Here is a 57,671-nt window from a genome sequence, read left to right on the forward strand (position 1 = left end):
AGCCAGCACACGGTCTTTAAAGACCAGGATTCCGACGGCCTTCCGCCCGCACCCATATAAGCACAGTTTCGACACACAGGATTCCTGTGACGAGCGCAGGAATGACGGGGGTCGGGACGGCATGCCCGTCATGCCCGGTAATTGGGCAGGGCATCCCTGGCGGGCTAAAATTTGAACAAGCTTTTCCCAAGCTTCGAAAGCCGACGCCGGATAATACCTTGAATCACGGGCGATTATCCGGAGTGCCCGGACTGGCACGCCGTTTGCATTCATAACTTCGAGCCCGAGCAAACCACCGGGTGGCGCCCAATGTCGCGCGCCATGAGCAAGGTTGCTGGAGAGGGTCGGTGCGCTCGTTTCGATGAGCGCGGACCGTGCTCGCGGCTGTTCCCATGATCGACGGCACACAACGCGCGAAATCACTGCGCAGGGAGATATCATGTCCGCTCTTCACCAGACACAGTCGACCTTAAAGGGCGCATCGGCACGCGCTCTGTGGGCCTCGACGGGCGCATTTACGATCTGTTTCGCAATCTGGACCATTTTTTCCATCATCGGCGTGCGTATCAAGGAGGATCTCGGCCTCAGCGAAGCCGAGTTCGGGCTGCTGATCGGCATGCCGATCCTGACCGGCTCGCTCGTGCGCATCGTTCTCGGCATCTGGACAACCCGGTATGGCGGCCGGCTCGTCTACACCCTCACCATGCTGGCGGCAGCGCTTGCGACCTTTCTTCTCGGCTACGCAACGACCTATCCGCAGATGCTCCTCGCGGGCCTTGGCGTCGGTCTTGCGGGAGGTTCTTTTGCCGTAGGAGTCGCTTATGTCTCGCCCTTCTTTCCGCCTGAGAAGCAGGGCACGGCGCTCGGCATCTTCGGCGCCGGCAATGTCGGCGCGGCAGTGACGAAATTCCTGGCGCCTTTCGTTCTCGTCGCTTTCGGCTGGCAGGCGGTCGCCGAGATCTGGGCTGCCGTTCTGGCCGTCACAGCCATTATCTTCTGGTTCTCGACCGAAGACGATCCGCAATTTCGCGCCCGCCGCCAGGGTGCCGTTGCGCGCAAGAGCCTGCTTAGTGAATTCGAGCCTCTCAAGAATGTCCAGGTCTGGCGCTTTTCGCTCTATTATTTCTTTGCCTTCGGCGGCTTCGTCGCCCTTGCGCTCTGGCTGCCGCGCTACCTCGTGGGCGTCTACGGTTTCAACATCGAGACGGCTGGCATGATCGCAGCCGCGTACTCCATTCCGGGAAGCATCTTTCGGGCCTATGGAGGCGCCCTGTCGGACAAGCTGGGCGCCCGCAAAGTCATGTATGCCATGTTCGCGGTATCTGCCGTCGCAACGGCCATCCTGTCGGTACCCGCCGGCTCGGCGAGCGGTGCGATGCCGATCATGGTGACGCCGCTCGTCTTCGTCTTCGTCACTTTCGTGCTCGGCTTCGTCATGAGCCTCGGCAAAGCGGCGGTCTACAAGCATATACCCGTGTATTATCCCACCCATGTCGGTGCTGTCGGCGGGGTCGTCGGCATGGTGGGCGGCCTCGGCGGCTTCGTCCTGCCGATCGCTTTCGGCTATCTCAAGGATGTAACCGGTCTCTGGTCGAGCTGCTTCATGCTGCTCTTCGTCATCGTAGCCGTCTCCATGATCTGGATGAAGGTCTCGATCCGGCAGATCAAGCGCGAGGCCGACAGGGGCGTCCCGTCCGGCGCGCTCGCGCGGTAGCCGCCGCTCGGGTCGACATTCCGCCAGGCGTCGTGGCCGGTGGATCCATGCGTCGCGAGTCTCACTTTCCCGCAGGGACAGCCAATTCCCTGCCAACTGCCCGGCCATTCAGTGCCGGGCATCTTTGTTTACGGGTCGATGCGAAATCAGCGCGAGGTTGTTTCAGGCGCGCGGAGAGAGGACGCCTTATGGTCGCTTCGCTCGCCGCGGCCGATCGGATGTTGACACAACCGCAAGCATGGGTATTGTACCGCAATTGGTATGACCACTTGGCCACCTGGCAGCCGGTCGCCTCAACGGGGATCATGATGTTCTCTGCCGTGGAATCGCGTCGTCTCTATAGACAGGTGGCGGATCAGATGCGGGCCCTGATCGAACGGGGCGAGCTGGCGCATGGGTCGCGGCTTCCGGCGGAGCGCGAGCTGGCGCAGATGTTCGGGGTTTCGCGGCCGACCATTCGTGAAGCGCTGATCGTGCTGGAGGTGGAGGGCTTCATCGACATCCGGATGGGGTCGGGGATCTATGTCACCGCGCGGCCGGCGCCGGCGGCGGATGGGCCGCCCGAAGATTTCGAGGGTCCTTTCGAATTGCTGCGGGCGAGGGCTGTCGTCGAATGCGCAATCGCCGAGGAGGCGGCGCGGCTGGCGCGGCCCGAACATATCGCCGTTCTGGACGACAATCTCGCCCGGATGGCGGCCGCCCTCGAGGATCGCCGGCTTGCGCTGGCGATCGATCGGGAATTTCATGTCGTCGTTTCGAGCATCATCGCCAATGCGACGCTGAACCGTTTCGTCGGCAGCATCCACGACATGCGCATGACGCCCTATTTCGAAAAGCTCGCAAGCTATTTCGAAAATACCGATACCTGGCGGGCGGCGATGGAGGAGCATCGCGTCATCCGCAATGCCATCGCCGCGGGCGATCCGGGCGCAGCGCGCGCCGCGATGCGGGCACATCTCGACCAATCACAGATTCGCCTGTCGGCCAGCTTCGAAGAGGAGGCCGCCGACAGCACGATACCCGCCGCGTGGAGGCGCGTCGGGCGGTAATCAACACAGCGACTTCAATTGGGAGGAGGATCAAGATGACGATCAGACTGTTGACGCTAATCGGTGCCACCGCGACCATCCTGGCATCGGCCTTATCGGCCCATGCCCAGACGGCGCTCAAATGGGCCCATGTCTACGAAACGTCGGAGCCGTTCCATACCGAGTCCGTCTGGGCGGCGGAAGAGATCGCCAAACGCACCGAGGGGCGCTACAAGATCGATGTCTTCCCGGCGTCGCAGCTCGGCAAGGAAGCCGATATCAATCAAGGCCTGAAGCTCGGCACCGTCGACATCATCATTTCAGGATCGAGCTTCGCCGCGCGCGATCATGCGCCCATCGGCGTCACCTATTTTCCCTATATCTTCCGCGACCCGGCCCATATGATCGCCTACACCAAGAGCGATGTCTTCAAGCGCCTTGCCGCAGGATATGAGGAAGCCTCGGGCAACCACATCACCGCCGTCACCTATTACGGGACGCGTCACACCACATCGAACAGGCCGATTACCAAATGCGCCGACATGCAGGGCCTGAAGATGCGCGTTCCGGACGTGCCGGCCTATCTCGCCATGCCGCGGGCCTGCGGTGCCAACACAACGCCGATCGCTTTTGCCGAGGTCTATCTCGCACTCCAGAACGGAACGGTCGAAGCGCAGGAAAATCCGCTGACGACGATAGAGGCGAAGAAGTTCTTCGAAGTGCAGAAGCATATCGTGCTGACCGGCCACATCGTCGATCACCTGAACACGGTCGTTTCGAAGAACCTCTGGTCACAGCTCTCCGATGCCGACAAGCAGATCTTTACCGAGGTTATGCAGGAGGCGGCCGAGCGCGCCACCAAGATCATCGAGGAGCGTGAGAAGGAACTTGTAGCGACCTTCAAGGAACGCGGTATCGAAGTAACCGAGGTCGACAGGGCCGATTTCGAAAAAACCGTCAATGAGAAGGTCGCGCTCGAGGATTTCGGCTACGTCAAGGAAGACTGGGAGGCCATCCGCGCCGTCAAGTGAACCGCACCCGTCGGCCTGCCCGCAAGGCGGGCCGACGTCCCGTTCCATCTAAAATGCCGGATGATGCCATGTCTCAGGAAGTCCACCTGCAAACGACGCCCGAAGAAATCGCCCATGCTTTCGAGGAAGCCCCGCCCTCGGCGGACCTCTCCAACTATTCCTTCGAGGATTGGGTAACGCTCGCCGTTTTCTGGCTGATGACCGGATGCGTGTTCCTGCAGTTCTTCACGCGCTACGTGCTCAACGACTCCTATGCCTGGACGGAGGAGATCGCCACGAACTGCCTGATCGGCGTGGTGTTCCTGGGCTCCGCCATGTGCGTGCGCGTGTCGCGCCATATCCAGGTCGACGTGCTCTATCATTATCTGCCGGCAACCGTCGCCCGGGGCCTGGCGATCTTCGTCGATCTCGTGCGCATCGTCTTCTTCGGCTATGCCTGCTGGCTGATGTGGCGCTACGTGGCGATCGTCGCCCATGAGCGTATGATCACCGTCAACCTGCCGCGCAATATCGTTTTCTACGGCGTGCTGGCAGGCTTCGTGCTGATGCTGATCCGCTCGATCCAGGTCTTCGTCGCCAATCAACGCCGCGGCTATTCGGTTCTCGAAAAGCCCGAGGAATTCCACAAGGTCGAGGACTGAATGCCATGCTTCTGCTCGTCGTTTCCTTTCTCTTCCTGATGCTGGTCGGCGTTCCCGTGGCTATCTCCATGGCTTCGGCGTCGGTTCTCTATCTGGTCTTCTACAATGTCGCGCCCGACATCATCGCAGCGCAGCGGATGATCGCAGGCGTCGAGAGCTTTCCGCTGCTTGCGGTGCCGTTTTTCATTCTCGCCGGAAATCTTATGAATTCCGCCGGCGTCACCGGGCGCATCTATTCCTTCGCCGTGGCTCTCGTCGGCTGGATGAAGGGTGGGCTGGCCCAGGTCAACATCGTCGGCTCGGTGATCTTCTCGGGCATGTCGGGCACCGCGCTTGCGGATGCTGCCGGCATAGGCACGATCGAGATCAAGGCAATGAAGGATCACGGCTATCCGGTGGAGGCGGCGGTCGGCGTCACCGCGGCATCCGCGACGCTCGGACCCATTTTCCCGCCGTCACTGCCCTTTGTCATCTACGGCATGATGGCGAATGTCTCGATCGGGGCGCTTTTCATGGCGGGTGTCGTGCCGGGCGTGGTGATGACGGTGCTGATGATGCTGACCGTGGCGATCTTTGCCTATAAGCGCGGTTGGGGCTCGGACACGCCGTTCGAGATGAAGCGGCTGCTTTCGGCCTCGCTCGAGGTCGTCGTCGTGCTTGCAGTGCCGCTTCTCGTCTACGCCCTGATGTCGGCCGGGCTGTCAATGAACCTTGCGGTCGGGATCGCGCTGGTGGTTCTGCTCGCTCTCGACTGGTACTTCGACTTCTCCGCCGTCATGGCGCTGATGACGCCCATTATTCTGATCGGCGGCATGACCATGGGGTGGTTCACGCCAACGGAGGCCGCCGTCGCGGCCGTGATCTGGTCGCTGTTTCTCGGGCTGGTGCGATACCGGACCATGACGATGTCGACGCTCGCCCGGGCGACATTCGACACGATCGAAACGACCGCGTCAGTGCTCTTCATCGTCACGGCCGCGTCGATCTTCGCATGGCTCCTGACAGTCAGCCAGGCCGCGCAGATGCTCTCCGGCGCGATCCTGACGATCACCGACAACAAATGGGTCTTCCTGATCCTGGTGAACCTGTTGATGCTGTTCGTCGGCTGCTTCCTCGACACGATTGCCGCGATCACCATATTGGTGCCGATCCTGCTGCCGCTGACCGCTCAGTTCGGCATAGACCCGGTGCATTTCGGCCTGATCATGACGCTCAATCTGATGATCGGTCTGCTTCACCCGCCCCTTGGTATGGTCCTTTTCGTGCTTTCGCGGGTGGCGAAGCTCTCGGTCGAGCGGACGACGATGGCAATCCTGCCATGGCTCGTGCCGCTGTTCATCGCTCTCATTCTGATCACCTTCGTGCCCGCTGTCGTGCTCTGGCTGCCGCAGACGGTGGGCCTGATCCGCTGATGCAAGGAGCACTCATGCACACGCGTCTTGCCCGGCTTTACGGCCAACGCGATCTCCGGGTGGAAGTGGCCGAGGTTCCCGCACCGGGCCACGGCGAGGTGCTGTTGAAGATGGCCGCCGGCGGCATATGCGGCTCCGATCTTCATTATTACCAGGACGGGGGATTCGGCCCCGTCCGGGTGCGTGAGCCGATCATACCCGGCCACGAGGCCTCAGGTCGAGTTGGGGCTTTCGGCGGCGATGTCTCCGGCCTTGACGTCGGTGATCTGGTTGCCGTCAATCCGAGCCAGCCTTGTGGCGCCTGCCGCTTCTGCGGCGACGGTCTTGCCGTTCACTGTCTCAATATGCGCTTCCTGGGCAGCGCGATGCGTCTTCCTCATACGCAAGGCATGTTCCGTGACTGGCTGGTGGTTCCGGCACGCCAATGTCATCCCGCGGGCACCCTTGTCGGCGCCGGTGAGGCGGCCTGCGCCGAACCGCTCGCGGTCTGTCTTCATGCGCTCGCCCAGGCCGGCGATGTCAGGCGAAAGAAGATACTGGTCACCGGAGCGGGGCCGATCGGCGCCCTTGTGGTGGCGGCAGTTCGCCATGCGGGCGCCGATGAGGTCGTCGTAACGGATTTGGCCGATGCGGCGCTCGACAGGGCGATGGCCATGGGCGCGACCAGGACCATCAATATCGGCCGTGATCCGGCCGGGCTTGCCCCGTACGAGACCGACAAGGGCCAGTTTCATCTGGCTTTCGAGTGCTCGGCCGCCGAGCCGGCGCTGCGCAGCGCGGTCGCTGCGGTCCGGCCGCGCGGCATGATCGTGCAGGTCGGAGTGACGGGCGATGTCAAGCTCCCGCTCCATGCGCTGGTCGGCAAGGAATTGCGTCTCGTCGGATCCCAACGATTCGATCAGGAGTTCGCTCTTGCGGTTGCGCTGATCGCCGATCGCCGGATTGATGTCCGACCGATCATTTCCCACCAGTTTCCGGTCGAGGAGGCGGTTCGAGCCTTCGAGCAGGCCGGCGATCGATCTGCTGCATGCAAGGTGCAGCTGACATTTCTTTCCTGAGGAGTTCACATGCGACATACATGGCGTTGGTTCGGGCCGGTGGACCGGGTGAGCGTTCAAGATGCAGCGCAAGCCGGCGCGCAGGGCATCGTCAGCGCGCTGCATCATATCCCGACAGGCGACGTCTGGCCTGTTGATGAGATCGGCAAGCGTCAGGAGGAGGTCCGCGCAGGTGGACTGGAGTGGGAAGTGGTGGAGAGCGTTCCCGTTTCCGAGTGCATCAAGACACAAACCGGCCCCTGGCGGGAGCACATTGCCAATTGGCAGGAAACGTTGCGACGCCTGTCATCCGCCGGGATCCGTACCGTCTGCTACAATTTCATGCCGGTCCTCGACTGGACCCGCACCGACCTGCGCTGGACGGCGCGCCACGGCGCCAAGGCGATGCGCTTCGACCGGATCGATTTCGCAGCCTTCGACATACATCTCCTCGAGCGGCCGGGCGCCCACGAGGACTACGACGCGGCGACGCGCGAGGAAACCGAACGGCGGTTTCGCGAAATGCCGGAGGAGCGGCGCCTTGCGCTCTCCCGCAACATCGGGGCCGGGCTTCCCGGCTCAGCCGACGGTTACAGCCTGCCGCAGCTTCGCGATCATCTGCGCAGCTATGACGGAATCAGCCGTGAGAAGTTGCAACGTCACCTGGTGGAGTTCCTCACGGAGGTGACGCCGGTGGCAGAACGCGTGGGAATCAACATCTGTGCCCATCCAGACGATCCGCCATGGGCGCTGCTCGGCCTGCCGCGCATTCTTTCGAATGCCGAAGACTATGCTCACATGCTGCGGGAGGTCGATAGTCCGGCCAATGGCGTCACCTTCTGCACGGGCTCTCTCGGGGCCCTTGCCGCCAACGACCTGCCGGCCATGGTCCGCCGTTTCGCCTCCCGCATTCATTTCGTACATCTGCGCAACGTCCTTCGCGAGGAGGAGAGAACACCCTGCTCTTTCTATGAGGACGAGCATCTGGAGGGCAATACGGACATGGTGGCGGTCATTGCCGAATTGCTCAGGGAGGAGCAGCTGCGGCGCGCAGCCGGACGGGCCGACCACAGAATCCCGATGCGGCCGGATCACGGGCAGGAGATTCTCGACGACCTTTCCCGCGGGGCCCAGCCGGGCTATCCGGCCATCGGTCGCCTGAAGGGTCTTGCCGAATTGCGCGGCATCGAGCGGGCTCTCTCGCACGGGACCTACGGACTGGCAGCCGCGGCCACTTGATCCTTCGCCTTGTGGATCGGTCGCTGGGGCGTATGCCCCCGGGATTTATGATCAGCCATCATTCCGCCGGATTCGCGCGAACTAATCTCTCGGTCGTGCGCCATTGACGGCGACACGTTCCGCGATAATTTCAAGCTGGGGCAGGGTTGGAAATGAGAATTGACATGAATCGATATTAGCGAGCTTAGTCCGGAGGGGCCTGCTCGGGTCAAACAAATGGAAGGAAAGGGCGAGGATGCCGGACGGCGATACGACACTGCCTGGTTCACCTTCCGTCGATTCTGGATTTTTCGCCGATTTTGACGAAGTCGTCTCGCTTTACGACGAAAATTTTCAACTCATCGAATGCACGCCAAGGCACAGAGAAGCATATGTCGTCGAGTCCCTCATAGAGACGTCCCTTTGGCACATTTATCCTGAACTACTGGCGCCGGGTGCGAAGTCCGCTGTCGAGTTCGTGGTCGCGACCGGATTGCCGAGAACCGTCGAGATCGCACATGCATCGGCCGGGCCCCGGCGCACGCTCCTCATTTTCCGCAGTAGGAGCGGCGTCGGAGTCGTCGAAGCTGAAAGCAGTGCCATGTATCGCGAGACGTTCAGGCAGAGCGAGAGCGATCGTGCGCTACTCCTGCATCAGGCGACCCATGACGTTCTGACCGGATTGCCCAACCGGCGTCAGTTCAGCGATCAGCTGCGCGGCGCGTTGCCAGTACCGAACGGTGCGCAAGTGGCGCTCATGCAGATCGATCTCGATGACTTCAAGCCGATCAACGATACATTGGGCCACGGGGCAGGCGATGCAGTTCTCAAAATGGCGGCGGATCGGATCAGGAGCATTCTGAGGGATAGGGAGTTCGCGTACCGTTTGGCCGGGGACGAGTTCGCTGTCATTCAATGGAGGTCCGATCAGCCCAGCGAGGCCGAGCGCCTTGCAGACGCATTGATCAACGCGTTCAAAGAACCTTTTATGGTAGAGGGCATCAACGTTTTTGTTGGGGCAAGCGTCGGAATTGCAGTCGCTCCGGAAGACGGCAACGAAGTCGAGCAGCTTATGAAAGCTGCCGATATCGCGCTTTATGCAGCAAAGAAGGACGGTCGGGGCCGCTCAAGCACGTTTACCCGCTCCATGCTCGTCGTCCTCGAACAGAGGGAAATGCTGCGGCGCAGCCTGCGCACCGCCCTCCAGGAGGGGCAGTTCTTCCTCGAATACCAGCCATTGGTGAAACCATCGTCGTCGGTCGCCGGCTTCGAAGCACTCTTGCGTTGGCGTCACCCGCTGGTCGGCACTATCCCGCCGAACGTCTTCATTCCAATGGCGGAAGCCGACGGCCTGATGAGCGACATCGGCCGGTGGCTTCTCGAGCGGGCGTGCCGGACAGCGATGGACTGGCCGTCCCACTTCACGCTCGCGGTCAACTTATCGCCGGCGGAGTTCCTTCACGAGGGGCTTACGGATCGTGTGGCCCAGACGCTTGACCTGGTCGGGATGCGAGCAGATCGCCTCGAGCTGGAAATTACCGAGTCGGTGCTGCTGGAACGTACGATCAACAATCTCGATACGCTTAACACATTGAACGTCCTGGGTGTGCAAATATCGCTCGACGATTTCGGTACCTACTACTCGTCGCTGAGTTATCTGAAGAATTTTCCCTTCGACACGATCAAGATCGATCAGTATTTCATCAAGGATCTCGAGAGGAATGAGAAGGGCCAGACGATCGTCCGCTCCATCATCGCGCTCGCTCATGGTCTCGGCATGAATGTCACTGCCGAAGGGGTCGAGACCGCGGGGCAGGCAGCCTGGCTCCAGAAAGAAGGCTGCGATCGGTTGCAGGGATATTTTCTAGGGGCGCCCATGGCTGCGGACGCGATAGGCGACTTTCTCCGCAAAGCCTCTGCCACTCCTGCCACAGGCCTTCAACGAATATGAGCGGGTGAATGCCGGTTTTTCGAACGGATTTTGAAGCAAGCGTCGCGTTTTTGCGTAAGGGAGAAGCTGCATGCACGGAGCCGAAAATCACCGCACGGAGGCCGCTTACGAGCCCTTGCTCCAATTCGAGATGGAGATGGGCGCCTTTCTTTCCGATTGGAACCATTGCGATCAGCTGTCGAGCTTCATGGCTCGGATGATAAGTCACAATCGTACGGATCCCGTTCGCCACTCGAATTTCTTTTCATCCGCCCTGAACGAACTCCTGGAGGTTTCGTTCCGCGGCGGCTCACCCGATGGCCGGATCGGCTGTGCGGTCTATCGCAGGGGTCCGACCGAACGGGTCGAATTGACTTTCCCCTGTCCGCCCGGTCAGAGGCAGTTCTATGGCGAGGCGGTGGCGAAGACCCGCGACGGCGACGCTCATGCGCGCTACCTCGATTCCATCGCCACCGATCTCGCGCCCAGTCGCGAGGCTGTTCTTCTGGACCTCTCGATCAATTTCGACGCGGACGTTCGACTCGGCGAAAGCGATCCGCCATCGATCACGCTTGTCGTGGATCTGCCTCTTGAAGGAGTTGTGCGGTGAATACGACAGCGCTTGCAGTGCCCTTCAAGGCCGAATTCGACCCGAACAGCCAGGAGTTTGCTCTTTCCGGGGTGGTGCGGCCGCGCTCGGCCGACGAAATCGCCGCAATCATATCCATGCTGAAAGGCGCAATCGAAGAGGTGCGGGGCGTTCTCTACATCAACGTCAAGCGCCTCGTACAGATGAACAACACGGCTTACCACGCTTTCGCGCGCGTTCTTCTCGATTCCTGTCGTACGAGATCGGACATTCGCTTTGTCGTCGTGACCTCCAGCGTCGTGGGCTGGACCGAGCGTATGTTCGCTCACTTGAACAGGATCGAGCCGCAAGTGACTGTCGAGGTCTACGACTCGAAGTTCTATCCCGGGCAAAGCTTCGTCGAAAACACCAGCTTTATTCCGATCCTGCGCACCCAAACGAAAATGACGTGGCGCCACGAGCGTGCCATCCTCCCGCGTCACGGCTTGCGTCCGGGCATGGCGATGGCAGACATATGTTGCGGCATCGGCGATTTCGCCATGCTCGCCCGAAAAGAGTTCCAGCCGGCGCGCATCGTTGCTCTCGATCATTCGAAAGCGAGCCTCGCCTATGCGCGCGACGTGGCGTCCGGCTTCGGCGTAACCGATATCGAATACACCTATGGCGATGCCTCCGAGATGCTGCTCGAGGACAACCAGTTCGACTTCGTCACGTGCCGGCACTCACTGCAGATATTCAATCAGCCGGACATGCTTCTGAAAGAGCTCTTCCGAATTTGCAAGCCGGGCGGGCGGGTATACATTACCAACGAGAAAAATTCGCACTGTCTCGGCGAACCGCGCTCGCAGAGCATTCAATGGACGTACAATGAAGTCGCGAGGCTGTTCAGTCATTTCGAGATGGATGTGGAGCTCGGGCCAAAGAGCAAGCGCTACCTTGTCGACGCCGGTTTCGACGATATTCTCGTCGAATCCTTTATGGTCACCAATCTCGACGGAGATCCCCAGGACTTTGCAGATATCATCGCTGCCTGGGAGAACGTCTATGCCGGTGAAATGGCCGTGAAGCGAGGCGACCCCCCCGAATTCATAGAGCGCTTCCGCCAAGGCTTCCGGGACCACATATTCGCGGCCCTCCATCCTAAGGGTTACGCCGGTTGGCCGATCTGGGCCGCTTCTGGACGCAAGCCGCTATGAGCGTGATGGGCGAAAACACCGCTCGTTTGGGCTTGCGTTCGTTCCGCGCCAAGTTCGTTCTGGTCGTCGGAGGCGCCGTGCTGTTCGATCTGCTCGTCACCGGCGGTCTTGCGCTCTGGAATGTACAAAGGCTCTCGCGCGATGCAGCAGCGGAAGTCGGGCGGGGCCTGGAGGAGGCGAACCAGGATTATATCCGCTCCTATGCGGAAACGACGGCCGCCCGCGTCAATCTTCTGCTCAACCAGGTTCATTCGGATGTAGGCACACTGGCGGGGGTTCTCCAGGAGCAAATCGACCGGCCGGTGCGAAAATCGCAAATAGGGGAAGCAATGGCGCGTGGTGCGCCGGGAACCGTGGCGGTTGCCTACGACGAGAAAGGCGGGTGGGCTCAAAATCTGCCAGGTCCGCCGTCGGTCGTCAGCGTCTGGGGGTATCTTCTCGATCAAAATCACTTTCCGCTTCCCGATGTGCAGACCGACATCGAGAACAGCGCGGTCCTGGACCTCGTCGCGCCGAGCCTTCTGGCGAATGGCCAGTCGAAGCTGCAGATGTACTACATCGGCCCAAAGGAGCGGCCGATCTTCAGGACGGCACCCTATACGGATCAGGCTCAGACTTTCGACAAACTGTATCCGGGACACAATGCGGCGGAGTTCTGGTCTTTTTTCTTTCCGGGTCTTTACGAATCCTGGGAGCAATGGGCGCGTGAGCCGGAGTCACGTCCTGTGAATGACGACATTACCCAGACGGCGCCCTATACCGACGCGATAACCGGCAAGCTCATCGTCAGTTTCTTCCAGCCGCTATGGTCGCGCGACCGCAGCCGGGTGCTAGGCGCTGCCGGCACCGATATCACGCTCGACCAACTGGCCGAGATCGTCGAGAACGTCAAAGTGGCGGAAACCGGTTTCGGTTTCCTGACGATGTCGGACGGCAACGTTGTTGCCATTAATCCGGTCGGAGAAAAGGTTATTGGCCTGCGGGCGTCGAACGCTGCCGCCAGCGGCGGCGTGACAGGACTGGATCGCTCCTTGCGACGGAGCATTCAGCCGGCGATTGCGCAGTTGCCCCTGGAAGAGGACGGACTGCTCAAGCACATACTGCTCGAGGAGAACGGCGAGAGGGTGCCGTACCTGGTCGTCCTAAAACACTTGCAGCCAACCAACCTCTGGGCGTCGGGCCCGGTCAGCCGCGAAGCCATGTTGCTCGGAATCGCCGTGCCGGAGCGGGAAATCTACGCTTCGCTTTTCGCCGCCCAGGCCGGGATCTCGAAGGCGACGAACAGAATCCTGATCTATCAGGTCCTCGCGCTTCTCGTATCCCTCTTCTTCGTCATCGCCGCCGTATTCGCAATTTCCAAGCGCATCACCGGCGGCATAAGCGCGCTCGCCAATGCCGCCAAGCGCATTGAGGCCAAGGACTATTCAGTAAGGGTCGACATTCCGACGCGCGACGAGGTCGGCGAGGCCGGCGCAGCCTTCAATCGTATGGCCGAAGAGATCAGCTTTCACACAGAGAACCTCGAGCAGCTGGTCGAGGACAGGACGAAGGAGATCGAAGAGGCGAACCTCCAGATCTCAGCTCTGAACCAGCAGTTGCGCAGCGAAAACTTGCGCCTGGGCGCGGAACTCGCAGTCGCCCGACATATCCAGATGATGGTTCTGCCTAAGGCCGGCGAACTCGAAGAAATCGCCGAGCTCGAAATCGCCGCTTATATGCGGCCCGCCGACGAGGTTGGAGGCGACTACTACGACGTTCTCAGGGACGGAAACCGATTGAAGATTGGAATTGGCGATGTGACCGGGCACGGTCTCGAGAGCGGCGTGCTGATGCTGATGGTTCAATCCGTGGCCCGTGGCTTGCAGGAAGTGGGCGAGATGGAGCCGGCGCAATTCCTCAACCGCGTCAACCGGGCAATCTACAAGAATCTGGTCAGGACCAGCACCAACAAGCACCTCTCCCTTGCATTTCTCGACTATGACGGCGCAAGGCTGATCCTTTCTGGCCAGCACGAGGAGTTGATCGTCATCAGAGATATCGAAAAGGTGGAGCGGATCGACACCCTCGATCTCGGACTTCCCATCGGCTTGGAGCCTGATATCTCTCCATTCGTCGCAACGCGCGAAATCTCCTTCGGCAGCGGCGATATGATCGTCCTCCATACCGATGGCGTGACGGAGGCGGAGAGCGGAAGCGGTGAGCTCTTCGGCATCGAAAGGCTCTGCGAAAGCGCGCGCTGTCGCTATGGCAGCAGCGCTGAGGAGGTCAAGTCCGGCATTATAGAGGATTTAATGACACATATAGGCACCCAGAAAATTCACGACGATATCACTCTGGTGGTGATGAGACACAGGTGAGCGGATGACGACCTTGTATGGACTGGAGGATCTCGCCGTCGGGCCGGGCGAGAATGTGACGAAACTCCGTCTCTTCGACGGCCCGCTCGATCTCGGGTGGAAACATTGCGCGATGACCTCCGATTTTGTGGCCGAGTTCGCTGCCCTGCGCTACAAAACGTCTCGCGTCGTCTACAAGGAGGTGCGTCACAATGTCGGCTATCTGACCAATGAGCTGATAGAGAATGCTGTGAAATTCCGCGCTGGCGGGGAAATCGTCGTGGAGGCATCGATCGCCTCCAACACATTTCGGACAAAAGTTTCCAATCTCGTGGACAAAGGAACAGCCGACACGTTCCGCCACATCCTTTCGGAAATAACGATAGGAGATCCATCCGACCTTCTGATACAGCGGATAGAGGCAAATGCAACAGGTTCGGGATCGGGTTCCGGGCTTGGACTTCTCACCCTCATGAGCGATTATGGTGCTCACTTCGCGTGGGTTTTTGGATCCGGCGAAGAGGATGGCAAGATCCCGCTGGAGACCTATGCCTCAATCGCAATTCCCGACCTCTCGAATTGATGGGCACCGAATACATGGAAATCAAGGAAGACGAATATCGCGTTTGGTCGGAAGGAAACGACATCTATTTCGACGGGACGATGCGCCTGCCGAGCACCGAGGCCTATGCGCCGATCTTCGCCCTCGTGACGAGCGTGCTCGAAGCCGAGCCGGAGCGCATGACTGTCGATCTCACGGGGCTGCAGTTTCTTAATTCTTCGGGAATCAACCTGCTCGCCAAGCTCACCATCGAAGCACGCAAACGGCCGAACATACAGTTCACTGTTCGCGGAAGCTCAGAATTCCCCTGGCAGTCGAAATCCCTGCCGAATCTTAAAAAACTCCATCCGGGTGTCGACCTGAGGCTAGGCTGAACGAGGTGCGCCGATTCACGGAACTCGCACGCGCCTCCGGCTGAAGAGAACAGGAATACATTTCATCGCCCGCATCGCTTCCTTTCGCATCGCGCATTGCGGGCTGCTGCGCATGCTCTTGGATATTGCGCTCGGAACAAGTCTTGAGTCAGGGGGTTGTTCTGCCCGAAGGGACGCAATTCGCATACGGGAGAATGCCTAATGAAAAATCTGATCATCAAAGGTGCCATTGTTCTGGGTGTTGGACTCGGCTGTTTCGCTGCTCCCGCAGCAGCGCAGAGCACGACCAAGAACAGCGCCGTAACCGGCGCAGCCGGCGGAGCTGCTGCAGGTGCAGTCGTAGGCGGACCTGTCGGGGCTGCCGTTGGAGGCGTCGCAGGAGCCGTTGCGGGTGCGGCCATAGACCCGCCGCCGCCGAAGATCATTGAGTATGTCGAGACGCAGCCGCTGCCGGCGGAGCCGGTGGTGGTTCAACAGGAGATCGTCGTCGGAAAACCGCTGCCTGAAACAGTGGTTGTTACGCCGATCCCTGACGATTCGCGTTATGCCTATGCGGTCGTCAACGAAAAACGCGTCATCGTCGAGCCGAAGAGCCGAACGGTAGTGCAGGTCGTCCAGTAAACCAGTAGACCTGAAAAGCTGAATACTCCTTGGAGCGGGGAAGCACGTGCGCGACTTTCCGCCTGCATCCCGCTCCAACCGTTTCGATCGATCCGAGCTTAAATCATCGTGATTTATGGGCGCCGGACGCTGTCCTCCCGCGTCAACATACCCCAAGCGGCCATTGCTCCGTCCGCGACGTTTTTCAGCGTTTGATAACTGCCGCCATCCCGCGCAAGAATCGACATTCCGTGCTGTACCGTGGCATAAAAGGTGGCGACAGCCTCGGGGTCCAGGCTGTCGGGCAGTTCACCTTCCGCGATCGCGGCCTCCAGACGTTGACGCAGTTTATCGACGTTCTCCGTGCGGTGCCGGGACAGCGCATCGCAGACCGCTTTCGGTATTGCGGACTGATGAAGTCCACCAAGCGCTATCAGGCAGCCATGCGGGGTATCCGGCTGAGAATAGGCCTTGGCTGTCGCGGCGAGGAAACGGCTGAACGCCTCCCTTGCGGTCGGTGCTGTTTCCATCGGTTGCCAAATTTCGGTGCCGACCGTTTGCGCATAGAGTTCCATTGCCTCGAGGTAGAGCGCCTCCTTGCAGCCAAATGCGGCGTAGAGGCTGGGCGCATTGATACCCATGGCCGCGGTCAGCGCTGTCAGCGAGGCGCCCTCAAAACCCTTCTCCCAAAAAACCTGCATGGCGCGCATAAGCGCGTCGGCACGATCGAAACTTCTGGGGCGGCCTTTGTCGGGCATTGATCAACTCGTTCTGTAGTGATCGATAAATATATCGCTTGACAAGAGTTGGCAAGCTCAGGCACCTTTTGTGTATCGATCACTACAAAAGGAATCCACGATGACAACGGGTGCTTTGGCCGGCAAGGCCGCTTTCGTTACCGGCGGCAGCAGGGGTATAGGCGCGGCGATCGCAAGGAAACTTGCCCGGGAAGGGGCGTCGGTGGCACTTACCTACGTCAATTCGGCCGACCAGGCGCAGGCGGTCGTCTCTGAGATCGAGCTGGCGGGCGGCCGCGCCATTGCCATTCGGGCCGATAACCGCGACGCAGAAAGCATCGAACGCGCCGTTCGCCATGCAGCCGAGACCCTGGGCCGGCTGGACATATTGGTGAACAGCGCCGGCATCTGGCACTCCGCCCCTCTGGACGAAACGACCGTCGCCGATTTTGACGAGGTGATGGCGGTCAACTTTCGCGCGCCCTTCGTCGCTATCCGTTCCGCATCAAGACATCTCGGCGACGGCGGCAGGATAATCACGATCGGCAGCAATCTGGCGGAACTGGTTCCATGGCCCGGGATCAGCCTCTATTCGGCCAGCAAGGCCGCTCTGATCGGCCTGACGAAAGGTCTGGCGCGTGACCTCGGACCGAGAGGGATCACCGTGAACATTGTTCATCCAGGGTCGACGAACACCGACATGAACCCGGCCAATGGCGATCATGCGGAAGCTCAACGAGAACGCATCGCCACCGGCGGCTTCGGTGAGCCGCAAGATATTGCCGGCTTCGTTGCATGGCTGGCAGGCCCGGATGGAAAATTCGTCAGTGGGGCATCGTTGACGATCGACGGCGGCGCGAATGCATGAGTCTGGAAAACAGCAGTTCCGGTATCGTCATCGGCTCAACCCTCATCCTTGTATCGATCTGAGCCAGTCGCCGATCGTTAACCCGCGGTCGCGCTCCGGCACGGCAACGGGGGTGACAAGACGATCGGCGGCTGCCGCCTTGCGGACTTCGCGCGGGCTTACGCCGAATTCATGGCTGAAGGCACGAGTAAAGTTGGCGGCCAGGTCGAAGCCGGCTGTTTCCGCAATCTCCGCGATCGGGCGGTAGTTCGTTGGATCGCTGAGTTCAGCGTGGGCCTGCAGCAGCCGGCGTCTTCGAATATAGTTGAGTACGCCCCCGCTCGGCTCGAAAAGTTGATAAAGGCGTGTCCTGGAGACGCCGAGCTCCCGACAAATCGATTCGGGTGTGAGGTCGGCCGAGTGCAGGTTGAGATGGATATATCGGTGCGCCCGCTCCATTACTCCCATCTTCGCCTGGGAGCCTCCGGTATCCGGTCTCACTGCCGCGACGCATGTAACGACCATGTCGCGTATCGTACGGACGATGCGCGGCACTTCTTCCACGGTGATGTTGCCGAGGTTTTCTTCCATGCCGTTGAGGTAGTTCGCGAGCAGATCGGCGAGACTACCCGTCAAGACCGAATTGTTGGCACCTTCGAGCTTACCCACATCATCTGCAAGCAGTTCATAGGGCATGAACAGAAGGATAGCCGCAGCGTCCGTCATGCGTCCGCGATAGGGATAGCCGAGCGATCGGAAGAAGAACTCTCCGGGGCCTGTTTCCGTCACGCGCCGGTCGGCTTCGGTCCACGATCGTCCGGCGCGAAAGAGCCCGACATTCCAATGGTCAATCGGGCTTGAACGCAACATCGCCTGAGAACGCTCATAGCTATGTGCGGGCGTACTCTGTTGAACGACCAGCAAATCACCGAGGTGCCAACCAACCAGCTCAGCCGGGAAGCCGTGTTCTTCGGTTACCCCGTCCGGCAAATGCACGTCCACGAGAGGCGCCATGTGCGCCCGCCAGGACTTGAATTGCTCCTCCAACGGCAGCTCACGCGTCGAGAACCGTGAAGGCACGAGCGCCGGTGATCGTTCGGCCGAACGATCCTTCCGAGCTGATGGGTCGCGTGGCCAGCGGCGCCGCTCCATATGGGCGGGCCAAGCCGGAACTTCGACGGGGTCATCTCCTGATCCGGAGTCCTTGGTCATACAACTCCCCCAGCGACATGGCTCACCCCTAAGGGTGAACCCAAACGAGCGACAATAAGGGCTGTGGCCCTGTCCCGCCCTGCTGCATTTCGCCTCAAGGTGGAACCGAATCGTCGGGGCACACCCGCCAGTTCCCGATTCATACTCCCTTATATGTAGAAATGCACGGCGGGATAACAATTGGGATTGTGCGATAACGACATCACCCACCCTGAAATTGTATTAGTTACCTACAGTGGTTCCAAGCATTGCTGACAAATGATTTAGGTAGTTTCGAGCGCTAAAGTTTCGATCACCAATTTATTGTTTTCGCTGGGAATGAATTTTCAGAATTTGAGAATAGTGTGAGGATTATTCCGTGAACTATTTCAGGAACGATTTTAAAAAAACTCTCTTAAACGTACATGAAGACAGGGATGCACTGCCACGCCGAAGCATCCAGAAGAGCATACTTGTTACGGGTGGTGCCGGCTTTCTGGGGTCGCATCTCTGCGAGCTGCTTCTGAGCGCCGGGCACGAAGTCATCTGCCTCGACAATTTCTCCACGGGCCTGAGACGCAATATCGCGCCGCTCAAGCGCTACGACACGTTCCGTGTCATCGCCCACGATATCGTTGACCCGATCGACCTCGAGGTCGACGAGATCTACAACCTTGCCTGCCCGGCATCGCCGCCGCACTATCAGGCAGACCCGATTCAGACGACCAAGACCTGTGTGATCGGCTCGTTGAACCTGCTTGATCTGGCCGCGCGCCGTGGCGCGCGCATTTTCCAGGCGTCCACATCCGAGATCTACGGCGATCCGCAGGTCCACCCGCAGGTGGAAAGCTATTGGGGCAATGTGAATTCCTTCGGTCCGCGCTCCTGCTACGACGAGGGCAAGCGCTGCGCAGAGACCCTGTTCTTCGACTACCAAAAAGTGCACGGGGTCGAAACGAAGATCGTCCGCATCTTCAACACCTACGGCCCCCGGATGCGCCCGGATGATGGTCGCGTCGTTTCCAATTTCATCGTTCAGGCTCTGAAAGGTGAGAACATCACGATCTATGGTGACGGCTCGCAGACGCGTTCCTTCTGTTTCGTCGACGACCTGATCGACGGCTTCGTTCGTCTCATGGGATCGCCCGCGTCGCTTACCGGCCCGGTCAATCTCGGCAATCCGACAGAATTCACTATCGGCGAACTCGCCGATGAGGTGATCCGGCTGACCAATTCGCGTTCGAAGATCGTTCGGCTGCCCCTCCCGGTTGACGATCCTCGTCAGCGCCGACCCGACATTTCGCTCGCAACCAAAGAGCTCGGCTGGCGTCCGAAGGTCAATCTGGCCGAAGGCCTTGCGCAAACGATCAGATATTTCGACGGCGTTCTCTCCCGGTCGACACGGGAAAATGCGGAGCTGGTCTGATGGGAGCGCCACGTATCCTGGTTACGGGTGGCGCCGGATATATCGGCAGCCACACCGCCAAGCTTCTGCGCCTGGAGGGCATCGAGCCCATCGTCTACGATAACCTGACAACGGGAAACCGCTCCGCGGTTCGCTGGGGACCATTCGTTCTCGGAGACATTCTGGACGGAAACCACCTGGTCGAGGTGTTAGAATACCATCGGCCTGACGCGGTGATCCATTTCGCTGCATCCGCCTATGTCGGCGAGTCCGTTGCCGATCCGGCAAAATACTACAACAACAACGTCCGCGGGACGCTGTCGCTCCTCGATGCATGCCGCCGGACGGGCGTCGACAAGGTGATCTTCTCATCGAGCTGCGCCACCTATGGCGTGCCGGCTGTGCTCCCCATCCACGAGACGACGCCGCAGGATCCCATCAATCCCTACGGCAAGACAAAGTTGATGGCCGAGCACATGCTTGCCGACTATGCGGCCGCCTTCAAGCTGAACTACGTCGCGCTACGCTATTTCAACGCATGCGGCGCCGATCCTGAGGGGGACCTCGGGGAATGGCACGATCCGGAAACACACCTCATTCCGCGGGCGCTGATGGCTGCGGCCGGCACGATTTTGCATCTGGAGATTTTCGGCGAGGACTACGATACCCCGGATGGAACCTGCGTGCGTGACTATATTCACGTGTCTGATCTCGCGAGTGCTCACGTGCTGGCATATCGGCATCTCGCCAAGGGTGGCGAAAACCTCGCAATCAACGTCGGCACAGGCCGCGGCTTCTCGATCAGGGAAGTCCTGCGAGCAATCGTCGAGGTTACCGGACGCGATGTTCCTGTCGTCTTTCGCCGCCGCCGCTTTGGAGACCCGCCAACGCTTTATGCGGATGGCGGGCTTGCATGCCGGACACTGGGATTTCTTCCGCGTTACTCCGATCTGGAGACTATCGTACGAACGGCGGCCCCTTTCTTCGGACTGGAGGCGCGGTCATGACCCGCATTTCCGCCAAGAAGTCAACGATTATGTCTGCCGGCGGCGAGCCGCTGCTGGTGCCTGTGTTCACGGGCCGACGCCGGTTGGAATATCTACTCGGTGCGGGGCTCTGGGTAGCCGCACTCCTGTATTTCTGGGCGTGGTGGCTGGAGCCGAGCCACCACGTGGACGCTTTGGGCAGCGCCATCGTGACCGCGGTCCTTGCGTGGGTAACCCTTCTGCCTGCCTATTTCATTGCAGTTTTCTATCGCGCGGCAAAACCAAACGGGCCGCTGCGGATCGCGACGGGAAGTCGCGTTGCCATGGTCGTTACCAAGGCGCCATCGGAACCTTTTGCCATCGTGGCGGAAACATTGAAGGCGATGCTCGCGCAGGACGTGCCACATGACACGTGGCTCGCAGACGAGGACCCGTCCGATGCGACACTCGACTGGTGCCGCAGGCATGGCGTTCTCGTGTCGACGCGCAAAGGCCTGGCAGACTACCACCGGGCCACATGGCCACGGCGTACGCGCTGCAAGGAGGGCAATCTTGCCTTCTTCTACGATCACTACGGATATGACGGTTACGATTTCGCGGCTCAGCTCGACGCGGACCATGTTCCCGCACCCGGTTACCTCTTTGAAGTACTGCGCCCCTTCGCCGACCCGGAAGTGGGTTACGTCTCGGCGCCGAGTATCTGTGACCGCAATGCTTCGCAGAGCTGGTCGGCCCGCGGGCGGCTCTATGCGGAAGCGAGCATGCACGGGGCCCTTCAGGCCGGCTACAATGGCGGGCTCGCGCCGCTTTGCATAGGCTCCCACTACGCCGTGCGGACGGCGGCGCTCAAAGAGATCGGCGGGCTCGGCCCTGAACTTGCCGAAGACCATTCGACGACATTGATGATGAATGCAGCAGGTTGGCGCGGCGTTCACGCGCTGGACGCGATCGCCCATGGCGACGGACCACGCACTTTTGCCGATCTGGTCACCCAGGAATTCCAGTGGTCGCGCAGCCTGGTCATGCTGCTTCTGCAGTATTCGCCACGGCTCGTCGGACGGCTTCCGCTGCGGTTGAAGTTCCAGTTTCTCTTCGCGCAGCTCTGGTATCCGCTTTTCGCCTGTTTCATGGCCCTGATGTTCGCGATGCCTATCGTAGCTCTTGCACGTGGCGAAACCTTTGTTGCCGTAACATATCCGGAGTTTCTGGCCTATTTTGCACCATTGTCGGCCATTCTCGTCCTTCTGGCTTATCGGTGGCGGGCGACCGGCGCCTTCCGCCCCTGCGACGCGAAGGTTCTCAGCTGGGAGTGCATGCTTTTCCTCTTCGCGCGCTGGCCCTGGGCGCTTGCCGGGACGCTGGCGGCCCTGCGCGATTGGCTCACCGGGTCCTTCGTGGATTTCCGCGTCACGCCGAAGGGATCATCCGAGGTCGATCCGTTGCCGCTGCGTGTGCTCGCGCCCTACTTCGCGCTTGCGATTGCGGCCGTCCTGCCGGTGTTCCTCGTCGAAGATGCAGCGAAGGCCAGGGGCTTCTACCTGTTCGCTATCTTGAATGCTGCGATTTACTGCCTGCTTCTGCTTGTCATCGTCATCAGGCATTCGAGAGAAAATGCCGTTGCAGCGGGTTCCCGCTTCTATCGCCCCGCGATCACGGCCGGGCTCCTGGCTGTCATCGCGCTGCCAGGTATAGCAACGGCTGAGCACGGGAAAGAAGGGCTTGAGGCGCTCGCCTGGGGCAGCGGTCACCTGCGTCTGTTCGAGGACCGCTATGCAGTCGCCGGAGCCGGGCAGGGCGGAACGACTTTGCGCAAGATCGTCTTCAGTCCGCGTTGGATTTCCGCCCCGCGCGGCGGCAAAGCAGAGAGGGGGTAGGAACATGAAAACGAAATTCACGTTCGTCAGGAACGAGGGCCGCAGCACCCGTTATGCGCTGCTCGGCAGGCGCCTTGCCCTCGCCATCTTGCCAGTCGCCCTTTTCCTCTTCCAGTCGCCGGCGTCGGCCGAGGTCGCCGTTCCCGAAGAGGCCCGCGCCATGACCGGGGTCGAGCTCTACATGATCTTCCGCGGCAAGAGCTGGAAATGGGAAAGTGGTGCGGGCCGGATGGAAAGTGAGGGCCGTGTGTTTCGTGCCTGGGTTCAACCGGGCTCGGGCGAGACCTGGGCCGAGGGCCGCTGGAGCGTGAATGATCGTGGCCAGCTCTGCCTCTCTGCCGTGTGGCACAGCCAGAATGCCACCGTCTCCGATAAGACCTGCTTCAGCCATCGCACGCTCGACGGCACCATCTACCAAAAGAGAGAGCCAGCCGGCGACTGGTACGTTTTCAAACATGCCAAGCGGCGGGCGGACGACGAGTTTAACCGACTGGTCGATGAGGACCTGGTCGACCCCAAGCTCCCGATGGTCAAGGAGCGCCTCACGGACCAAGTCAACCAGACAAAGGATAGCGTTCGCCGGCAAGTCGGCATGAACGCAGTTGGAGGTGTGCAATGAACAGGAAATCAAAGGCCGTTGCGTTCGGATGTCTCGGACTATTGCTGTCGGGGACAGTGCTCGCAGCCAATATGCCTCGAGGTATCCCCGACGAGAACTCGCCGACGAAGGCAACGCCATCGGACAAGCGGCCGGTGCTGACAGAGACTTCCCTCGATTTCGGCGCTTACGATCCTCATGGTGACTTCGGCACGCCTGGGAGCTCGAAGATCGAGCATCTCTTCCTGCCCTGGGAAGACGTCGATCTGTCGACCCTTGCGCTTGCCGACGACTATGCCCAGGCGCGAGGCCGCTCGCTCCTGATTACCATCGAACCCTGGTCGTGGTCGCCGGAGTGGCGCGTGACCGAGGAAGAGCTCCTGCGTTCGATTCTGAGCGGTGAGCGGGATCAGAACATGGCCCAGGTCTGTTCGGCCGCGGCGGCACTGAAAAGCCCGGTGATCATCCGTTGGGGCCAGGAAATGGACGAAACCGACAACCAGTTCTCCTGGTCGCATTGGCGGGGCGAGGACTTCAAGGCAGCCTATCGTCACGTGGTGGGCGTCTGCCGGGGCCATCTCAAGAATGCGAAATTCATGTGGTCGCCCAAGGGGAACGAGGGGTTGGACGCCTTCTATCCAGGTGATGATGTCGTCGATATCGTCGGGCTTTCGGTATTCGGCTACCAACCCTACGACGAAGGCACGACCGGGCGCGCTCAGACGTTCGTGGAGCGGCTGGCGCCCGGTTACGGACGGGTGATGAACTACGGCAAGCCGGTCATGGTCGCCGAGCTCGGCTATGAGGGCGATGGCTCATACGTCGCGAGCTGGGCGGCATCCGTTGCTGAGCGTCACGCCGAATTTCCGCAACTGACAGCCGTGGTCTATTTCAACGATCGCGAGATCTATGACTGGCCGCAAGGCTATGGCCGCCCCGATTGGCGGGTCGTCCGCGAAACCATCAGCGGGCAAGCGCCCGACGGAGGCATGTGATGAAATCGATGAACCGAGGAATACCGTTAGCCATCGTCCTGGTCGCCGGCCTTGCCACTGCATCTTTTGCCGAGGCTGCCGCCGCGCGTGCCGACCGGAAGACAACTGCACTGACACACGCGGAACTATTCCAGCTCTACGGCCAAAAATCGTGGATCTGGAAAGAGGGCGCAGGCTATTTCTCAGTGCAGGCGCGCCGATTCACCGCCTGGTCGAAGGAAAACGGCAAACCGTCTTACGGCGTAGGCCGCTGGTTCATCACCGGCCCCGGAAAGCTCTGCTTCCGTGCCGATTGGCATGCAAAGGACGGCTCGGCGCCAGCGACAACCTGCTTCAGCCACCGAAAGCGCGCTGGCGTGATCTATCAGAGGCGCGAACCGGACGGCGCCTGGTACGTCTTCAAGAACGCACAGGTGAGGCCAGATGACGAGTTCGTCAAGCTTAGGCGCGGCAATTATGTGGGCGCCAGGCTGAACCGCATCGAGGCGAGACTCGGCGGGGAAGAGTAACCCGGCCGGGAAGGGGTTGCGCGGCTGCCGATGTCAGCAGTTCAAACTGGCTCCACAGATGAGCCCGGTCGAATGCCCGCAACCCCGCCAATGCTTCTCCCGGACTGCTTTTTTCGATTTAGCAGGAAAGGCTTTAACGAAGAAAGCAGCGCGAGGTGCTGCCGAAACCACTCGGCGTGCAGATATAGGGAGCCCGACCGAGATAGGCCGACCGGACGAGTTTGTTCGCTTTTTTGGTGACGGCTTGCTTGCCCGGCGCAGGCTTTTGGTCCGGAATGGAGTAGCCGGCTTCTCGCGTGATCGACGAGGTCGTCTCCTGACTGACCGTCGAGGAACAGCCGCAGCTAGCCGCGGCGACCATCACCGCGAGAGTGCTGCGGACGATCGTCCGGTGGGTGCAGAACAGACCGGATCGTGCTGTCGATTTGACCTTCACAGTAGGAACTCCCCGTTTTTCATTGTGAAGGAGGTTAGTCGAAACGATTTAATTCACGGTCGAGGAAAATAGGACAATTCGCCGGGTTTGTGCACCGAGCCCTTAACCATTCCGCGTGTTACGCCAGTGTTCGGGCGCTGCGTCGAAGCGCACCGGAGCTTGCTGCAGCCGTCAATTTCCGGCTTTGTTGCTGAAGTGCGCATTGCCGAGACCGGTCCCGATCGTCAGGATACCCCAGCTCGAAGCATTCTGCACGAATGGTACTTGCGACAGGCCCTGGACGACGGCGTCGTTGTGCATGATTACGAAGGTCTCATGATCGCCGATCTGCGGAATGGCGTCCTTGAGCGTGGCAGGCAGGTTGAAATGCTCGCTTTCCCAGTTCCCGCCGGGCAGGTTCTGGCCTCCGCGCAGGATCGAGCCATCCGCATTGATTACACCGGGGCAGGCAACGCCGATGACCGGCGCCGGTGCAAGATCCGCCTTGTCCGCCTTGGCTATGAGCTTTTCGATCATCCCGATGAGTGCTTCGATCGTGGCGCTTCTGTTGGGTTTGTCGTCCGCATGCCGCCAGATGTCCGATTTCCAGACTTTGGCCCTTGAAAGGTCCGTATCATCTTTCAGACGCAGCTCGACGATGCCTACGCGGATATTGGTACCGCCGATGTCGATAGCGAGGATGGTCTTGTGTCCCTTGAGCATCCAGGCTGGCATGAGATGTGCGGCACCGATGAGCCCGGCATCATCCGGATGATGAACGATGGGGGAGAGCTCGATCTTGATACCCTTTGCCTTCATCAGCACCATCGCCCGCGCAATCGCGAACTCACCTACGGCACTTCCTCTGAAGCCGCCTCCGATCACGACACGTTCCGAGTTCTTCCAGCTCTTCTGCTGCAGGAATTTCTCAAGAACGCCGGCCAGCTCGCCGGCGAATTCGTCCATCGCTCCCATGATGAGGGCGGCCGCCTGCTTGTCGTCACCACGAAGAAGAGCGTCGATCTGTTTCTTGGACAGGTCCTGGGTGAGCGCCCCTCCCAGCGGGTCGTCGCCGCCTTTGCGCACCCGTTTGCGCCAGTCGTCGAGTTTTTCCTGGAACGCGGACTTGTTGGCCTTGTCGCCGAGAAAGCCGTCGCCGTCACGCAGTTCCAGATTGTAGCCGTCGACCGTCACTGACGGCAGATCGCTGGCTCCGTGAATGAGTGGAGCGCTTTGCTTTTCGTTCACGGATTTGCCCACGCGACCTCCCGAATAACGCTCGTCCGCCCATGCCGAAGAGCTGAGTACCCTACAACGTGGCGGGCCGAGCGATGTTCCCGTTCGAAACCGTCGATGCGCGCGATGCTCTTTATGAGCTCAGGTGTGTCAGGCAATTGTTGACGCGAGCATCCATGATTGCGACAACGCACTCCATGCAGACACCGATCAATATAGACCCGGACTACCTCACCAGCCGGCTGAAAGCCCTGCTCGAAATTGCGAGCCCGACCGGTTTCACCGATGAGGCGGTGCGCTACACCGCGCGTGAGCTCGAGCGTCTCGGGCTGGAAGTGAAGCTGACCCGCCGGGGCGCAATTCGCGCTATGCGGCCGGGTGCGGCCGAACGGCCAGCCCGCGGGATCGTCTCGCACCTGGACACGCTTGGTGCGCAGGTGAAGGCGCTGAAGGAGAACGGCCGCCTCGAACTGGTCTCGATCGGCCACTGGTCGGCGCGGTTCGCGGAGGGGGCTCGCGGCTCGATCTTTTCCGGCAAGGGAACCTATCGCGGAACCATCCTTCCCCTGAAGGCTTCTGGACACACTTTCAATGACGAGATCGACACGCAACCGACCGGCTGGCGGCACATCGAGCTGCGCGTCGATGCGCTTGCCCGCGACCGGAGCGATCTGGTGCAGCTCGGAATTGACGTTGGCGACATTGTCGCCATCGATCCCCAGCCCGAGTTCCTCGACAACGGGTTCATCGTTTCGCGGCATCTCGACGACAAGGCCGGGGTGGCCATCATGCTTGCGGCGCTCGAGGCCATGCAGCGCCAGAAGGTGGAAACGCCGGTCGACACCTATTGGCTCTTCACCATCGGCGAGGAGGTGGGCGTTGGCGCCTCGGCTGCAATCGTTCCGGAAATCGCCTCTTTGGTGGCGATCGACAACGGTACGACCGCGCCGGGCCAGAATTCGGACGAGTTCGGCGTTACGCTCGCCATGGCAGACCAGACAGGGCCCTTCGACTATCATCTCTCGAAAAAGCTCTACGAACTTTGCGGCGAGCATGGCATCCGCGTTCAGAAGGACGTCTTCCGCTACTATCGCTCCGACGCCGCATCCGCGGTCGAAGCGGGGCACGACGTCCGCACGGCGCTTCTTACCTTCGGCGTCGACGCGTCGCACGGCTATGAGCGCATCCATCTTCACGCGCTGATGTCGGTTGCGAAGCTTGCGGTGTATCACGCGGCAAGCGAGGTCCAGATCGAGCGTGACGCGGAGGAAGTCTCCGGGCTTCGGGGCTTTACCCGCCAAAAGGTTCGGCAGGCCGAGCAGGATCTGAAGGCCGACGAGCCCGAGGGACCTTAGATCGGCTCCGCTTTCTTCGGAAGTCCGAGAGCATAGTCCGGCTTCTCTTTTTTGGTCGTCCATCACGGGCCGGCCTATTAGTCGTGTCCGCGACAGCACCAGAGGTGTGCCATCCACGACTACACTTCCATCGGTTTTCACCTTCGATTGCCTGGGTCGGCCGGTCACGCAAATTGCGCCGGGCGCAAGCACCTACTTAATCGAGGAGCTGACGATGGCGTTTCCGGCGCGGCTGCCATTGTTGCCACCGAAGGTCGTCGATACGGGCCGCACGTGCCTTATGGACAGATGGAAGCGAGCAGAGCGTCCGCATGACGGCGGAGGCCAAGCGCCGCGGTCGCATCACGACGCTGGATGTTTTTCCAGCGAATAGAAAGGACATAGCCATTGTCGCCGGCCTCCTACTACACCGACCGCGACGATCTCCGCTTCCAGTACACGGTAGTGACGATGCGCGAAATGGCGCATATGATCATCATGTCGATGGGACACGGTTCCACATGCCGGCGCTCGAAGTGGATGTGGTCTGCACATGCGGTTGGGGAGATGCATCCAACGCAGGCTTTGCCGCTGGGATCATAGACGTCCGAATCCGGATGAGACGACCTGGCTGGGCAGCCTCTTCAACGCAACCGGCCTTAGGAGCCAGCGGGTGGTATTGTGCGCCTCGAGAACACCCTCGCATTCCTGGAAGGCGCCCCGGTCAAACGGCCTCAGGCTCCTTAAAGCGGGAAAGGCTATGCGGTTTTCCGTCAGGGTAGCGAGCGTACGGGATCTTGCAGATTTCGTGTTGTTCGCACGATCCAAGCTTCAAATCAGGCTCCCACGACCGACCAGACGAGCCCGGCGACGGCGCAGGCAAGCAGGGTTGCGATGATCGAAGCCTGATACCGGAAAATTGCGATCGCGGCCGCCGCTGTCAGCACCAAAGATGGCAACACCAGTGAGGCCGGATCGGGGACATCGAGTGCAAACCATCCGAGTCGCCAGGTCACCACCTCTGAAAACAGCGTGTGCAGACCGAACCAGACGGCCAGATTGAGGATCACGCCGACGACGGCGGCGGTGATCGCCGACATCGCGCCGGTCAGTGCCACATTGTTGCGAAGGCGCTCGATGAAGGGGGCTCCGAGAAAAATCCAGAGGAAGCAGGGAACGAAGGTCACCCAGGTCGTCAGGATCGCCGCAAGCGTCGCCGCCGTCATCGGGTTCAGCGATCCAGGATCACGAAAGGCCCCCATGAAGCCGACAAACTGGACGACCATGATCAGCGGCCCCGGAGTCGTCTCGGCCATGCCGAGGCCGTCGAGCATCTCGCCGGGCTTCAGCCAGCCGTAGTGCTGGACCGCCTCCTGGGCGACATAGGCAAGGACGGCATAAGCTCCGCCGAAAGTGACGACAGCCATCTGGCTGAAGAACAGGCCGATCTGCGTGAAGACATTGTCGATGCCGAGAAAGGCTGTGAGCAGCATCAGGGGCACGAGCCATATCGCGAAGAACACCGCCGAAATGCGTAGCGACCAGGAAAGATTGGGACGGGCATGGCCCGGCGTTTCCTCTCCTAGGAGCGAATCTTCGTCTCTGAGGATCGCGCCGCTTCCCGCTTTGTGCCCGCCGCCAATTCTAAATAAGGGCGAACCGGAGCGGCCGCCGATATATCCGCAGATGCCGGCTGCCAGAATGATCAGCGGGAAGGGCACGCGGAAGAAGAAAATGCCGATGAAGGCCGCGGCGGCGATGCCGACCATCAGATAGTTCTTGAGAGCCCTGCTGCCGATCCGGAAAACAGCATGCACGACGACGGCGAGCACTGCAGCCTTGAGACCGAAGAACAGCCCCTCAACAATGCTGACATTGCCAAAGGCCGCGTAGATGTAGCTCAAGCCGAGAATGGCAACGAAACCCGGCAGAACGAACAGCGTGCCGGCGACGAGACCGCCTGCGGTGCGGTGAAGGAGCCAACCGATATAGACGGCGAGCTGCTGCGCCTCGGGCCCCGGCAGCAGCATGCAGTAATTCAATGCGTGCAGAAAACGGTGCTCGCCTATCCAGCGTTTTTCATCGACCAGGATGCGGTGCATTACCGCGATCTGTCCGGCTGGGCCACCGAAGCTGAGGGCGGCAATCCTTGCCCAGACCCGGACCGCCTCGCCGAATGGAATGCCGTGACCATAGTCTTGCCGCGCCGTATCGGGCGCGGCACTGTTTGCGATCTCGCTCATCACGAATCCTTCTTCGGAGACGGCCAGTTGTGCGTTTCGTCGGTAGCATCCCGGCACCAGCGATAAAAGGCATCGTAGAGCGCCATGCCCGCCTCGAGCTGCTCGAGGTCGTCGGCATACATGCGTGACAGGCCGAGGGATGCCGCCAGCAACCCCGACGCTTGTGGCGCAAGGTCGAGGCGGGACGTATCCGCGCCGCGAACGATGGTCGCGAGTCGCAGCAGCGGTTCGATCGAAAGGCCGAACTCTTCGACCATTATGTCGAAGGTGCAAAGCTCGCCCCGGTGACTCCAGCGGATCGGCGCATCCACGTCGAAGGGCGTCGCTGCGAAGCGCTCGGCAACTGCCTCGACCTCGGACGGGGCAACGTACAGGAAGACGGCCTGCGGATCGACGAAGCGGCGGATCAGCCAGGGACAGGCGATACGGTCGATCTTCGGCCGCGCCCGGGTCACCCAGACGGTGCGGCCGCTCGCATCGCGTTCCGGTATCGCGGAGACGGGTACGGTCGGATAGCCGGCTTCGGTCCAGGCCGCGAAACCCCCTTCGAGGACGTCGGCGGCAATGCCATGATTGCGAAGCCATGCGGCAACGCCGTAGCTCAGCTTCTTGCCACGATGGCAAACGACGACCGCCGAAGTTCCGCCGAGTTCAGCGGCCCATTCCTGGACCTTGCGGTAGTCGCGACGGATCGAGCCCGGGACTAGGCGCGGATCCTCGTCGAAATCCTCGTCCACACGGACGTCGATGAGCGCGGGGCATTTCGCCGTGCCGATGAGGCGGGCAAGTTTATCGGGAGCGATTTCGAGATGTGACGACATGTGACGCGTCCTCCGTGTGAGCGGTAAAAATGGACGCGATACTTCGGCTGTCGCCTCGTGGGGTGATCGCAACCCCATGCGGGGTGTTTTCCGCTCTTTCTGCGCCGCTGTCAAGCGGCTGGAATGAACCTGCATGATCAGCGCAAAGGCGGGGATCGCCGCCCATTGCCGGCATTTCCAAAGGTTTCAAAAGTTCGGTGAGGGCGGCATGGCGGCCGCGGCTGCGTGACGGCGATCGCCTGGAACATAGCGCTATGCCCAGTTCAAGGTAACCGCTGCCACGACCAGATAACGTGCCGACTTGGCGATCGCCACCAGCAACAGAAACGGCAACAGCGGCTCCTTCATTATGCCCGCCACCACAGTTAAGGGGTCGCCGATAACAGGCACCCAACTAAGGAGCAGCGACCACTTTCCATAACGGCGATACCAGTGCTGCGCACGCTCCAACCCGGCGTCGCGCACCGGAAACCAGCGCCTGTGCCGAAAATGCTCGATGCCCCGGCCCAGTCCCCAATTCATGACCGAACCAAGCACGTTGCCGAGGCTCGCGACCGCGATGAGCAACCCTGGTGAATAGCCCGAGATCAGCAGGCCGGCCAAGGCCGCTTCGGACTGTGCGGGCAGGATCGTCGCTGCGGCAAGTGCGACCAGAAACAGGCCGGCAAAAACGGCAAAATCGAAACTCGTGGAAGGGTCTGACATGCCGCTTACACTTGACCTCTTCCGGGAATGCTCGTGGCTGCTGTTGTCCGTCGGGTGGCAGCCTTTGGACATTATAGGTGTTCTGATTCGGTGAATAGTGTCACGCCGGCTGCCGTTACGACGAACGTGCAAGCCGGCCTGCCTATTAGTGGCTGTGATCGCAAGAACTGCACGTTACGTCAATTCCCACGACGTGTGTCTGCCCCTGACGGGACGGCTCGGCTCACCTGCGTCGCTCTACCGTTTTTGTGCGCTTACCCCTCCCGCCGTCATCCTCGGGCTTGACCCGAGAATCCAGCCACGAACATCGTTTCTGCATGGCGGGCTACGTGTATGTCGTCACGAACCACAAGCGAGGAACGCTCTATATTGGCGTCACGTCGAATCTCGAGCGCCACATCTTCGAGGAGGCGACGATCGATCAGCGACACGTTCTGCGTCAAGCCGTCGACCGGTGCCGTTTACGACCATGTCCCCGAAAAGCGTGCGGATATCGGCGGCGAACTGTTTTCAGCTGCACTTGACGCCGAGGCGGAAGGCGCAGGCGCGGAGCCGGCAATGCTTGCTGCGGCCCTTTCGCATCGCTTCGCAATTAACGCGTACGCGCAAAAGCGCGCACCCCAAGTTTATAGATCACAATGATTCTTCGTCGGATTGATCTGAAATCGCGGGCGCGGTTTTCATAAGGTCGAGCGTGAACGGTCGGAAAATCCGCTCAGTTTTCCTTCCTGCGCCAATCGCGCGATCGGGCCGTGAACGCCGCGGCCAGGACGATTCGCGCGCGTCACCGCCAAGTTTATCATGATAAATTATTGCACTTTTATTATTTATAGTTATAGATAGCACTGCGAACTGAAGCCAAATCGAAAGGATCTTCCCCATGAAGAGGCTGATTCGGAGCGCCATGGTTCTGGCTGCTCTTGCATTTGCAGGGACTGCCGGAGCGCAGACTCCGCCCGACGTCCTCGTCGTCGGCCAGATTGCCGAGCCGCAGTCTCTGGACCCGCATACAGTGACCGCGACGAATGATTTCCGAATTCTGGTCAACGTCTATGACGGCTTGGTCCGGTTCAAAGACGGCACATTGGAAGTCGAGCCGGCGCTTGCCGAAAGCTGGGAAATCTCAGAGGACGGGAAGACTTACACGTTCAAGCTAAGGCAAGGCGTGAAATTCCACGACGGTTCCGATTTCAATGCAGAGGCGGTGAAGTTCAATTTCGATCGCATGTTGAAGAAGGACCATCCGTTCTACGGCACCGGTCCATTTCCGCTTTCCTTCAACTTTTCCTCGGTGGATTCGGTCAATGTCCTCGACGAGCACACGGTCGAGTTCAAGCTGAGCGAAGCATTCGCGCCGTTCCTCTCAAACCTCGCCTATCCCACGGGCCTGATCGTCTCTCCGGCCGCGGTCTCCGAACATGGCAAGGAATATGGCCGCAGCCCATCGGGCACCGGCGCGTTCAAGTTCGTGGAATGGCTGTCGAACCAGCGTGTGGTGGTCGAGCGCAATCCGGACTATTGGGACGGTGCCGCAAAGCTTCAGGCGGTCGTCTTCCGACCGATCACCGACGCCAACACGCGAGTCGCCGAGATGATGGCCGGCGGTATCGACGTCATGGTGGAGGTGCCGCCGGACAATCTCGCAACCTTTAGGCAGGACGCCAATTTCGCCGTTGCAGAGCAGGCAGGGCCGCATGTCTGGTTCGCTATCCTGAATACCAAGGAAGGACCTTTTGCCGATAAGCGCGTGCGCCAGGCTGCAAATTATGCGGTGAACAAGGAAACGCTAGCCAACGACGTGCTGCAGGGGACGGCGACAGTGGCAGCCGGTCCGATCCCTCCGGCCTTCAATTGGGTGGAAAGCTCGGTAAAGCCCTATGCCTATGATCCCGAACAGGCCAAGAGCCTGCTCGCCGAGGCAGGGGTCGAAAATCCGCAAGTGACGTTCTATGTCACGGAGGGAGGTTCCGGCATGCTCGACCCGATTACCATGGGCGCCGCGATCCAGGCCGATCTCCAGGCCGTGGGCTTCAACGTCAAGATCGAGACGTATGAGTGGAATACGTTCCTCGGGCGCGTCAACCCCGGCCTTCAAGGCAAAGCGGATATGGCCGAGATGGCGTGGATGACGAATGATCCAGATACCGTCCCCTATCTGACGTTGCGCACTGACGCGATGCCGGACAAGGGAGGGTTCAACTCCGGCTATTATTCCAATCCGAAGCTCGATGAGCTCCTGGAAAAGGCGCGCAAATCCACGGATCAGGCCGAGCGCGGCAAGCTCTACGGCGAGGTTCAGTCGATCGTTCATGACGACGCGCCGTGGCTTTTCGTCGCTAACTGGAAGCAGAATGCGGTGACAACCGCCGCGGTCAAGGGCTTCGAATTGCAGCCCTCTTTCCTGCTCAATCTCCATGGCGTGACCAAAGAGTAGTTCGCGCAGCGGAATTGCCGTCGGCACGCTCGTTTCTGCTGGTGGCAACAACACGGATCTTCCCGGAAGGTTACCATGCCGTCCTATGTCCTGACGCGGCTGATTGCCGTGGTGCCCGTTCTGTTCGGGCTCTCCATCATCGTTTTCCTGGTGATGACTCTTATTCCCGGCGATGCCGCGACGGCCATTCTCGGCTCGTATGCGACGCCGGAAAATGTGGAGCGCATCAACCGCGACCTCGGGCTCGACAAGCCGTTGGTGCAGCAATACGTCATCTGGATGGGTAACGTGTTGCAGGGCGACTTCGGCCGTTCCTTCGCCTTGAACCGGCCCGTGCTCGACGAGGTACTGGAGCGGTTCCAGGCAACGCTGGTACTCGCCGGCGTATCGCTGGTCCTGTGTTCGCTAATCGGCCTTCTTGCGGGTGTGATCTCCGCGGTGCGCCAGTTCGGCTGGGCCGACCGCATCATCACCTTTTTCGTCCTGGCGGGCATTTCCATGCCGTCCTTCTGGCTCGGCCTTCTGCTGATCTATCTCTTCGCCGTTCATTGGCGCATCCTTCCGGCGTCCGGCATGTACGCGGTCTATGGCGGGGGTGACCTGAAGGACCTTCTGCTCCATCTGGTCCTGCCGGCAACCACCCTTGCCGTGGTTGCCGCGGGCGTTATCGCGCGGCTGACACGTGGAGCGATGCTCGAGGTCCTGCGCCAGGATTATGTGCGCACTGCCCGCGCCAAGGGCCTGCCCGAGCGTAGAGTGATCTACGCTCATGCCTTTCGTGCGGCCCTTGTCAGCGTCATTCCGGCCATAGGCATCCAGGCCGGTTTCGTGCTCGGCGGCGCCGTCTATGTCGAAACGGTGTTCCAGTGGCCCGGCATCGGCGCAATGCTCGCGAAGGCGATTTCGACGCGCGATATCCTGCTGGTGCAGGGCGGCGTGCTCGTCGTTGCGGCCAGTTACGTGCTGTTCAATCTTCTCGCCGATGTCGTTCAGTCCATGCTCGATCCGAGGATTCGTACATGAGCACGCTTGCTGCAGCGCCCGCTCCGCAGGCCGGATCGGCACGGATCACCTCGTGGCGCCTGTTGGTCAACAATCGGTTGGCGACGGCGGGACTCGTGCTCCTTGGAACGATCCTGTTGCTGACGGCCCTCGCGCCAATCCTGCCGCTTCCCGATCCGAATGCCACGGCACCAGCCGACCGGCTGAAACCAGTGCTGACCGCCGGACACCTCCTCGGCACGGATCAGCTCGGCCGGGATATATTGAGCCGCCTGCTTTGGGGCACCCGGGTTTCGGTCGCCGTCGGTTTCGCCGCGACATTCATCGCTGCCGGCATCGGATCGGCGATCGGCATCGTTGCGGGCTATGCCGGTGGGCGCATCGACAACGCGATGATGCGCGGCATCGACATGCTGATGGCCTTCCCCTACATCCTGCTGGCGTTGGCGATCGTCGCCGCCCTCGGGCCGGGGCTGATGAACGCGCTTTATGCGATCGCCCTCGTAAACATCCCGTTCTTTGCCCGCAATGTGCGCGGCGTGACGCTCGGCTACGCCCATCGCGAATTCGTCGACGCGGCACGGCTCTCCGGCAAGGGACATCTGTCGATCATTCTCACCGAAGTTCTGCCGAATGTGATGCCTGTCATCGTCATCACCATGTCGACGACGGCGGGCTGGATGATCCTCGAGACGGCCGGTCTCAGCTTTCTCGGCCTCGGTGCGCAGCCGCCCCAGGCCGATCTCGGCTCCATGCTGGGTGAGGGGCGCGCGCAACTCTTTACTGCGCCGCATGTTTCGATCGTGCCGGGCGTCATGATCTTCCTGATCGTCATCAGCCTGAACGTTCTTGGCGACGGAATTCGCGATGTGCTGGACCCGCGCCTTCGCTCGGGCGCACTCGCGCGCCCGGGGCCGGTCACCGAAGTGGCGCGCGATCGCACGGCGCCGGCAAGCACGGCTGACGATGCCGTCCTCGTAATCGAGAAACTGGAAACAGGGTTTCGGCAGGGAGGGGAGTTCATACCGGCGGTTCGAGGCGTCTCGCTGCACGTGAAGGCGGGCGAATGCCTCGGACTTATCGGCGAGAGCGGCTCGGGCAAAAGCGTCACCGCCTTGTCCGTCATGGGGCTCGTCGCCTCGCCGCCAGGTGTGATCCGCAACGGCGCCGTCTACGTTGGAAACGAGGATGTTCTTTCCATGCCCGAGACCAGGCTGATCGCAAAGCGTGGCAGCCGTGTCGCCTATGTGTTCCAGGACCCGCTCACGACATTGCATCCGATGGTTGCGATCGGGCGGCAGGTGGAGGAATCGATAGCCGCGCATCAGTCGATCAGCGCGGCCGATTGCCGCAAAAAGGCGATTGAACTGCTGGAAAAGGTGGGCATTCCGGACGCGCGGGCGCGGTCGGTCCACTATCCCCACCAGCTCTCCGGCGGACAGCGTCAACGTGTCGGAATTGCGATGGCGCTCGCCAACGATCCGGAAATTATCATAGCGGATGAGCCGACGACTGCGCTGGACGTGACCGTGCAGGCCCGCATTCTGGAGCTCCTGCGCGATCTTCAGCGAGAGCGGGGCATGGCGCTTCTCTTCATCACCCACGATTTCGGGATCGTCTCCGAGTTTTGCGATCGCGTGGCCGTCATGAAGGATGGCGAAATTGTCGAAACGGGGGAAACCCGGCAAGTTCTCGCCGATCCGCAGCATGCCTATACGAAGCGTCTGATCGCCTGCGTGCCCGAGCTCGGGACGGGCGCGCGCTTCCTAGATCGTGTTGCGACGCTTTTTGCCGAAGACAAGAAGGAGGTGGCGTGATGACGGGTGCTGCCATCCAGGTCCGCGACCTTTCCAAGACCTTCGGCGGCGGGCGCAATCTCTTCGGAAAGGCCAGGCATGAGATAGAGGCCGTAAAGGCGGTGTCGCTGCATGTCGCGCGGGGTGAGACGCTTGCCATCGTCGGTGAAAGCGGGTCCGGCAAGAGCACGCTTGCCCGCATGCTCGTCGGCCTGGAGGAGCCCACATCCGGAAGCATGCTGATCGGCGGCCGGGACGCCGGGGCCTTGCGTCGATCCGGTCCACGGGCTTTCGGCAGGACGATCCAGTATGTCTTCCAGGATCCCGTCGCGTCGCTCAACCCGCGCAAGACGATCCGCGAGATCCTCGATACGCCGCTGACGCGCTTGTGCGGTTACGAGGCGCCGCGCCGCCGCGCGCGGATGCAGGAACTGCTTCACGCGGTGCAGATGCCGGAGGATACCCTGTCGCGCTACCCGCATGAATTTTCCGGCGGGCAGGCGCAGCGGATCGCAATCGCACGGGCGCTCGCGACGGAGGCCGAAATCATCGTGCTCGACGAACCGGTCAGCGCGCTCGACGTATCCATCCAGGCGCAGGTCCTGCTTCTGCTGCGCGATCTGAAGAACCGCTTCGGCCTTTCCTATCTGTTCATCAGCCATGATCTGGCGGTGGTCGAGGCGATCTCCGACCGGGTGGCGGTGATGTATTTCGGCGAGGTGGTCGAGACCGCACCCGCAGCCCGCCTTTTTACCGACCCGGAGCACGCCTATACACGACGGCTAGTCGCCAGCGCGCCCCGCATCAGGAAAGAGTGACGGTTCATGACAGTCGTTATCGAAATGAAGAAGGAAACAGGTGGAGACGGCCACCGGCTCTTTGTTCCGGCCGAGCGTACGAAGCGCAGGCCGGAGGCGATTGCCGATCGCATCAAGGATTACATCCGCTCGGAAGGTCTGGCGCCAGGCGATCGCCTGCCGCAGGAGCGGGATCTGATCGACACCTTCAAGGCGGCCAAGGGCACTGTGCGCGAGGCGATGAAAGCCCTCGAGACCCAGGGCCTCGTCTTCACGCGCAGCGGCCCGGGTGGCGGCGCCTTTGTGGCCAAGCCCTCGGCGCGCCATGCCATGGAGCTCCTGTCGACCCATTTCTTCTTCGATCAGCCGAGCATTCGCGACATATACGCGATCCGCAAGGTGCTGGAGCCGGAGGTTGCCGGCGTGTTGGCCGGCAGGATGAGGCGAGAAGAACTGGCCGCGCTCGAAAACACGATCCGCATTTACGATCATCCGCCCGCCGATCTGGAAGAGCAATATCGACAGCGCATCGCCGAACTCGATTTTCATTCGATGCTGGCGCAGCTCTGTCCGAACCCGCTTCTCGGCTTTGTCTGCGGGCTCATGCACAACCTGTTGCGCGAGCTCCCGGCCGCGCGCTCGATCTATGCCGACCCGACACCGCTTTCGCGCGAGAAGGGGCTGTCCTTCCAGTACCGGCTCATGGCCGCCCTGCAGGACGGACGGTCGGACGATGCCCGTGCGATCGCCACCGAGCATATGGCCTTTGCCGAGAGCTACATGCTCGAGCGCGAAGCCGCGACCGGGTGACGCCTGTCGCGGAACCGTCGACGTAGTCGGGCATTGAGTTTTCATCACGACGTCGGGACGGAAGACGTTTTCGCCCGACGTTACATCTCGTACCAACAATGGAGGTTTCGACCCGGTTTATGTGTGGAATTTGTGGAGAAATCAGGTTCGATGGCGGTTCGCCGTCGGTTAAGGCAGTATCGATCATGTCGGACGTCCTGGCGCCGCGCGGACCGGACGGGTCGGGCGTCGTAGTGCGAGGAAATGTCGGGCTGGGACATCGGCGTTTGCGCATCCTCGACCTCTCCGACAAGTCGCAGCAGCCGATGATCGACCCCGAACTCGGCCTATCGCTCGTCTTCAACGGTTGCATCTACAATTTCCGCGAGCTGAGGTCGGAGCTCGAGGAGAAAGGCTACAAGTTCTTTTCCTCCGGCGATACCGAGGTCATCCTGAAGGCATGGCATGCCTGGGGCGAGGAATGCGTCTCCCGGTTCCACGGCATGTTTGCCTTCGTCATTCACGAGCGTGACAGCGGCCGCGTTGTCATGGCGCGCGACCGTTTCGGCATCAAGCCGCTCTATATCGCCGAAGTCGAGGGTGCGCTGCGCTTTGCTTCCTCCTTGCCTGCACTCGTCAAGGCGGGTGGTGTCGACACCTCGATCGATGTGGCGGCGCTCCACAACTACATGACCTTTCACGCGGTGGTGCCGCCCCCCCGTACGATCCTGAACGGCGTCCGCAAGCTTCCTCCGGCGACCCTTCGCGTTTATGAACGCGGCGGCAGCTTCAAGGACCGGCGTTATTGGGATCCGCCCTATCGCCGGCAGGCGGGCGACGCAGCCATAACCCGTGAGGAATGGCAGGAGCGGCTTCTGGATGCGCTGCGCATTGCCGTGAAGCGGCGCATGATCGCGGACGTGCCGGTCGGGGTGCTGCTTTCCGGCGGGGTTGATTCCAGTCTGATCGTCGGACTTCTTGCTGAAGCGGGTCAGCGCGGCCTGATGAGCTTCTCCGTCGGCTTCGAAGAGGCTAACGGCGAAAAGGGCGACGAGTTCGTCTATTCGGACCTGATTGCCGAGCATTTCGGTACGGACCACCGCAAGATCTTCGTTCCGTCCGCCGATTTGATGGGCGCCTTGCCCGGCACCATAACCGCTATGTCTGAGCCTATGGTTTCCTACGACAATGTCGGCTTCTATCTGCTGTCGAAGGAGGTCTCCAAACACGTGAAGGTGGTGCAGTCCGGCCAGGGAGCGGACGAGGTTTTCGGCGGCTATCACTGGTATCCGCCACTGATGAACTCGAACGACGTCGTTGGAGATTACGGCAAGGCGTTTCGCGACCGTTCCCATGCGGTATTGGCCACACAGCTGTCGGACCTGTGGCTTGCCGATCACGATGTGAGCGGCGCGTTGCTCAACGAGCATCTGCTGCGCGACGGCGCCGACACGCCGGTCGATCAGGCGCTCCGGCTCGACAGCAATGTCATGCTCGTCGACGATCCCGTAAAGCGCGTCGACAACATGACGATGGCCTGGGGCCTAGAAGCGCGGGTGCCTTTCCTCGATCACGAGCTGGTCGAGCTCGCCGCGCGTATTCCGCCGGAGGAGAAGCTGCGCGACGGTGGCAAGGGCATCCTCAAGGACGTGGCCCGCAAGATCGTTCCGAGCGAGGTGATCGACCGCAAGAAGGGCTATTTTCCGGTGCCGCAGCTCAAATACATTGCGGGTCCATATCTCGACCTGATCCGCGATACGCTGAACTCGCAGAGGGCGCGTGAGCGGGGCCTCTTCCGCGACACCTATCTCGACCGCCTGTTCGAGCAGCCGTCTGATCACATCACACCGCTGCGCGGCTCCGAGCTGTGGCAGGTGGGACTGCTTGAAATGTGGCTCGAAGCGCAGGGGGTGTAGCATGAAGAAGACGCGAGAGATCGCATCGCCGCGTCAGCGCAGCAAGGGCACCAAAGCCGTCACGCACCGTTTGAACCGGCTGCGCAAGCATGCCCAACCGGGGCGCGAACCGGATGGGCCGCGCGCCTCGGAAGCGACAAAGCAGGACGTCGTTCTGGATTGCGGTTGGGGCAGGCTGCTGTTTGCGCAGACTTTTTCCGACGACGATAAGCTCTTGTCCGAACTGCGCGAGGAGGCGCCTTCCAGCCGCGATATAGCCTTTTATGTTCGGGATCCGCATGTGCTTCTGTCGCGAGCTCCGCAGGAGATTTTCCTCGACCCGTCGCACACTTACAGGCTCGACCTGTGGACCTATCGTGCGAACACGCGCCGCACACGGGGGATCACGATTCGCAGGCTCTCGTCCGAAGCCGACGGCGAAGGCATTAACAGGGTCTATGCGGCCTGCGGCATGGTTCAGATCCGATCTGATTTCTTCTCGTCCGAAAGGGACGAACGGTCGCTGACCTATTTCGTGGCGCAGGACGACGCCAGCGGCGAAATCGTCGGCACGGTCACGGGAATCGACCACCAGAGGCTGTTCAACGATCCGGATCGCGGTGCTTCGCTGTGGTGTCTGGCGGTGCATCCGCAGGCGCGTCAGCCCGGCATCGGCGAGCATCTGGTCCGCAAACTTGCCGAGCATTTTCAAGCACGCGGCCTCTCCTATGTCGACCTGTCCGTCATGCACGACAATACGCTGGCGATCGGGCTCTACGAGAAGTTGAATTTCCGGCGCATGCCGCTTTTCGCCATCAAGCGGAAGAATGCCATCAACGAGAAGTTCTTCGCCATGCCGCATCAATCCTACGATGCGCTCAATCCCTATGCGCGGCTGATCGTGGATGAAGCGACAAGGCGCGGGATCCACGTCGATATTACCGATGCGGAAGGCGGCTTTTTCCGCCTCTCCCATGGCGGCCGCTCGATCCATTGCCGCGAGAGCCTTTCCGAACTGACATCCGGCGTTGCGATGTCGATCTGCGACGACAAGGCGATAACGCGCCGCATGGTTTCCGCGGCGGGACTTGTCGTTCCGGACCAGATGGAGGTGGGCGAGGACCACCAAGCCATTCAGGCCTTTCTCGAAAAGCACGGCAAGCTGGTGATCAAGCCGGCGCGCGGTGAGCAGGGCCGGGGCATCTCTGTGGGCATCACGGCGGCGGACGCGCTGGAGGAGGCGATCGCCTCGGCTCGTCAGGTCTGCGACCGGGTGTTGCTCGAAGCCTGTTTCGAGGGGCAGGACCTGCGCCTCGTCATCATAGACTATACGCTTGTTGCCGCCGCTATTCGTTTGCCGCCACGCATTATCGGCGACGGCCGCAGCAGGATCGCCTCACTTATCGAGAAACAGTCGCGGCGCCGCGAGGCGGCAACCGGTGGAGAGAGCCGGATTCCGCTCGATGCGGAAACGGACCGCTGCCTCGCGGAACAGGGTCTCGATCTCGACACGGTGCTGGATGAGGGCATGGAGATCACCGTGCGCAAGGCTGCCAATCTCCATACCGGCGGCTCGATCCATGACGTGACGGATACAGTGCATCCTGATCTTGTCGATGCCGCCTGCCGTGCAGCGCGCGCTATCAACATCCCGGTCGTCGGCATCGACCTGATGGTGCGCGATCCCGCGCTGGCCGACTACGTCTTCATCGAGGCCAACGAGCGTCCGGGCCTGGCAAATCATGAGCCTCAGCCGACGGCTGCAAGCTTCATCGAACTGCTGTTTCCCGGCAGCCGCACCGCAGTCTGACCGTCGGAACCTGATAGGTGGCGAGGGGCGGTCGCCGTCCGGCTTTACCGCGGCATGTCGCTGTCGATTAGCGCGTCGAGGGGGCCGGTCAGCGCCGTTCTCGGGGGCACGAGCCTCGGTTTCACCAAATGAATCTGGACCGACGCCCGCGGCCCCTCGATCACCTCAAAGGCCCTGGCGATCATTCCCTCGACATCTTGTCTTATCATGATGACGGGGAAGGGGAGGAAGGATGCGAATGGATCGTAGTCGTAGCAGCCGACGACGAGATCCTTGAAATTCTCGAGCGGATGCTCGGCCATGAAACGCAGCAGTCCCTCTAGATTGATCGAGGAATTGACGAAGAACCCGCGCGGAAGTTTCCCCCGCTGTTCGTAAAAGGCATCGAAGGCCTTCCGCGCATTGTCTGCCGCATAACCGGTGGGCCATACGCATTCATCCGGATCGCCCCCGAGCAACTCCTTCTTTGCGGCACGAAAGCCGCGGATGCGCTCGCGGGTGGCATGATCATCACGACCACCGAACAAATAGAGATCCTCGGGCGCGAGCGGCCGGTCGGCAGGGAAGTGGCGGATGATTGCTTCGGTCAGAATACGGCCGCCTTCGAAATTGTCGCTGATGACGGATGGGACCTTCGTCCCCGGCAGATCGATGTTGATGTGCTTCAGCCCTGCCGCTTCGCAGACCTCGTGAACGCCGTCGGGATCCGTCGCGCCGCATATGAACAATTCGTCGATGGAATAGGAGATCAGCGTTTCGGCCGTCCTGCGTTCCTCTTCCGGGTCGCGGCTGGCGCTGACGACAATTGGACACTGACCCTTGCTTCGCACATGCGCTTCGAAGGTCTGGGCAAGCGAAGAAAAATAGCGGTTGTCGTGAACGGGCAGGAGCAGCCCTACCAGGCCGGAACGGGAGCTGCGCAAGCCCCGCGCCTGACGATTTGCAGTGTACTGATGCGTTTCGGCAAGGCTCCGGATGAGCTCTGCGGTGCTTTCCCTTATCCGCCGCTTGCGCCACGTGCCGTTCAGTACCGCACTTACCGTCGAAGGCGAACTCCCGGATAGCACCGAGAGATCATAGATTGTAGCCTTTTTCCTGCCACCGTTCGTCATGCGAGCCTCCTGCGATCCCTTAGTGCCGATTTCGGCTTGACGAAAGACTAAGTCTGCATGATAGTCATTGCACCATCGATTGTGCAAAAAAAAGAGATATCGATTGTGCGATTGTTGGTGCCGTCTGAGGAGGCGGCCGTCAGCGGCGGGGATATTCCTTTCCGTCCAAGAAGATGAAGCTGGAGGCGGCGTGGAAGCGCCGGGAGCGTTCCCTTCGGGAACATGTGGAGGAGAGATATGATCAGGAAAATTCTTGCTGCCGCTCTGGCGGCATCGCTTTCGCTTGCCGGTGCCTATACAGCCGCGGCGCAGGATTCCGGCAAGGTCGGCATCGTCGTCAAGATCGGCGGCATACCGTGGTTCAACGCAATGGAGGCGGGAATCAAGGAGCGGGGCGAAAAACTCGGTGTCGACGCTTTCATGGTCGGGCCGACCAGCGCCGACCCGGCACTGCAGGTTCGCGCGATCGAAGACCTGATCGCCCAGAACGTCAAGGTCATCGGCGTCGTCCCCAACGACGCGAAGGTGCTAGAGCCGGTTCTTACCAAGGCAAAGGAAAAGGGCATTATCGTCATCACCCATGAGTCGCCAAGCCAGAAGGGCGCGGATTGGGACTTCGAACTTGCATCAGCGACCGGCTTCGGCGAGGCGCATGCCAAACTGCTTGCGGAGAAAATGGGCGGCAAGGGCGAGTATGCGGTTTTCGTCGGGTCGCTGACGGTGCCGCTCCACAATGCCTGGGCCGATGCGGCGATCGAATACATCAAGAAAAACCACTCCGAAATGACACTCGTCGGCGATCGCTACGGCGTCGCAGAGGATGCCGACAAGAGCCGGTCGACGGCGCTCGACCTGATCTCCGCTCATCCGAACCTCAAGGGCTTTCTAGCCTTCGGAAGCCAGGGCCCGATCGGCGCCGGCCGCGCTATTGAAGAGCGCCGTAAGACTGGTGAAATCTTCGTCCTCGGGCCCTTCTCGCCCGGGCAGGGCCAGAAGCTCATCAAGGCCGATGCGATTTCCGGCGGCTTTATGTGGAATCCCAAGCAGGCCGGCGAAGTCTTCGTGACGCTCGCCGACAAGCTCATGAAGGGCGAGGAGATCAAGGATGGTGACGAAATCGAAGGTCTCGGCGTGATCCACCCCGACTTCGAAAACCGCAACATCATCGTCGACCAGCTCGTGCCGATCAACAAGGAGACGGTCGCCGACCTCGCCGCAATGGGTCTCTGAACGGACAGAAGTCGGGCGGGGGCCAAGTGGTTCCCGCCCCACCAACGGGTTCTCCCGGCTGCTGGGCCGGCTTCGGCCGGCCTGGCAGATCCCCAGGAAACACCATCGATGGGCCACGGTAGCATGCATCAGTCGGCAAGCGCGGCACGTACGGACCAGCCGCTTCTGTCTCTCCGAAACATCAATATGACCTTCGGCGGCGTCAAGGCGCTTAAGAATGTGACCTTCGAGGTCCGACCAGGCGAGGTGCATTGCCTCGCCGGTGAGAACGGCTCCGGCAAGAGCACGCTGATCAAGGTGATCACGGGCGTCTATCGGCCAGCGGAAGGGGCGATCATCGAATATGACGGTGATGTCTATCCGCATATGTCGCCGGTCACCGCGCAAGAGCGCGGCATTCAGGTCATCTGGCAGGACCTTGCACTTTTCCCGGAAATGAGCGTCGCGGAGAACATAGCGTTCCACGAAGTCCTTGGCCGTCCGCGGCTGGTCGATTACAGCCGCATGCGCCAGATTGCGATCGAAGCGCTGAGCCGGCTCGGCATCACGCTCGATGTGGATCTGCCGCTCAAGGAATATGCGATCGCCCAGCGTCAGATCGTGGCGATCGCCCGAGCGCTCGTCGGTGAGGCGAAAGTTGTCTTCATGGATGAGCCGACGGCGTCGCTGACGCAGTCGGAGACGGATTATCTCCTCGAGATCGTTCGCGGCCTGTCGGCCTCCGGCGTTGCGGTTGTCTTCGTCAGCCATCGTCTGGCGGAGGTTCTTGAGATTTCGAGCCGGATCACCGTTCTGCGCGACGGTGCGCTTGTCGGCGTGTATCCCGCCGACGGCATGACGCAGTCGAAAATCACTGAACTCATGACCGGCAAGACCTTCGATCAGCACGTGCGCGCACGCGCGAAGGACGACCAGCCGGTCGTGCTCGACGTTCGCGGTCTTGGCAGTCCGGGCCAGTTCGAAGATGTTTCACTGACCGTCCGCCGTGGTGAGACGGTGGGGATAACCGGTCTCCTGGGGGCCGGGCGGAGCGAATTGGCGCTCGCGCTTTTCGGCATGCTGAAGCCTACATCTGGGACGTTCAGCATCGATGGCCGGGAGGCTCGCTTCGCTTCGAACCGCGATGCGATCAAGGCCGGCGTCGCCTATCTGTCGGAGGACCGATTATCGCTCGGGCTCATTCAGCCGCAGTCGATCGCCGACAATCTCGTGATCGCATCGCTTCACAAGATTCTCTCCGGCGGCCTTCTCTCCGATGACCGTAAACGCAGCCTCGTCGCCCGCTGGATCGCCGATCTCGGCGTCAAGATCGGCCATCAGGCCGACGCGATATCGACGCTTTCCGGCGGCAACCAGCAGCGGGTGGCGATCGCCAAATGGCTGGCCACCGATCCCAAGCTTTTGATCCTCGACTCCCCCACGGTCGGGGTCGATGTCGGGGCGCGTGCCGGTATCTTCGACATCGTCGCCAAGCTCGCTGAGAGCGGGCTTGCGATTATTCTGATCTCGGACGAAGTGCCGGAAGTCTACTTCAATGCCGACCGGGTGCTGCACATGGCCCAGGGCCGCATCGTCGGCATCTATGATCCCCACCAGACGCGGTTGGAAGAGATAGAGGCGGCCGTCTATGCATAGCCTGATCCGCACGCATGCCACCGAAATTTCGCTGTTGGGGGTGATCGTCGTCATCAGTGCCGTACTGTCTTTCGCGACCGCGAATTTCTTCTCGCTCGGCAACGCCTTCGATCTCCTGAATATCAGCTCCGTCAACATCATTTTCGCAGTCGGTCTGCTCGTGGTGCTGATCGCAGGCGGGATCGACATCTCCTTTGCAGTTGCCGCTTCCGTCGTCCAATACGGCACGGCGATCGCGCTGGGTTGGATCGGCGGCGGCGGTTGGCTCTCCGGCTTTGTGATAGCCGCTTCGCTGGGTGTGCTGCTTGGCTGCGTCAACGCTCTCCTGATACACCGCTTCCGGATCATTTCGATCGTCGCCACGATCGCCACCTTCAACATCTATTTCGGGTTGCTGATGTTCTTTACGCGCGGCGTGTCGATCTACGACTTGCCCGATTGGCTGACCGATCGCGTGATACTCTTCGAGCGCGAAATGCCCGACGGGACCTGGATCGAAATCACGCTTCCGGTTCTCGTGATGATCATCTGCGTCGTCGCGACATGGACCCTGATCACGCGCACCACGATCGGCCGCCAGCTCTTTGCTTTCGGCGACAATCCGGAAGGCGCCCGGCGCTTCGGCATCAACATCGGCGCCATGCAATTCATTGCATTCGGCTGGTTAGGCCTGATGGCGGGCATCGGTGGTCTCGTCCAGGCGCATTATGCGCAGGAAGTCGTGCCGAACGCGCTTTATGGCCGCGAGCTCGACGTGCTTGCAGCAGTCGTGCTTGGCGGCGCGCGCCTCGGCGGCGGCAAGGGCACCGTGCTCGGCTGCGTACTCGGTGTACTCTTGATCTCGATCACCCAGAACGGTCTCAACCTGATGGGTGTGTCGCCCTTCGCCTTCAAGATGATTATCGGCGCCATCATCCTGATCGCCATCACGCTGTCGAACACACGGCTCGAGCGCCTGCTGCCTTTTGCCGGTTGGAAGGGGACGCGACGATGACCGCTGTTTTCGAAAGGATCAAGGCCACGCTTGGACCGGAAATGGCAGGCCCGGGACTTGCCTTCGTCGCTGTCTTCGTCGTTTTTGGATTTGCCTCTCCGCAATTCCTGAGCTCCGCGACCTTCGGCTCCGTCGCCTTCCAACTGCCGGAGCTCGGCCTCCTGACACTTGCCATGCTGCTGCCGATCCTGACCGGCGGCCTCAATCTCGCAATTACATTTACGGCCAATCTGGCCGGTCTGACCCTTGCCTGGGTCCTGAAGGCGAACGGCGGCGTCGACGCCGGCTTCGGCATCTTTCTCGTCGGCTCACTTCTTGCCGTGATGGTCGGTGCAGCAAGCGGCGTCGTCATGGGCCTGGTGATAGCCTTCACGCGCGCGCATCCGATCCTCGTCTCCCTGTCGATGATGATTTTCCTGCGCGGACTTGGCGAATTCCTGACGCGGGGCGGCGACATCTCCGGGTTCCCGTCTTTCGTGGGAGTGATCGGTCATGGCTCGGTCGCCGGAATCCCCGTGCCGCTCATCGTCTTTATCGTTTGCGTGCTCGCCTGGCACCTGCTTCTGGGCCGCACCAAGCTCGGCTTCAACACCTATATGATCGGCTCGAATCTCGAGGCGACGCGCTATTCGGGTATCAATACGCGCAAGGAAATCGTGCTCGTCTACACCCTCTCCGGCATAATGTGCGCGATCGCCGGCATCATCATGCTGGCGCGGTTCAATTCAGTTCGCGTCGGCCATGGCGAGTCCTATCTGCTGATCACCGTGCTTGCGTGCTTTCTCGGCGGCGTCAATCCGTTCGGCGGATTCGGCCGGGTCATCCCCGTCTTCGTGGCGCTGGTGGTGCTGCAGCTTCTCTCGTCAGGGCTCAATCTCATCGGAGCCAACCAGCATCTCGCGACTGCCGTGTGGGGGATACTTCTTGTCGGCGTGATGATCCTGCGTTGGGTCGCTTCCAAGATCAAATTTTCAATTGTCAGAAGAGGATCATGACCATGCAGGGTTTTGGCGTCCATACGAGCATGTGGACAATGAACTGGGACCGCCCCGGAGCTGAGAGGGCGGTAGCGGCCGCTGTCAAATACAAGGTCGATTTCATCGAAATTCCCATGCTCAATCCGCCTGCCGTCGATACGGAACATACCCGTGCCCTGCTGGAGAAGCATCGTCTGCGCGCGGTCTGCTCGCTGGGCCTGCCGGAACCGGCCTGGGCCTCGGTGCGTCCCGACGCGGCGATCGACCATCTGAAGATCGCGATCGACAAGACGGCGGATCTCGGTGGGGAAGCGCTGTCCGGCGTGATCTATGGCGGTATCGGCGAGCGCACGGGCGTGCCGCCGACGGTCGAGGAATACGACAACATCGCCCGCGTGCTGCAGGCCGCGGCCAAACACGCCAAGTCACGCGGCATCGAGCTTGGTGTCGAAGCCGTCAATCGTTACGAGAACCACCTGATCAATACCGGCTGGCAGGCGGTTAAGATGATAGAGCGGGTTGGAGCCGATAACGTGTTCGTGCACCTCGACACATATCACATGAACATTGAGGAAAAAGGCATCGGCAAGGGCATCCTCGATGCCCGCGAACATCTGAAATACATCCATCTTTCCGAAAGCGACCGCGGCACGCCGGGCTACGGCACCTGCGGCTGGGACGAGATTTTTTCGACCCTTGCGGCGATCGGCTTCAAGGGCGGCCTTGCTATGGAAAGCTTCATCAACATGCCGCCGGAAGTCGCCTATGGTCTCGCCGTCTGGCGCCCCGTCGCGAAGGACGAGGAAGAGGTGATGGGCAACGGCCTGCCGTTCCTGCGCAACAAGGCTACGCAATACGGCCTGATTTGAGGAGGTTGCGGCGCCGGGCGGGCAGGGAAAAGAGGACGTGGATGCGATGAACGATAGTGGCAGCGGAGCGGCTGCGGTCGCCGTCCTCGATGTCGGCAAGACGAATGTCAAGCTGAGCGCGTTCACAGCCGACGGCGCGGCCGTCGAGACGCTGAGCGTCCCCAATCCCGTTCTCCCCGGGCCGCCCTGGCGCCACCATGACGTTACGGCCCTGAGCCAATGGGTTTTCGAAACTCTGGCGGCTTTGTCGAGGCGCCACGATCTCAGCGCCATTGTTACTGCAGGACACGGCTCGGGCGGCGTTCTGACGGGCACGGATCCGGATGCCGGCGATGGCGCCACGCTTCCGATGATCGACTACGAGCAGTCTTTGCCGCCCGATATCCTCGATGGCTATACCCCGCTCGCCGGCTCCTTTCTCGATCGCGGCAGTGCGACCATGCATGGAGCGACGCATCAGGCCCGTCAGCTCTACTGGATGGAAGCGCGGCAGCCGGATGCTTTCGGAAAAGCCCGCTGGTTTCTCGGCTTACCGCAATATTGGGCCTGGCGGCTTTCCGGTATTGCTGCGTCGGAGGCGAGCTTCCTCGGCGCCCAATCGCATCTCTGGAATGTTGCGGAAAGGCGTTGGGCGCCCATTGTTGGGGCCCGCGGCTGGGAGCGGTTGATGCCGCCCTTCGCGAAAGCCTGGCAGACGCTTGGGCCGATCCGGCCGGAACTCGTCAAGCGGTACGGGCTTCCAGCAGAAATGCGCGTCCTGGCGGGAGGCCATGACAGCAGCCTCAATCATTATCGTTATCACGCCGCCGGCCTGCAGGATTTCACGGTCATCTCGACGGGAACCTGGATCGTCGGATTTTCCCGGTCGACGCCGATCGACCGCCTCGACGAGCATCGCGGCATGACCCTGAACAGCGACCTCTTCGGAAATCGCCTCGGCGGTATTCTGACGATGGGCGGCCGGGAATTCTCCCATATCGCCGGGGTCGACCCGCCGACAGACAACGCCCCTCCCGAGGTCCTTGTGCGTCTCCTTGCGCAGCGGACGATCGCTGCTCCCTCTTTCGGCGACGACGACGGCCTTTTTCCCGGCAGCGCCGGAAGTGGGCGCATCCTCGGGCCGGAACCCAAGTCGGCGATGGAGCGCAAGACCCTGGCACTTCTTTATTGCGCCCTGCTAACGGTGGAATGCATCGAGACGCTTTCTGCAGATCGCCTCGTCGTGCTCGACGGCAGCTTCCTGCGCGATCCACTCTATGCGGGCGTCGTGGCGGCACTGCTGCCTGACCGCAAGGTGTGCTTCAACCTCGATGCTTACGGCGTTGCCGCCGGTGCGGCGCTGCTCGCCGGCCACGAGACGCGCAAAGGGCCGGCGCCGCTGACACTGAGTGAACCGACCCGTTTCGGAAGGCTTGAACCCGAACTTTTACGCTACGCCGCCGACTGGCGCGCGGTTGCCCGGACAACGGCAACAGAGACCAATTCCGGAACATGAAAGGAAATCTACATGGCTGAAACGGACAAGCTGGCACTTCGGCGAGAGATGGTGGACATCTGCCGGCGGATGAATTCGAGTGGCATCAACCAGGGTACGGCCGGCAATCTCTCGCTCCGGACCGATGACGGCTTCCTCATCACGCCCTCATCCATGCCCTATGAGACGATGCAACCGGAAGACCTGGTGGAGATGGCCTTCGACGGCACCTATGTGGGCCATCGGCCGTCATCGGAATGGCGCTTCCATCGCGACATTCTGCGCGCGCGCACCGATATAGACGTGGTCCTGCATTGCCATTCGATCTATGCGACGACGCTTGCGTGCCACCACAAGACCATCCCGAGCTTTCACTACATGACGGGAATTGCCGGCGGCACGACGATACGCTGCGCCGAATACGCCACCTTCGGCACCCAGGCGCTCTCCGACAACGCGCTTGTCGCGCTCAAGGACCGCCTGGCTTGCCTGCTCGGTCAACACGGACAGATCTCGCTCGGCAAGACGCTGGAACAGGCCCTGTGGCTTGCGATCGAAGTCGAGACACTGTCGCGGATCTATGTCCAGGCCCTCACCCTTGGCGAGCCGCCCGTGCTGCCCGACGACGAGATGGAGCGCGTAATCGCCCAGATGCGACGCATGAGCTATGGCCAGGCGCCCGACGCCGAAGGCGTGAACGACGTAGCACGCCCGCGCGATGCCTTGGGCAATTCCGGCAAGAGTGTGTAGCGGTTCTGCACGGGGGAGGGCAGGGTTGCGGCTTTGCCCCACGGCCGGACGGAAGATGATATCCGCGCGGTGGGCAGCGCAATCCAAGACGTGCTCAAAGAAACATCCGCCGAATAATGCCTGCCGGTAAACCAAGGCTGTCAGCTTACAATTGCAGGCCATAAGGAGCGCTCGTGTACGAGCACATTGCCGAGTGCTGCGTCTTCCTGGCAGGTTTAAGGAACATCATTGAGATTGTTTCCCTCCGGGTCGCCTAGTTTTGCGTATCGACCGTGGATAGCGGAACGGAAAAGATATTCGGGTTCATCGATGGCGAGGCCATCGTGAGAGCCGTTGATACAGGTATTCTGATGCACGTCGGCGCGACGGACGTTTTCTCTTACTTAAGAACGGCATTGGAGGACAGTATTCTTGAAGCGGCGGCGCGACGGACGTTTTCTCTTACTTAAGAACGGCATTGGAGGACAGTATTCTTGAAGCGGCGGCGTTCCCGACAGAGGGATTGGCCTGTCTGCCGTCGCCCGCCGGATCGTTCATGAAATTCGTCCGCTTGCCCGGCTTGCTGCCCCGCGGTTTGTAGCCAATCTTCTCGCTGTTGGTCTTCACCTTCGGCGCCGGCCGCTCGTCCTGGCGTTCCTTGATGTAGACCAGCACATCGGAAAGCCGCTTGTTCTCGGTGGTCGCCGCATGCGTCACCCGCTGGTCCTTATCGAACACCCAATACCCCTTCCAGCGCACATCAAAGCAACCATCGGCATTGGCATAGGTCTCGGCATAGCGACCAGCCAAACCGCACGGCACCTCGGTCTCCTCAAGCCTGATCCGCTGGCGCTCGAACGAAAACGTCAGTTGCGCGCCGACATGGCGCTGCTCACGCTTGCACAGGATCTCGTTGAGCCGATCCGACGCCAGATTTAGCGGCCTGTCCGCGAAACACGGATCTCCCGTTCGAGACTGCTCAATGCGACGAGGGCTGACTTCCGAGAGCGCGCGGTTGCGTCAACAGATCGCGGGGGCGATCTGAATGGTCTGCTTTGGGGCAACTTCCCGTCGTGGCTGCTGCTTTGGCTGGATCTTTCCGGCTCCTATCGAACACCTCAAGCTTGGTCTCATGAAAATGCGCCCGCCGGCTAGGCGGTCGCAGAAGTTCGCGTCCTTGGCCGGACGCGGGATTGGTCGGGACAGGTCAACCATTCTTTCTTAGAGTCAGCATAGTGGAAAGATAGGCAAAACAGCGTGGCAATCCGATAGTTGCCACAATAAGTAATACTTATATTATTCCTTGCTTAATTAGCCTTTAGTAGCATAGTCTGGCCGTCTACTGCCTGGGAGGAGCAAGATGGAGCATGTCGAAGCCGAAAAGCTTTCGAAGCACACCGTTACCAAGATTTGGAACGTCCGCGAATTTTGCCAACTACATCAATTGGGTGACAAAGAAGAGATCCGACTTCGTCGGCTATTCGGCCGGTTCGCCACAGCCTCCGAGCTGCAGCATAATGCCAAACGCACTCCGAAGTGGAGATACTAGGGTTTAGCGACAGGGATCCCGCGTTCGTCGCTGACGGGGTTGGTCGCAATTTAAGCTGCTCATCCAGAAAACAGACCCGGCTCTGTGGCCGAGTCACATGTCTTTCATACGGATACTCCGCGATTGACCCGGAGCGGCAGTGTTAAGGCAAACGCCGATGCCTCAAGTGCCGCCTGCGGATAGGCTGTGATGTCATCGATGTAGCAGCGAGATTGGGATCCCGGCGAGACCTTTCGCGGCAGTGCTCCCCTGCTGCTCTGACCACTGATCCCCGCCGAGCGACAATAATCTTGTGAAAAAACCGATACTAGGGCACAATTTGCGAGTGCGGCGCTATCTCGACTCCGGCCGTCCTGCGCCGAGAGTTCGTGGGCGAAAGGTCGGCGTCGATGCATCAGGGGTTCTTTCTTCTGTTCGCTACGGTGTCCGTGGTCACGGCCCTGACGCTGGTCCTGGCGCGCAATCCGGTTCACAGCGCATTGGCGTTGATGGCGTGCTTCCTGCAGATTTCCGCAATTTTCGTTATGCTCGGTGCACCGCTGCTCGCTGTCATCCAGATTTTCGTCTATGTCGGCGCGATCATGGTCCTTTTCCTATTCGTGATTATGATGGTCGACGTGCGCGAAGCGGTGCTGCAGCGCTTCATGCCCGGCGGCAACCTGCCGGCGCTCGCGCTGCTCCTGCTGCTCGGTACCGAGATGGTCGTGCTGGTGCTCTGGAGCGATCGCTTCATCGAATCGCCCCCCGTAGCCGAGCGCGGTGGTGATGCGATCAGAGATCTCAGCAAGACGCTCTTCTCGGACTATCTCCTGCCGTTTGAAATCGCCTCCGTCATCCTGCTGGCGGCTCTCGTCGGCGCCATCGTGCTGGCGCGGAAGGAGCCTGGCTGATGGTCCCGCTCTGGTGGTCGATCCTGCTCGGAGTGGCCCTATTCGTGATAGGAGCCGGGGGCGTCCTGCTGAGGCGCAATATTCTGATAGTGCTGATGTCGCTGGAGCTTCTGCTCAATTCGGTCAACATCAATTTCATCGCCTTCGGGCAGTACTACGACGACTTCCGCGGACAGATCTTTGCGATCTTCGTCATCGCGATCACCGCGGCGGAGGTTGCCGTGGCCCTCGGCATATTGGTCGCGCTGGTGAGAAACAAGTCCACCCTCAAGGTAGACGACGTCACCATCATGAAAGGATAGCGGCTTGGACCCGGTGATCTCGACCCGGCCGCTGCTTGCCGTCGCCGTCGCCGGACTGGCGGCCCTTGCCATTCTCTTTCTCAACAAGCGCGAGAAACTCCGCGACGCGGTATCGCCGATTGCCGCGGTCGCCATGTTTGCGATCGTCGTCTCCATGGCGCCGACGGTGCTGGCCGGCGGCACCGTCGAACTGCGCCTGTTCGAGGTCCTGCCGGGGATCGACTTCGGTTTCCGCGCAGATGCGCTCGGCATGGTTTTCGCCACTGTCTCTTCGCTTCTGTGGATCGTGGCCGCGGTCTATTCCATCGGTTATATGCGGCATTTGCACGAGCACGCGCAGACCCGCTTTTTCGCCTGCTTCGCCACCAGCCTCGCGGCCGCAGTGGGCGGCGCCTTCGCCGCAAATCTGTTCACGCTGGTCATCTTCTACGAGGTGCTGAGCCTCGTCACCTATCCGCTCGTCTACCACCACGAGGACGAAGAAGGATGGCGCGGCAGCCGCAAGTATCTCGTCTATCTGATGGGCGCTTCGAAAAGCGTGCTTCTCGCTGCCTTGGCGCTGACCTATCACATCGCCGGGTCGCTCGACTTCGTGACGGGCGGGTTACTGGCCGGTGCCAATGCCTCGGCAACGCTGCTCGCGGTCGTCTATTTCTGCTATCTGTTTGGCTTCGCCAAGGCGGCGGTGATGCCGATGCATGCCTGGCTGCCCGCCGCAATGGTGGCGCCGACGCCGGTCAGCGCACTCTTGCATGCCGTGGCGGTCGTCAAAATGGGCGTCTTCTGCGTGCTGCGGGTGATTTTTCATGTTTTTGGCGTCAGCATGGTCGGAGAACTGGGCCTCGGGGTCGCCACGGCCTATTTGGTCTCGTTCACCATCCTGATGGCATCGATCTATGCGCTGACGCGCGACGACCTGAAGGCGAGGCTCGCCTATTCGACCGTCAGCCAGCTCTCCTACATCGTGTTGGGCGCGGTACTCCTATCGCCGCTGGCCATGGTTGGCGGGATCATCCACATCGCCGCGCATGCGTTCTCAAAGATCACGCTCTTTTTCTGCGCGGGGTCGATCTATTGCGCGTCCGGAAAACGCAACATCAGCGACATGGCGGGCATCGGCCGCAGGCTTCCCTGGACGATGGGGGCATTCTTCGTCGCGTCGCTGAGCATGATCGGCATCCCGCCGACGGCAGGTTTCGTCAGCAAGTGGTATCTGGCGGAGGGCTCGGTAGAGGCCGGGCAGATGGCTTTCCTGGCAGTGCTGCTCGCGAGTTCGGTCCTCAACGCCGCCTATTTTCTGCCGGTCAGCTACACCGCCTTTTTCGAGGCGGAGACCAAAGAGAGCCAGGCGCCGGTCCGCGAAATCCCGCTTGTTGCGATCCCGCTGGTTGCGACCGCGATCCTGTCAGTACTGATGGGCATCTTCCCCTACTATTTCCTCACCCTCGCGGACGGAGTGATCCAATGATCAAGCCTGTCGTCGGTTTCTTTGGTGACGAGCAATATGCGAGGCCGCGCCGGCGGCTGTTCTATCTGGTGCTCGTTCTGATTATCGTCGCCGACTTCCTGGTTGCTCGCGACCATGCCGAATACCTGTGGGAGCGCCTGCCGGGCTGGTCGGCGGCGTACGGCTTCGGCTCTTGCGTGCTGCTCATCTTCGTTTCCAAGTTTCTCGGCCATCGCGCCGGGCTGATGCGGCGCGAGGATTATTATGACTGATTTCGTCCATCCGGCCCTGATCTTCATTCTAGGCGCTCTGCCGATCCCGTTCTTCACCGGACTGGTGCGTAAATCCTATCTCGTGTTGATCCCTGTGCTGGCGATCGTCGCCGTCATGGCCATAGAGCCCGGCAGTTATGGCGAGACGCAGTTCCTCGGTCAGGAAATTCTGATTGCGAAGGTCGACAAGCTTAGCATCGTCTTCGCTACCGTCTTCACCATCATGGCGCTGATCGGCACGGTCTATGCATTGCACCTTTCCGGCGCCGGCGAGCATGTAGCCGCCTTCGTCTATGTCGGCAGTGCGCTCGGGGTGGTGTTCGCGGGTGACTATCTGACCCTCTATCTGTTCTGGGAGGGCATGGCATTCGCGTCGGCATATCTGGTCTTCGCTCAAGGAACGGGACAGGCGATCCGCGCTGCTTTTCGGTATCTCATGGTCCACGTCACTGGCGGCGTCGTCCTGCTCGGTGGCATTCTGCTCCATGGGGCGGCCGCTGGCTCACTGCTCTTCGGTCCGGTCGAGGGCGCTTTGGACGCGGGTGCCTACCTCATTCTGGCCGGATTCTTGCTCAACGCGGCGGTGCCCCCACTCAATGCCTGGCTGACCGATGCCTACCCGGAGGCGACCGTCACCGGCGCGGTGTTCATGAGTGCCTTCACGACCAAAACCGCCGTCTACGTGCTGGCGCGGGCGTTTCCGGGTATCGAACTGCTGGTCTGGCTCGGCACGGTGATGGCGCTCTATGGCGTCATTTATGCGGTGCTGGAAAACGACTGCCGCCGCCTTCTTGCCTATCATATCGTCAGTCAGGTGGGCTACATGGTCGCGGGCATCGGCATCGGCACCGAGCTGGCGGTGAACGGAGCCACCAGTCACGCCTTCGCGCACATCCTTTACAAGGGGCTCCTGTTCATGGGTGCCGGGGCGGTGATCTATGTCACCGGCCGGCGCAAGCTCTCCGAGCTTGGCGGGCTTTACAAGGCAATGCCGCTGACGGTAGCGTTCTATATGGCCGGGGCCCTTGCGATCTCGGCATTCCCGTTCTTCTCGGGTTTTGTCAGCAAATCGATGGTGATAGCCGCAGCAGCGCAGGATCACCGCGCGCTGGTCATGTTGGCGCTGACGATGGCGTCGTCCGGGACGTTCCTGCATACTGGGCTCAAGCTCCCCTATTACATGTTTTTCGGTACCGATCGGGGGCTGCAGGCACGGGAGCCGCCCGGCAACATGCTGGTCGCGATGGGTGTGGCGGCGGCGCTCTGCATTGCCATTGGCATCTTCCCCGGGCCGCTCTACGCGCTTCTTCCCTATCCTGTCGATTTCGAGCCTTATACCGGCGTCCATGTGAGCGAGAGCCTCGGGATCCTGATGTTTACGGCTTTGGGCTTTGTGATCTTCCTTCGGGCGCTCGATCCCGAGAGCACGATCAGCCTCGACACCGACTGGTTCTACCGCAAGGGCGCCCGCGCCTTCATGTGGTTCGCAGAAAGGCCATTGGCGCGGTATGAGAAGGCGGTCAGCGACGTATCGGAGACTGCGGTGCTTCCCTTCCTGCACGGCTCGGCGCGCACGGGGATGCGGCTTGATCTCAATGGCGTGGATGGCGTGGTGAATGGTGTCGCCCGATCGATCCTTGACGGTGGCGGCGTACTGCGACGCTTGCAGACCGGCGTCGTCACCCACTACGTGCTGGCGATGATCGCCGGTCTAATCGCGGCTATCCTCGTCTTCGCGGTGGTGTGGAGGTAGGGGCACGATGTCGATCCCATTGCTGAGCCTCATCGTCTTCGTGCCCGTCGCCGGGGCGGCAGTTCTGGTGTTCATGCGCAGTGACGATGCAGTACGGTGGACGGCGCTCGGTTTCGGTATTGTCGATCTCGCTCTCTGCATCGTGATGCTGGCCGGCTTCGACACGACGACCCACGAAATGCAGTTCGTCGAGAGCCGTCCCTGGGTGGCCGCGCTCGGGATCACTTATGCGCTCGGCGTCGACGGCATCAGCGCGCTCTTCCTGTTCCTGACGGCGCTGTTGGGCTTGATCTCCGTGCTCGCTTCCTGGGTGGCGATCGACCGCAAGGTGAAGGAGTTCATGGTCAGTTT

51 protein-coding genes and 3 pseudogenes (1 of these 54 running past the window's edge) are annotated in these 57,671 nt (G+C 60.8%); 45 read left to right on the plus strand and 9 right to left on the minus strand.

Annotated elements, in window-relative coordinates; translation table 11 throughout:
• The first annotated feature begins 439 nt into the window (after positions 1–439).
• The 14 genes from FB009_RS25610 to FB009_RS25675 all read left to right on the plus strand — a co-directional run bounded on the left by FB009_RS25610 (position 440) and on the right by FB009_RS25675 (position 15,689).
• Positions 440–1,714, plus strand: coding sequence for an MFS transporter (locus tag FB009_RS25610; RefSeq protein ID WP_011969326.1), 1,275 nt, complete (start codon positions 440–442; stop codon positions 1,712–1,714).
• 308 nt (positions 1,715–2,022) lie between these two features.
• Positions 2,023–2,763, plus strand: coding sequence for a FadR/GntR family transcriptional regulator (locus FB009_RS25615; RefSeq protein ID WP_050574046.1), 741 nt, complete (start codon positions 2,023–2,025; stop codon positions 2,761–2,763).
• Positions 2,764–2,798: 35 nt separating this feature from the next.
• A complete protein-coding gene (locus FB009_RS25620) occupies positions 2,799–3,773 on the plus strand; it encodes a sialic acid TRAP transporter substrate-binding protein SiaP (protein WP_011969324.1) in 975 nt (324 codons plus the stop codon).
• 68 nt (positions 3,774–3,841) lie between these two features.
• Positions 3,842–4,414, plus strand: coding sequence for a TRAP transporter small permease (locus FB009_RS25625; protein WP_024311961.1), 573 nt, complete (start codon positions 3,842–3,844; stop codon positions 4,412–4,414).
• A gap of 5 nt (positions 4,415–4,419) precedes the next feature.
• Positions 4,420–5,826 carry a TRAP transporter large permease gene (locus tag FB009_RS25630; RefSeq protein WP_011969322.1) on the plus strand — a complete coding sequence of 469 codons (1,407 nt, stop codon included), beginning with the start codon at positions 4,420–4,422 and terminating at the stop codon, positions 5,824–5,826.
• A gap of 14 nt (positions 5,827–5,840) precedes the next feature.
• Positions 5,841–6,884: an L-idonate 5-dehydrogenase gene (locus FB009_RS25635; RefSeq protein WP_018209559.1), complete on the plus strand. Its 1,044-nt coding sequence runs from the start codon at positions 5,841–5,843 to the stop codon at positions 6,882–6,884.
• Between the two features lie 9 nt (positions 6,885–6,893).
• Complete coding sequence (uxuA, locus tag FB009_RS25640; RefSeq protein ID WP_011969320.1) at positions 6,894–8,102, plus strand: mannonate dehydratase; 1,209 nt, start codon at positions 6,894–6,896, stop codon at positions 8,100–8,102.
• 235 nt (positions 8,103–8,337) lie between these two features.
• Positions 8,338–10,032, plus strand: coding sequence for a putative bifunctional diguanylate cyclase/phosphodiesterase (locus FB009_RS25645; RefSeq protein ID WP_011969319.1), 1,695 nt, complete (start codon positions 8,338–8,340; stop codon positions 10,030–10,032).
• Positions 10,033–10,102: 70 nt separating this feature from the next.
• Positions 10,103–10,621 carry a hypothetical protein gene (locus FB009_RS25650; RefSeq protein WP_011969318.1) on the plus strand — a complete coding sequence of 173 codons (519 nt, stop codon included), beginning with the start codon at positions 10,103–10,105 and terminating at the stop codon, positions 10,619–10,621.
• Positions 10,618–11,796: a class I SAM-dependent methyltransferase gene (locus FB009_RS25655; protein WP_011969317.1), complete on the plus strand. Its 1,179-nt coding sequence runs from the start codon at positions 10,618–10,620 to the stop codon at positions 11,794–11,796. Before FB009_RS25650 ends, FB009_RS25655 begins: the two co-directional genes overlap by 4 nt.
• Positions 11,793–14,153, plus strand: coding sequence for a SpoIIE family protein phosphatase (locus FB009_RS25660; protein WP_011969316.1), 2,361 nt, complete (start codon positions 11,793–11,795; stop codon positions 14,151–14,153). Before FB009_RS25655 ends, FB009_RS25660 begins: the two co-directional genes overlap by 4 nt.
• Before the next feature lie 4 nt (positions 14,154–14,157).
• Positions 14,158–14,715 (plus strand): slr1658 superfamily regulator, encoded by a 558-nt coding sequence (locus FB009_RS25665; protein ID WP_011969315.1) that lies wholly within the window; start codon positions 14,158–14,160, stop codon positions 14,713–14,715.
• 14 nt (positions 14,716–14,729) lie between these two features.
• Entirely contained in the window at positions 14,730–15,068 is a 339-nt protein-coding gene (locus tag FB009_RS25670) for a slr1659 superfamily regulator (protein WP_024311963.1), read from the plus strand.
• A gap of 201 nt (positions 15,069–15,269) precedes the next feature.
• Positions 15,270–15,689: a DUF1236 domain-containing protein gene (locus FB009_RS25675; protein ID WP_011969313.1), complete on the plus strand. Its 420-nt coding sequence runs from the start codon at positions 15,270–15,272 to the stop codon at positions 15,687–15,689.
• Between the two features lie 113 nt (positions 15,690–15,802).
• On the opposite strand, the gene FB009_RS25680 is transcribed toward FB009_RS25675, so the two are convergent.
• Entirely contained in the window at positions 15,803–16,426 is a 624-nt protein-coding gene (locus tag FB009_RS25680; protein WP_011969312.1) for a TetR/AcrR family transcriptional regulator, read from the minus strand.
• 100 nt (positions 16,427–16,526) lie between these two features.
• On the opposite strand from FB009_RS25680, the gene FB009_RS25685 reads away from it, so the two are divergent.
• On the plus strand, positions 16,527–17,273 hold the full coding sequence (locus FB009_RS25685) for a 3-oxoacyl-ACP reductase family protein (protein WP_011969311.1): 747 nt from the start codon (positions 16,527–16,529) through the stop codon (positions 17,271–17,273).
• A gap of 42 nt (positions 17,274–17,315) precedes the next feature.
• On the opposite strand, the gene FB009_RS25690 is transcribed toward FB009_RS25685, so the two are convergent.
• Complete coding sequence (locus tag FB009_RS25690) at positions 17,316–18,464, minus strand: helix-turn-helix transcriptional regulator (protein ID WP_011969310.1); 1,149 nt, start codon at positions 18,462–18,464, stop codon at positions 17,316–17,318.
• Positions 18,465–18,822: 358 nt separating this feature from the next.
• Between FB009_RS25690 and FB009_RS25695 the strand changes: the two genes are divergently transcribed.
• The 6 genes from FB009_RS25695 to FB009_RS25720 are packed head-to-tail and all read left to right on the plus strand — an operon-like array spanning position 18,823 to position 24,810.
• Complete coding sequence (locus FB009_RS25695) at positions 18,823–19,869, plus strand: UDP-glucuronic acid decarboxylase family protein (protein ID WP_011969309.1); 1,047 nt, start codon at positions 18,823–18,825, stop codon at positions 19,867–19,869.
• Complete coding sequence (gene galE, locus FB009_RS25700) at positions 19,869–20,855, plus strand: UDP-glucose 4-epimerase GalE (RefSeq protein ID WP_011969308.1); 987 nt, start codon at positions 19,869–19,871, stop codon at positions 20,853–20,855. The genes FB009_RS25695 and galE overlap by 1 nt, the downstream gene beginning before the upstream one ends.
• Positions 20,852–22,708: a glycosyltransferase family 2 protein gene (locus FB009_RS25705; protein ID WP_018209561.1), complete on the plus strand. Its 1,857-nt coding sequence runs from the start codon at positions 20,852–20,854 to the stop codon at positions 22,706–22,708. Before galE ends, FB009_RS25705 begins: the two co-directional genes overlap by 4 nt.
• A gap of 4 nt (positions 22,709–22,712) precedes the next feature.
• The gene (locus FB009_RS25710; protein ID WP_011969306.1) at positions 22,713–23,327 is read left to right on the plus strand and encodes a DUF995 domain-containing protein; all 615 of its coding nucleotides are present in this window, start codon (positions 22,713–22,715) and stop codon (positions 23,325–23,327) included.
• Positions 23,324–24,301 (plus strand): glycoside hydrolase family 26 protein, encoded by a 978-nt coding sequence (locus FB009_RS25715; RefSeq protein WP_011969305.1) that lies wholly within the window; start codon positions 23,324–23,326, stop codon positions 24,299–24,301. Before FB009_RS25710 ends, FB009_RS25715 begins: the two co-directional genes overlap by 4 nt.
• The gene (locus tag FB009_RS25720) at positions 24,301–24,810 is read left to right on the plus strand and encodes a DUF995 domain-containing protein (protein ID WP_011969304.1); all 510 of its coding nucleotides are present in this window, start codon (positions 24,301–24,303) and stop codon (positions 24,808–24,810) included. The genes FB009_RS25715 and FB009_RS25720 overlap by 1 nt, the downstream gene beginning before the upstream one ends.
• Before the next feature lie 133 nt (positions 24,811–24,943).
• Here FB009_RS25720 and FB009_RS25725 read toward each other — a convergent pair whose 3' ends face one another.
• Together FB009_RS25725 and FB009_RS25730 are read right to left on the minus strand one after the other, a co-directional pair.
• Positions 24,944–25,246, minus strand: a complete 303-nt coding sequence (locus FB009_RS25725) for a hypothetical protein (RefSeq protein WP_011969303.1) — start codon at positions 25,244–25,246, stop codon at positions 24,944–24,946.
• 171 nt (positions 25,247–25,417) lie between these two features.
• Positions 25,418–26,485: an ROK family protein gene (locus FB009_RS25730; RefSeq protein WP_018209562.1), complete on the minus strand. Its 1,068-nt coding sequence runs from the start codon at positions 26,483–26,485 to the stop codon at positions 25,418–25,420.
• A gap of 173 nt (positions 26,486–26,658) precedes the next feature.
• Here FB009_RS25730 and FB009_RS25735 point away from each other — a divergent pair, with 173 nt between their 5' ends.
• On the plus strand, positions 26,659–27,816 hold the full coding sequence (locus FB009_RS25735) for an osmoprotectant NAGGN system M42 family peptidase (protein WP_028053720.1): 1,158 nt from the start codon (positions 26,659–26,661) through the stop codon (positions 27,814–27,816).
• Positions 27,817–28,203: 387 nt separating this feature from the next.
• Positions 28,204–28,398, plus strand: a complete 195-nt coding sequence (locus FB009_RS32850; protein WP_153321335.1) for a hypothetical protein — start codon at positions 28,204–28,206, stop codon at positions 28,396–28,398.
• Between the two features lie 233 nt (positions 28,399–28,631).
• Here the strand turns inward: FB009_RS32850 and chrA are convergent, their stop codons facing one another.
• The 3 genes from chrA to FB009_RS25755 form a co-directional block, all read right to left on the minus strand.
• Complete coding sequence (gene chrA / locus FB009_RS25745) at positions 28,632–30,038, minus strand: chromate efflux transporter (protein WP_101804878.1); 1,407 nt, start codon at positions 30,036–30,038, stop codon at positions 28,632–28,634.
• On the minus strand, positions 30,038–30,859 hold the full coding sequence (locus FB009_RS25750) for a chromate resistance protein ChrB domain-containing protein (protein ID WP_101804879.1): 822 nt from the start codon (positions 30,857–30,859) through the stop codon (positions 30,038–30,040). The genes chrA and FB009_RS25750 overlap by 1 nt, the downstream gene beginning before the upstream one ends.
• A gap of 252 nt (positions 30,860–31,111) precedes the next feature.
• Positions 31,112–31,564: a YqaA family protein gene (locus FB009_RS25755; RefSeq protein ID WP_162304069.1), complete on the minus strand. Its 453-nt coding sequence runs from the start codon at positions 31,562–31,564 to the stop codon at positions 31,112–31,114.
• A 317-nt stretch (positions 31,565–31,881) separates the two neighbouring features.
• On the opposite strand from FB009_RS25755, the pseudogene FB009_RS33335 reads away from it, so the two are divergent.
• The 8 genes and pseudogenes from FB009_RS33335 to ngg all read left to right on the plus strand — a co-directional run.
• A pseudogene (locus FB009_RS33335) lies at positions 31,882–31,971 on the plus strand (GIY-YIG nuclease family protein); the annotation flags it as partial.
• A 473-nt stretch (positions 31,972–32,444) separates the two neighbouring features.
• Positions 32,445–33,998, plus strand: coding sequence for an ABC transporter substrate-binding protein (locus tag FB009_RS25770; protein ID WP_101804536.1), 1,554 nt, complete (start codon positions 32,445–32,447; stop codon positions 33,996–33,998).
• 75 nt (positions 33,999–34,073) lie between these two features.
• Entirely contained in the window at positions 34,074–35,021 is a 948-nt protein-coding gene (locus FB009_RS25775) for an ABC transporter permease (protein ID WP_101804535.1), read from the plus strand.
• The gene (locus FB009_RS25780; RefSeq protein ID WP_101804534.1) at positions 35,018–36,817 is read left to right on the plus strand and encodes a dipeptide/oligopeptide/nickel ABC transporter permease/ATP-binding protein; all 1,800 of its coding nucleotides are present in this window, start codon (positions 35,018–35,020) and stop codon (positions 36,815–36,817) included. Before FB009_RS25775 ends, FB009_RS25780 begins: the two co-directional genes overlap by 4 nt.
• The gene (locus tag FB009_RS25785) at positions 36,817–37,614 is read left to right on the plus strand and encodes an ATP-binding cassette domain-containing protein (protein ID WP_011969280.1); all 798 of its coding nucleotides are present in this window, start codon (positions 36,817–36,819) and stop codon (positions 37,612–37,614) included. Before FB009_RS25780 ends, FB009_RS25785 begins: the two co-directional genes overlap by 1 nt.
• Positions 37,615–37,620: 6 nt before the next feature.
• Positions 37,621–38,403 (plus strand): FadR/GntR family transcriptional regulator, encoded by a 783-nt coding sequence (locus FB009_RS25790; RefSeq protein ID WP_101804533.1) that lies wholly within the window; start codon positions 37,621–37,623, stop codon positions 38,401–38,403.
• 119 nt (positions 38,404–38,522) lie between these two features.
• Positions 38,523–40,298, plus strand: coding sequence for an N-acetylglutaminylglutamine amidotransferase (locus FB009_RS25795; protein ID WP_011969278.1), 1,776 nt, complete (start codon positions 38,523–38,525; stop codon positions 40,296–40,298).
• 1 nt (position 40,299) lies between these two features.
• Positions 40,300–42,087: an N-acetylglutaminylglutamine synthetase gene (ngg, locus tag FB009_RS25800; RefSeq protein ID WP_018011378.1), complete on the plus strand. Its 1,788-nt coding sequence runs from the start codon at positions 40,300–40,302 to the stop codon at positions 42,085–42,087.
• A gap of 44 nt (positions 42,088–42,131) precedes the next feature.
• Here ngg and FB009_RS25805 read toward each other — a convergent pair whose 3' ends face one another.
• Entirely contained in the window at positions 42,132–43,199 is a 1,068-nt protein-coding gene (locus tag FB009_RS25805; protein ID WP_101804544.1) for a LacI family DNA-binding transcriptional regulator, read from the minus strand.
• A 237-nt stretch (positions 43,200–43,436) separates the two neighbouring features.
• Here FB009_RS25805 and FB009_RS25810 point away from each other — a divergent pair, with 237 nt between their 5' ends.
• From FB009_RS25810 to FB009_RS25840, 7 genes and pseudogenes are all read left to right on the plus strand, one after another.
• A complete protein-coding gene (locus FB009_RS25810; protein WP_011969275.1) occupies positions 43,437–44,429 on the plus strand; it encodes an autoinducer 2 ABC transporter substrate-binding protein in 993 nt (330 codons plus the stop codon).
• A 108-nt stretch (positions 44,430–44,537) separates the two neighbouring features.
• Positions 44,538–46,064, plus strand: a complete 1,527-nt coding sequence (locus FB009_RS25815; RefSeq protein ID WP_101804532.1) for a sugar ABC transporter ATP-binding protein — start codon at positions 44,538–44,540, stop codon at positions 46,062–46,064.
• The gene (locus FB009_RS25820) at positions 46,057–47,058 is read left to right on the plus strand and encodes an ABC transporter permease (protein ID WP_028053707.1); all 1,002 of its coding nucleotides are present in this window, start codon (positions 46,057–46,059) and stop codon (positions 47,056–47,058) included. Before FB009_RS25815 ends, FB009_RS25820 begins: the two co-directional genes overlap by 8 nt.
• On the plus strand, positions 47,055–48,053 hold the full coding sequence (locus FB009_RS25825) for an ABC transporter permease (protein WP_101804531.1): 999 nt from the start codon (positions 47,055–47,057) through the stop codon (positions 48,051–48,053). The genes FB009_RS25820 and FB009_RS25825 overlap by 4 nt, the downstream gene beginning before the upstream one ends.
• A gap of 2 nt (positions 48,054–48,055) precedes the next feature.
• Positions 48,056–48,904, plus strand: coding sequence for a sugar phosphate isomerase/epimerase family protein (locus FB009_RS25830; RefSeq protein ID WP_028053706.1), 849 nt, complete (start codon positions 48,056–48,058; stop codon positions 48,902–48,904).
• A 46-nt stretch (positions 48,905–48,950) separates the two neighbouring features.
• A pseudogene (locus FB009_RS25835) lies at positions 48,951–50,419 on the plus strand (FGGY family carbohydrate kinase).
• On the plus strand, positions 50,412–51,128 hold the full coding sequence (locus FB009_RS25840; protein WP_028053705.1) for a class II aldolase/adducin family protein: 717 nt from the start codon (positions 50,412–50,414) through the stop codon (positions 51,126–51,128). Before FB009_RS25835 ends, FB009_RS25840 begins: the two are co-directional and overlap by 8 nt.
• Positions 51,129–51,569: 441 nt before the next feature.
• Here FB009_RS25840 and FB009_RS25850 read toward each other — a convergent pair.
• A pseudogene (locus FB009_RS25850) lies at positions 51,570–52,052 on the minus strand (ISNCY family transposase); the annotation flags it as partial.
• A 415-nt stretch (positions 52,053–52,467) separates the two neighbouring features.
• Here FB009_RS25850 and FB009_RS33340 point away from each other — a divergent pair.
• The 7 genes from FB009_RS33340 to FB009_RS25885 form a co-directional block, all read left to right on the plus strand.
• On the plus strand, positions 52,468–52,656 hold the full coding sequence (locus FB009_RS33340) for a hypothetical protein (RefSeq protein ID WP_011969268.1): 189 nt from the start codon (positions 52,468–52,470) through the stop codon (positions 52,654–52,656).
• A 389-nt stretch (positions 52,657–53,045) separates the two neighbouring features.
• Positions 53,046–53,546 carry an NADH-quinone oxidoreductase subunit J family protein gene (locus tag FB009_RS25860; RefSeq protein WP_011969267.1) on the plus strand — a complete coding sequence of 167 codons (501 nt, stop codon included), beginning with the start codon at positions 53,046–53,048 and terminating at the stop codon, positions 53,544–53,546.
• Positions 53,546–53,848, plus strand: a complete 303-nt coding sequence (gene nuoK / locus FB009_RS25865) for an NADH-quinone oxidoreductase subunit NuoK (protein ID WP_003526959.1) — start codon at positions 53,546–53,548, stop codon at positions 53,846–53,848. Before FB009_RS25860 ends, nuoK begins: the two co-directional genes overlap by 1 nt.
• Positions 53,849–53,852: 4 nt before the next feature.
• Positions 53,853–55,316: a monovalent cation/H+ antiporter subunit D family protein gene (locus FB009_RS25870; protein ID WP_011969265.1), complete on the plus strand. Its 1,464-nt coding sequence runs from the start codon at positions 53,853–53,855 to the stop codon at positions 55,314–55,316.
• Positions 55,313–55,567, plus strand: a complete 255-nt coding sequence (locus FB009_RS25875; protein WP_101777761.1) for a hypothetical protein — start codon at positions 55,313–55,315, stop codon at positions 55,565–55,567. The genes FB009_RS25870 and FB009_RS25875 overlap by 4 nt, the downstream gene beginning before the upstream one ends.
• Entirely contained in the window at positions 55,560–57,320 is a 1,761-nt protein-coding gene (locus tag FB009_RS25880) for a Na(+)/H(+) antiporter subunit D (RefSeq protein ID WP_101777762.1), read from the plus strand. Before FB009_RS25875 ends, FB009_RS25880 begins: the two co-directional genes overlap by 8 nt.
• 7 nt (positions 57,321–57,327) lie before the next feature.
• Positions 57,328–57,671, plus strand: partial view of an NADH-quinone oxidoreductase subunit M gene (locus FB009_RS25885; protein WP_101777763.1) — the 5' end (the start) only. Its footprint extends 1,132 nt past the window's final position; only the first 344 of its 1,476 coding nucleotides appear in the window; it begins with the start codon at positions 57,328–57,330; the stop codon falls past the right edge of the window.

Source organism: Sinorhizobium medicae (assembly GCF_007827695.1).
GTDB classification, from domain to species: domain Bacteria; phylum Pseudomonadota; class Alphaproteobacteria; order Rhizobiales; family Rhizobiaceae; genus Sinorhizobium; species Sinorhizobium medicae.

Bases quoted from the DNA above. Each gene is read 5' to 3' on its own strand.
- FB009_RS25860 (WP_011969267.1), top strand. From the start codon at position 53,046: ATGCATCAGGGGTTCTTTCTTCTGTTCGCTACGGTGTCCGTGGTCACG.
- FB009_RS25610 (WP_011969326.1), top strand. From the start codon at position 440: ATGTCCGCTCTTCACCAGACACAGTCGACCTTAAAGGGCGCATCGGCA.
- FB009_RS25805 (WP_101804544.1), bottom strand. From the start codon at position 43,199: ATGACGAACGGTGGCAGGAAAAAGGCTACAATCTATGATCTCTCGGTG.
- galE (WP_011969308.1), top strand. From the start codon at position 19,869: ATGGGAGCGCCACGTATCCTGGTTACGGGTGGCGCCGGATATATCGGC.
- FB009_RS25825 (WP_101804531.1), top strand. From the start codon at position 47,055: ATGACCGCTGTTTTCGAAAGGATCAAGGCCACGCTTGGACCGGAAATG.
- FB009_RS25660 (WP_011969316.1), top strand. From the start codon at position 11,793: ATGAGCGTGATGGGCGAAAACACCGCTCGTTTGGGCTTGCGTTCGTTC.
- FB009_RS25705 (WP_018209561.1), top strand. From the start codon at position 20,852: ATGACCCGCATTTCCGCCAAGAAGTCAACGATTATGTCTGCCGGCGGC.
- FB009_RS25710 (WP_011969306.1), top strand. From the start codon at position 22,713: ATGAAAACGAAATTCACGTTCGTCAGGAACGAGGGCCGCAGCACCCGT.
- FB009_RS25780 (WP_101804534.1), top strand. From the start codon at position 35,018: ATGAGCACGCTTGCTGCAGCGCCCGCTCCGCAGGCCGGATCGGCACGG.
- FB009_RS25820 (WP_028053707.1), top strand. From the start codon at position 46,057: ATGCATAGCCTGATCCGCACGCATGCCACCGAAATTTCGCTGTTGGGG.
- FB009_RS25635 (WP_018209559.1), top strand. From the start codon at position 5,841: ATGCACACGCGTCTTGCCCGGCTTTACGGCCAACGCGATCTCCGGGTG.
- FB009_RS25750 (WP_101804879.1), bottom strand. From the start codon at position 30,859: ATGTCGTCACATCTCGAAATCGCTCCCGATAAACTTGCCCGCCTCATC.
- FB009_RS25670 (WP_024311963.1), top strand. From the start codon at position 14,730: ATGGAAATCAAGGAAGACGAATATCGCGTTTGGTCGGAAGGAAACGAC.
- FB009_RS25715 (WP_011969305.1), top strand. From the start codon at position 23,324: ATGAACAGGAAATCAAAGGCCGTTGCGTTCGGATGTCTCGGACTATTG.
- FB009_RS33340 (WP_011969268.1), top strand. From the start codon at position 52,468: ATGGAGCATGTCGAAGCCGAAAAGCTTTCGAAGCACACCGTTACCAAG.
- FB009_RS25785 (WP_011969280.1), top strand. From the start codon at position 36,817: ATGACGGGTGCTGCCATCCAGGTCCGCGACCTTTCCAAGACCTTCGGC.
- FB009_RS25815 (WP_101804532.1), top strand. From the start codon at position 44,538: ATGGGCCACGGTAGCATGCATCAGTCGGCAAGCGCGGCACGTACGGAC.
- FB009_RS25685 (WP_011969311.1), top strand. From the start codon at position 16,527: ATGACAACGGGTGCTTTGGCCGGCAAGGCCGCTTTCGTTACCGGCGGC.
- FB009_RS25810 (WP_011969275.1), top strand. From the start codon at position 43,437: ATGATCAGGAAAATTCTTGCTGCCGCTCTGGCGGCATCGCTTTCGCTT.
- FB009_RS25830 (WP_028053706.1), top strand. From the start codon at position 48,056: ATGCAGGGTTTTGGCGTCCATACGAGCATGTGGACAATGAACTGGGAC.
- FB009_RS25615 (WP_050574046.1), top strand. From the start codon at position 2,023: ATGTTCTCTGCCGTGGAATCGCGTCGTCTCTATAGACAGGTGGCGGAT.
- FB009_RS25680 (WP_011969312.1), bottom strand. From the start codon at position 16,426: ATGCCCGACAAAGGCCGCCCCAGAAGTTTCGATCGTGCCGACGCGCTT.
- FB009_RS25625 (WP_024311961.1), top strand. From the start codon at position 3,842: ATGTCTCAGGAAGTCCACCTGCAAACGACGCCCGAAGAAATCGCCCAT.
- FB009_RS25675 (WP_011969313.1), top strand. From the start codon at position 15,270: ATGAAAAATCTGATCATCAAAGGTGCCATTGTTCTGGGTGTTGGACTC.
- FB009_RS25645 (WP_011969319.1), top strand. From the start codon at position 8,338: ATGCCGGACGGCGATACGACACTGCCTGGTTCACCTTCCGTCGATTCT.
- FB009_RS25880 (WP_101777762.1), top strand. From the start codon at position 55,560: ATGACTGATTTCGTCCATCCGGCCCTGATCTTCATTCTAGGCGCTCTG.
- FB009_RS25775 (WP_101804535.1), top strand. From the start codon at position 34,074: ATGCCGTCCTATGTCCTGACGCGGCTGATTGCCGTGGTGCCCGTTCTG.
- FB009_RS25665 (WP_011969315.1), top strand. From the start codon at position 14,158: ATGACGACCTTGTATGGACTGGAGGATCTCGCCGTCGGGCCGGGCGAG.
- uxuA (WP_011969320.1), top strand. From the start codon at position 6,894: ATGCGACATACATGGCGTTGGTTCGGGCCGGTGGACCGGGTGAGCGTT.
- chrA (WP_101804878.1), bottom strand. From the start codon at position 30,038: ATGAGCGAGATCGCAAACAGTGCCGCGCCCGATACGGCGCGGCAAGAC.
- FB009_RS25790 (WP_101804533.1), top strand. From the start codon at position 37,621: ATGACAGTCGTTATCGAAATGAAGAAGGAAACAGGTGGAGACGGCCAC.
- FB009_RS25720 (WP_011969304.1), top strand. From the start codon at position 24,301: ATGAAATCGATGAACCGAGGAATACCGTTAGCCATCGTCCTGGTCGCC.
- ngg (WP_018011378.1), top strand. From the start codon at position 40,300: ATGAAGAAGACGCGAGAGATCGCATCGCCGCGTCAGCGCAGCAAGGGC.
- FB009_RS25840 (WP_028053705.1), top strand. From the start codon at position 50,412: ATGGCTGAAACGGACAAGCTGGCACTTCGGCGAGAGATGGTGGACATC.
- FB009_RS25795 (WP_011969278.1), top strand. From the start codon at position 38,523: ATGTGTGGAATTTGTGGAGAAATCAGGTTCGATGGCGGTTCGCCGTCG.
- FB009_RS25650 (WP_011969318.1), top strand. From the start codon at position 10,103: ATGCACGGAGCCGAAAATCACCGCACGGAGGCCGCTTACGAGCCCTTG.
- FB009_RS25755 (WP_162304069.1), bottom strand. From the start codon at position 31,564: ATGTCAGACCCTTCCACGAGTTTCGATTTTGCCGTTTTTGCCGGCCTG.
- nuoK (WP_003526959.1), top strand. From the start codon at position 53,546: ATGGTCCCGCTCTGGTGGTCGATCCTGCTCGGAGTGGCCCTATTCGTG.
- FB009_RS25630 (WP_011969322.1), top strand. From the start codon at position 4,420: ATGCTTCTGCTCGTCGTTTCCTTTCTCTTCCTGATGCTGGTCGGCGTT.
- FB009_RS25735 (WP_028053720.1), top strand. From the start codon at position 26,659: ATGCAGACACCGATCAATATAGACCCGGACTACCTCACCAGCCGGCTG.
- FB009_RS25770 (WP_101804536.1), top strand. From the start codon at position 32,445: ATGAAGAGGCTGATTCGGAGCGCCATGGTTCTGGCTGCTCTTGCATTT.
- FB009_RS25620 (WP_011969324.1), top strand. From the start codon at position 2,799: ATGACGATCAGACTGTTGACGCTAATCGGTGCCACCGCGACCATCCTG.
- FB009_RS25690 (WP_011969310.1), bottom strand. From the start codon at position 18,464: ATGACCAAGGACTCCGGATCAGGAGATGACCCCGTCGAAGTTCCGGCT.
- FB009_RS25875 (WP_101777761.1), top strand. From the start codon at position 55,313: ATGATCAAGCCTGTCGTCGGTTTCTTTGGTGACGAGCAATATGCGAGG.